This is a genomic window from Campylobacter sp. MIT 21-1684 (genome assembly GCF_026241315.1).
In the GTDB taxonomy this organism is placed as follows: Bacteria; Campylobacterota; Campylobacteria; order Campylobacterales; family Campylobacteraceae; genus Campylobacter_D.
Genome location: NZ_JAPHNA010000004.1, coordinates 1 through 56,256, shown reverse-complemented (window position 1 = coordinate 56,256; position 56,256 = coordinate 1). Strand labels below are relative to the sequence as shown.

Here is a 56,256-nt window from a genome sequence, read left to right as displayed (position 1 = left end):
TCGAATTTGGAAAATGTTTTACGTATCAAAGGTTCAAATCAAGGTTTTGTCTTTGCCCAAAAACCTCCTACTGTGGTGTTAATGACGGGTTTGCAAGGTGGAGGTAAGACAACAAGTACTGTAAAACTTGCAAATTATTTAAAACTTCGAGGTAAAAGAGTACTGATAGCTGCTTGCGATTTACAACGTTTAGCTGCTGTTGAACAGTTGAAACAGCTTTGTGAGCTTAATGAATTAGAGCTGTTTTGGCTTGAAAGTGAAAAAAAGCCCCTAAAAGTAGCACAAGCAGCTTTGCAAAAAGCCAAAAGTTCTTTATTTGATGTTTTGCTTGTTGATACTGCCGGTCGTTTAGCTATAGATGCAATGTTAATGGATGAACTCAAGGACTTAAAAGATTCTCTGCAACCAGATGAAATTTTCTATATTGCTGACGCAATGAGTGGGCAAGATGGTGTAAAAACTGCAGGGAGTTTTAATGAAGCCTTAGGTATTAGCGGGGTGATTTTATCTAAATTTGATGCTGATACTAAAGGTGGCATAGCTCTTAGCATAGCAAGACAACTTGGCATTCCTTTACGTTTTATAGGTGTTGGTGAAAAGATTGCTGATTTAGAAGCTTTTCTTCCAGAAAGAATAGTAAGCAGGATTATGGGGGAAGGCGATTTGGCTACTTTAGCTGAAAAAACAGCTACAATTATTGATGAAAAAGAAGCTAAGAAACTTAGTCAGAAGATTAAGAAAGGTGAATTTAATTTTAATGATTTTCTTGTTCAAATGGAAAGTGTAAAAAAGCTTGGCAGTATGAAATCTTTATTGACTATGATACCCGGGCTTTCTAATGTAGCTTCGCAAGTTAAAGACTTAGATCTTGATAATTCTAAAGAAATAGTACGTATCAAAGCGATGATATCATCAATGACTCCAAAAGAAAGAGAGATGCCAAGTTTGCTTAATAATGCTAGAAAACGTCGTATAGCACAAGGTGCAGGGCTTTCTCAAGTAGAAGTCAATCGTTTTTTAAAACAGTTTGGTAGTGCTGCTAAACTTGCGAGAAAATTTTCAGGACAAAAAGGAATGGAGAGTTTAATGCAAATGATGAATCAAGCTCGCAAGCAGTTTTAAATTTTATTTATGGATATTATGTATTTAGAGATAAAATTTAAAACTTTAAGGAGTAAAAATGACAGTAATTAGACTTACAAGAATGGGAAGAACTAAAAGACCGTTTTATCGTATCGTAGTAACTGATAGCAGAAAACGTCGCGATGGAGGTTGGATAGAAAGCATAGGGTATTATAATCCTATGGTTGAACCCGAAGTTATTCGTTTTGATTCTAAACGTTTAGAATATTGGAAGAGCGTAGGTGCAAAACTTAGCGATAAAGTTTCCTCTCTTACTAGTAAATAAATTATGGTAGAAAATTTTTTAAAAGAATATGCTAAGCTTATCGCAGATTATCCTGAGAAGATTCAAGTAGAAAAAGTTTGTTTAGATGAGAATTTTGCAGAACTTATCATTTATGCAGATAAGGTTGACACAGGAAAATTTATAGGAAAAAATGGTAAGATGATACAAGCTATTAAGAGTGTTCTTTCTGCCTATAAAAATAAAGATACAATGAATTATCGTATTACGGTTAAAATATTTGAGTGAAGAGCAATTTGTTTGTGTTGCAAAACTTGGCAAAAGTATCGGTTTAAAAGGTTATATACGACTTCATAATCTTAGCGACTTTCCTTCGCAATTTAAGAAAGATGCTGTTTTTTTTACGAGTTTTCATTCTGTTTGCGACATTGATTTTTCCAAAAAGCTTACTATCAAACATTATAATAGTTTCAATAAAATAGTTTTATTTGAAAATTATAATAGTAGAGAAAAAGTAAAAGAATTAACTAATATTTACCTCTATCAAAGCATAGAATATACTCGCAATACTTGCATACTTAAAAAAGATGAGTATTTCTATTTTGATATTTTAGGTTGTGAGCTTTGGGTTTTTATGTCTGATTTGAAGTTGCAAAAAATAGGCAAAGTAAAAGATATTATAGAAAATACCATGGGCTATCTTTTTGAAATTCAAACCGATGAAAATATGATAAAAAAAGGATTTGCAAAAATTTTTTATGTACCATATCTTGATAAATTTGTTAAGAAAATAGAGATAGAAAAATCTAGGATTTTTTGTACTATCGATGTTTTTTTTATTTTGGAAAATTCATGAAATTCAGTTTTGTCTCTTTGTTTCCGAACCTACTTCGTTTCTATTTTGAAGATTCAATACTTGCTAAGGCTTTAAAAAAAAATCTTTTTGAGCTTGAATTTTATAATCCTAGAACATTCTCGCAACAAAATTGTCAAAAAGTTGATAACTATAAAATAGGTGGCGGAGCCGGGCTTGTACTTCAAACACAACCTTTATTTGATGCTTTAGAATACATTCAACAACAAGATGAAAATTCTCATTTTATTTTTTTGAATCCAAGTGCAAAGAGTTTTAAGCAGCAAGATGCAAAACGTTTAAGTCGCAAGAAGCATATTGTTTTTGTATGCGGGAGATATGAGGGTATTGATGAGAGAGTGTTAGAGTATTTTGCTAATGAAATTTTTAGTATAGGTGATTTTATTGTAACAGGAGGAGAACTCCCAGCTCTTGTGCTTTGTGATGCGATTGTACGTAATCTTGATGGGGTGTTGGGCAATAGTGCAAGTCTTATAGAAGAAAGTTTTGAGTGCGATCTTCTTGAAGCTCCTTCTTTTACAAAACCCTTTCTTTATGAAAGAAATTCGCAACAGTTTAGCACACCTTCAGTCTTTTTAAAGGGTAATCACGCTAAAATTTCAGCTTTAAAAACTATTTTAGCGTCGTATAAAACACAATTTTTTAGACCAGATTTGTTTTTAAAATACAGACGTAGAAAATAAGGATGAAGCAATGAAAAATAAATATATAGAACAGTTTGAAGCAAAACAAATAAAAGAAAAAAATATTCCGCATTTTAGAGCAGGAGATATTTTAAAACTTGCTATTCGTATTCAAGAAGGTGATAAAACGCGTATTCAGCATTTTGAAGGCGTTTGTATTATAAGACGTGGTAATGGAGTAAGTGCCACATTTACTGTACGAAAAATAGGTGCAAATAATATCGGGGTTGAAAGAATTTTTCCTCTTTATAGTGAAAGTTTGGAAAATATTAGTGTTTTACGAAGAGGTCGCGTACGTCGTGCAAGACTCTTTTATCTTAGAGAAAGACGAGGTAAGGCTGCACGTATTAAGGAACTTAAAAAATAATCTTTATTTGAATTCATAAAGTAATGGACATATGATGAATTGGACGAAGGATTCTTGGAAAAAATTTCCCATTAGACAGCAACCGACTTACCCAAATTCACAAGAACTCGAAAAAGTTTTACACAGACTCAATAAGCTTCCTCCTTTAGTTTTTGCCGGTGAAGTGAGAAATTTGAAAAAGGCACTTGCAAGAGTTTCCCAAAAAGATGCTTTTGTTTTGCAAGGTGGAGATTGTGCTGAAAGTTTTGAGAATTTTGGCGCAGTGAATATACGAGATATGTTTAAAATTCTTCTTCAAATGGCAATAGTTTTAACTTTTGCAGGTGGCTGTCCTGTTGTTAAAATTGGACGTATAGCAGGACAGTTTGCTAAACCTCGAAGCAGCGATTTTGAAGAACTTGATGGAAAAAAACTTCCAAGTTATCGTGGTGATATTATCAATGGTTTTAAATTTGATGAACAAGCACGTATTCCAGATCCTCAAAGAATGTTAGAAGCGTATTATCAAAGTGCAACAACCTTAAATTTACTGCGTGGTTTTGCTCGTGGTGGTTTGGCTGATTTACACGAGGTACATCGTTGGAATTTGGGTTTTCTTACGAAGAGCGAATTTCACAGGCAGTATAGTGATCTTAGTGAAAAAATTTCTCAAGCTCTTGCTTTTATGGAAGCTTGTGGTATAAATACGAACAATACTCCTAGTTTAAGAGAGGTTACGGTTTATACTTCACACGAAGCTTTATTGCTGCCTTATGAGCAAACTTTAACACGTGAGGATAGTTTAAGTGGAGAAGTTTATGACTGTTCGGCTCATATGTTATGGATAGGAGAGAGGACTCGTAATATTGATGAGGCTCACGTGCATTTTTTAAGCGGAGTTAAAAATCCTTTAGGTGTAAAGATAGGACCTAATGCAAGTGCTGATGAAATCATAGCTTTAGCAAATGCTTTAAATCCAAATAATGAAGAAGGTAGGCTCACTTTTATTATACGTATGGGAGTTGAATTGATTGCTTCAAATTTACCCAAAATTTTTTCTCGTTTGAAAAGCGAAGGATTGAATTTGATATATAGCATAGATCCTATGCACGGCAATACAACAAAAATGGGGAATTTTAAAACAAGAGAATTTAATAAAATTATGCAAGAAGTGCAAACTTTTTTTGAAGTTGCAATGAGTGAAGGGGTATATCCCGGTGGAGTACATCTAGAAATGACAGGACAGGATGTAACAGAATGTACAGGCGGGGCAAGTAATATTACTGCACAGAGTCTTGAAAAAAGATATGAAACGCAGTGTGATCCAAGATTAAACGCAGATCAAGCTTTAGAGCTTGCTTTTTTAATTGCTGATTTAGTTAAAAGAGCAAGAAAATGAAAATGTATGGAATAAAAAATTGCAATAGTGTGCAAAAAGCTATACAGGCTTTAAACAACAAGGGTTTTGTCTTTGATTTTCTTGATATTAAAAAACTTGATGAAGATACTTTGAATTCGTGGCTTGAAAAAAGAAAAGTACAAGACTTTATTAATAGTGGAGGAATGACAGCTAGGAAACTTGGTTTAAATAAAAAAAAGATTGAAGGTTTGGATGAAAATGAACTAAAAAATCTTGTTTTGAATAATCCAAGTCTCATTAAAAGACCTGTTATATTTTTTGAAGACGTAATTTTTATTTCTAAAGAGTATGAGAATTTTTTGTACAATTAATCCAAATTGTTGCTAGCAGATATAAAATTTTAATTTTGCAAATTCAAAATTAAGTGTTTTTATTTTTTAAAAACAATGCTAATAGATTTGTTACACTGAAAAATATAAGTGAAATTGTTATAAGAGTAAAAGATTGTAATATAAAAATTGAATTTTTATTCAAAAATTCTAATCATTTCAAATCAATCATTTGAGTTATCTGCAAAAATTGACTTAAAGTATAGAATTTCGCAGTTTTAAATAAGATCTTCTTCGTTCTTAATTTTCATACTGCAGGTAATTAAAGAGCTAAAATATTGAATGTATAAGTTGCACTAAAAAGAGAAAAGTCAAGAAATTTTCAAATTTCTGTAAGCAGATTAAGGCTAGTGTGTCATAATTTTAAAAGTACTCAATGAATTTGAAATTGAAGGAATGCTATGAAAATTTTTTTTTCTTTTTTTCTGTTTTCAGCATTATTTGTTTCTTGTAGTAGTACTTCATTGATACAACATCAAGATATACGTTTTCCTAAGAATCAACTTTTAAAAATTGAAAAGATTATTATAAATGCTACAACTTATCACGTACAAAATATGCAGGAAACACCTTATATAAGTTTTGAAGATGAAAAATTTTATGGTTTTGGCGGTTGTAATCGTTTCTTTGGATTTTATAAATTTGATGGAGAAATTTTAGAAATAGACAACGAAACTCTTGGTTCTACGAAAATGTTATGTAAAGATTCAATGGAATTTGAAGATATGTTTTTGACTCATTTTAAAGGAAAATTTCGACTTTCAGAACATCACGATTTCTTTTTGCTTGAAAACGACACGTTAAAAATATTTTTACAATAACTTTCTATTATTTTTCTTGACAAAATGATTAAAAATGTTACAATTAGATTTTATTATCAAAAAAGGTATGTAAATGATAAAATCTATTCCGGAGTGGAGAGAACAAGAATGTTTAATACTTTCTTTGCCTCATAAAAATACCGATTGGAAGCCATATTTAAAAGAAATTCTGCAAGCTTATGAGGAATTTATTGATGCTGTAAGTGTTTTTCAAAAAGTGCTGTTGATAGCACCGGATAAAAAAGATTTTAAACCTTTTTTACATTTTAGAAATGTGGAATTTTTCGAGTGTCCTACAAATGATACTTGGATACGTGATTTTGGTGCTATTGATGTTTTTGTAGATGATAAAATACAAGCGTTGGATTTTACTTTTAATGCTTGGGGAGATAAATTTCAGAGCACTTTAGATAATGCTGTTAATGCGCGCTTGTTTAAAGAGAAATTTAAAGAAAAATTGCAGACAGTCCATTTTGTTTTAGAAGGTGGAAGTGTTGATTTTAATGGCAATGGAGTAATGCTTAGTACTACACAATGCCTTTTAAATGCTAATCGTAACCCTTCTTTTAATAAAAAACAAATTGAAGAAAAATTGCAGCAGTTTTTTGGTTTAAAACATATCATTTGGCTTGAAAATGGTTTTATAAGAGGAGATGATACTGATTGCCATATCGATATTTTAGCAAGATTTATTAATGAAAAAACTATAGCTTTTTGTATTTGTGAAGATGAACAAGATGAGCATTTTAAGCCCTTGCAGGCGATGAAGCAAGAACTTTTGCAAACAGAATTTGAACTTGTTGAACTCCCTCTTCCTAAACCTTTATATTATAAAGAAAAGAGACTTGGTGCAAGTTATGCAAATTTTGTTTTTGTTAATAATGCTCTTATTGTACCATTTTATAAAGATGAAAATGATGAGAAAGTGCGTCAAAGACTGCAAAAAAAATTGCCTAATCATAAAGTTGTAGGTGTTGATGCGAGAGTGTTTTTAAGACAAAATGGCTCACTTCATTGCTCTTGTCAAAATCGTTTTAAAAGGTCCTAGTAATGAAATTAGAGAAAAAAGCGACAATTATAGCGAGTATATGTGCTTTGTTGTTAGCATTGGTAAAATTTTTTATAGGTTTGGCAAGTGGTTCAGTTGCAATACTTTCAAGTGCTTTAGATTCTATGATGGATCTTGTTATTTCTTTATTTAATTTTTTAGCTCTTAGAAAATCATCACAGAAACCCAATGCTTCTTATAATTTTGGTTTTAGCAAGATTGAAGCTTTAGTAGGATTGCTTGAAGGTTGTTTTATTGCGATAATTAGTATTTTTATTTTTTTTCAAAGCATTCAAAAGATGTATAAATATGAAGAAATTTCAGATATTAACTCTGGAATGTTTGTAATGTTTTTTTCCCTTGTTTGCACTTTGATTCTTGTCCTTTTCTTAACTTATGTAGCAAAAAAGACAAACAGTCTTATTGTTGAGAGCGATTGTTTGCATTATAAAACTGATCTTTTGACAAATTGTTGCACCCTTCTTGCTTTGATTGTTATTTATTTTACGCAGTGGCATTTTATTGATGCTATTTTTGGTATTGCTGCGAGTTTTTATATTGCTTTTAGTGCTTGTTCTATTGTAAAAAAATCCCTCCCTTTTCTTATGGATAAAGCACTTGAAAGCGAAAAGGTAAAACAAATTTATACTCTTATTAAAAATCATAAAGATGTTTTGTCCTTTCACGATTTAAAAACTCGTAAAACTCCAAATATCAACTACCTTAGTGTTCATTTGGTTTTTTGTCCTATAATATCTTTATTTCACGCACATAAAATTTCAGATGAGATAGAGCAAAATATAAGAGAGAAATTCTGTAATGAAAAATGGGAATTTCAGATACATTTAGATCCCTATGATGATCAAGAAGTGGAGAGAGAAAAACAATGAAAATCGCCCTTGTACAGCAAAAATATCTTGGAAGTAAAGAAAAGACTATTGTTCGAACTTGCCAATTCATTCAAAAAGCTGTCAAAGATGGCGCAGAACTTGTTTGCCTTGGGGAATTACATCAAAATGAGTATTTTTGTCAAAGTGAGAATACTGCTTTTTTTGACCTTGCAAACGAGTATGAAAAGGATGTGGAATTTTGGTCTAAGGTAGCAAAACAGCACCGTGTTATTTTGCTTGTTAGCTTGTTTGAAAAAAGAAGTGCAGGACTATATCATAATAGCGCTCTTGTTTTTGAAAAAGATGGGAGTATAGCCGGTAAATACCGTAAAATGCACATACCTGATGATCCTTGTTTTTATGAAAAATTTTATTTTACACCGGGAGATTTAGGTTTTGAACCCATAAATACAAGTCTTGGAAAACTCGGTGTACTTATTTGTTGGGATCAATGGTATCCAGAAGCAGCTCGACTTATGGCTTTAAAAGGAGCTCAAATTCTTATCTATCCTACAGCAATAGGTTGGTTTGATGAAGATGATTCTGAAGAAAAACAAAGACAGCTTGAAGCTTGGCTTAGTGTGCAAAAAGGACACGCTATAGCAAATGGTTTGTATGTAGTAGCAATTAATAGAATTGGTTTTGAGAAAGATTTAAGTGGTGTTGCTTGTGGAATAAGATTTTGGGGAAATTCCTTTGTTTTTGGACCACAAGGAGAGGAACTTTTTCGTGCGGGAAGTGAAAATGAACTTTGTGAAGTTGTAGAACTTGATTTAAAACGAATTGAAAAAGTGCGTCAGTGTTGGCCTTTTTTGCGTGATAGACGTATTGAATATTTTGATGAGCTTTCAAAAAGATTTATTGATTAGTGTGTTTTGATGATAACTTTCTTTTGTGCTATTTTTCAGCTTTCGTTTGAAGTGCTTTAGAATTTTGTACCCATTTTTTGGACTGTTTGAAAAGTGATTTGTGAGATAAAATAAAAAATCGAAACAACATACAAAATTCATCTTTATAAAAATGTTATTTTTGATACTTAGATGGGAATTGATAGAAAAGAAATAAATCGCAGGGTTATGTTTCTTATGGTATAGAATTTCATTTAGATTCTTCTTTGGTTAAAAAAGTTAGTGATTTGAGAGATGAACTTGATGAGTTTTTAAAATAAGATTTAAGCTTATATAGTTTAAAACTAAATATCTTTATTTCAAAAACACGATAAATTTGTTAAAGAATTTGAATGGCTATGGGCGATAATATCAAGTTAAACTTATTAATGAAAAAGATTTTCAACCTATACGAGGCGAAAGTCAAAATACACAAACTTATTAAGAGAAAGATATAAATGGATTTTTAAAGAAACTTTTGAAAAATGAATTGAAAAAATAATAGAGTTACAAATTCTTTTTTACATTAAAACAAATGATGATAATACCGATAAAGATGATTTTTAATAGCTAGTATTAAGCGTAAGAATACAGATGCTAAAACTTACAATATTGCAAAATATTTTGTTTTTGTATTCTATGTTTTAAAACGTTCATTTTTAGTATGAAACTGTTTTACTAATTTCTAACATAATCCTAGTGAAAACTAAAAAGTTTCATCTTGCATTGACACAAGTTCTTTAGACTAAGCTTGAATTATTCTTTGTTGTATTGTGATATAATAAAACAATTTATAAAAGGATAAAAAATAGATAAAATAGCTTTATTTAAAGTTTTAAAAGAGAAAAGAAATTGTAAAGAATCTCTATTGGAATTAGGATACAGTTGTATAGATAGACTTGATGAAATAGAATTTTTTGAATTATCCAGTCCTATTATTCTTTATACACAAAATGCTGAATTTTTTTATTTAGATTTTAAGAAAAAAGAGGATTTTAATAAAGATACAATTAAATTTGCTTTCAAAAAAGAACTTGTTATCATCAATACCCCATTCTGTTTTGTTGCAAAAAAAGATAAGAATTGCGATATACAAATATTTTATACAAAACAAATTTCTAAATTAAAACACATTTGTTCTATTGAAGATATTAAAGATTTCATCTTACATTCAAATGAGTATTATTTAGGATATGAAAAACGTTATAAAAAAATATATGAAAATGGAGTTAGTACTTGGGAGAGTAGGCTTGCTAATGAATCTTTAGTAGCAATTTATAAAAATTTTGAATCGTACTTTAAAAATAAAAAAGTTATTGATTTGGGTTGTGGAGAAGGAAGGGACAGTATATTTTTAAAGAAAAACGATGTAGATGTTACTAGTATTGATATATCCACTAGTGCTTTAGAAAAGGCAAGAAGTTTTGCAAAAGAACAAAATTTAGATATTGACTTTATAGAAAGCAATGTTCTTTTTTTGAATGCCTTTGAAAATGAAAGTTTTGACACGGCAATTAATATGGGTTGTTTGCATATGATAGTCAATGCAGAAGAAAGAAAACAACATATCAAAAATGTATATAGAATACTAAAACAAGGAGGAATATTTATAATTGATCATTGTCAAAGAAATTGGAGAAAAGGATTTTTTTCACTGCCACCGCATTTATATAACAAAGAGAAAATGATTGTTGGAAGTGAAATAAAACGTAGGGTAAGGACGAACACAGGAGAAAAGTTGATGAATTTAGAAGTTCTGCCTTATATGGAAAAAGAAAAGGAAAAACTTATAGAAGAATTTTCTTCTTTTGGTTTTAGCAAAATTTATACTTTAGATACCGAGACTCAGGCATTTGGGGATTCTGTACTTCTTGTTTTCAAAAAGGATTAAAAAAATGAAAAAATTTATACTTTTGCTTGGTGCAAATCAATACTTAAGAGAAAGAGCTTTGGCTGGAGCAAGAAAAGCCACAGATGCAGAAGTTTTTATTGCAGATAAACAAGGAATCTTTAATAAAAATAGATATTTTGATGGTTGTTTGTTATGTGATGCAAATGATACTTTAGCACTAATAAAAGCTGTAAAAGCTCAAATTCAAAAAGCTTATCAATTTTTAGGTGCCATTCCTTTAAATGATTGGACTTTAGAAAGTGCAAATGAGCTTAATGAATATTTTTCTTTGCCTTTTCTTTCTAAACAGGCAGTAGAGAATTCGCGAAATAAATATAAAATGAAATTACAATTTGAAAAATTTAAACTCCCTAGTGCTAGGTTTTTCTTACTTGAAGATGAAAAAGAACTTGATGAGGCCATAGCACATATAGGTTTTCCTTTGATCATTAAGCCTTATGATTTTGGAGGAAGTGGAGGTGTTAGTGTAGCTTATAATAAACAAGAAGCTCAAAATGCTTTAAAGCAAGCTAAGGAGCTTATTGCTACACATAAAGAAGGTTTCAAAATAAAGGGTGATAAATATTTAATTGAAGAATATATTAATTCTACTGAAGAAGTTTCAGTAGAAGTGCTTTGTTTGAAAAATTCCTACAAAAGCTTAAGTGTTACTGAAAAATACCTTTCAAATGAACCTTATTTTAGTGAAATGGCACATTTAATTCCAAGTCATAGAAATAATAATTCCCTTCTTAATGACTTAGCACATAAAGCTTGTAAAGCTTTAGGTATTGATAGAGGTCTTGCTCATATAGAAATTAAAATTAAAGATAATAAAATGTATCTCATAGAAGTTGGAGCAAGAACAGGAGGCGATGGCATAATGGATCAACTTGAAAATGCTTTTGAGTTTAATCCCTATTTTTTACATATCGCTTCTTACTTAGGCAAGGATTTGACAAATTTTGAAGTGCCAGAAGCAAAAAGAACTTCAAGTATTGCTTTTTTAAAAGCTAAAAAAGGCAGAATTAAAAAAATCAATGCTTTGGAAAAACTTTCTTTACCTAAAGAGCTTACAAGTATAAAAATAACCACAAATGTAGGAAATTTAAGCACTGATGCTAAGGATTGGAGTGCAAGGGAAGGAGTGGTGGAATTTGTTTGGGAAAATCATTTCTTTCAAGATAAAACAACTTTGCCTATTGATTTAGCAAATTTTTTAAGCGAACAAATTTTTGAGCTTGAGTGATGTATCTTTATGTATTCCTCTCTGCACTTTATCGTTTAAGTTGCGGAGCTTTAATTCTTGCTATTAATTGGCTAATGCTTGTAGAAAACAATACTCCTTTCTATCTTGCTGTTTTAGTTGCACTTACTTTTGTTCCGGCTATACTTGTACCTTTATTTTATAAAAATAAAAAGCAGTTAAGCGGATTAAAGCTTACAAGTTATGCTCTTTTAGCCTCTTTTTTTGTTTCTTTCTTGTTATTTTTTGCTCATAATCATATTGTAATTCTTTGTTTAAATACTACTCTTTGGTTCTTCTTTTTCATTATGGAATCGAGTTGGGAAATGTGGTTTGTAGCTTTGGCTAAAAAGTATTCCCAGCAGAAAATTCTTCAATTCAGTTCCTTTTCTATGAGTGTAAATCAAATAAGTTTAATGTTAGGACCTGTTGTAGCAGCTTTTATCTTTAAACATAATCCTAAAGAAGTTATTTTGATGAGTTCCTTGATTTTTTTATTTTTATTTTTTAGCACTTTCTTTTTATCTCATAAAGAAGAGATAGCAAATGAGGAATTAAAAGAAGAATTGAAAAGAGATACAAAAATACAATTAACAGGACTAGAGTGTGCTTTGATTTTTATATGGCCAACTTTGGCACTTTTCAATTTTATGCTTCCTGTGCAAGTTGCTTATCATAAAGGTGATATGATAGAAGTTGGAATTTTAGATGCTGCTATGGGATTAGGTATGATATTTTCTAGTATTTTGCTTGCTAAAAAAATGTTTTATCAGCTTTTTATTCAGTATAAAATGAGTGTAGTATTTCTTATAGTAGCTATTGTTTTTTGGAGCTTTTTAGAAAATTTTATTTTTAAAATAGTTTCTGTTTTTATATTGGGACTTTGTTTTAATATAAGTAGAATATTTATTAGAAGTGTTTTAGCACAAAAATATGAAGCTTATATTGTCGGAACTTTGGTTTCTAAGGCAAATTCATATTCTTTTTTTCTTATCGTTATCAGTCTTTTAATCTTTTATGACAAGGTAAGTATAAATTATATTATTCCTTTTGCTTTTGCAATTTTAATCTCTTTATTGCTTCCTCTTAAAACAAAAAATGGATAAAGACTTGTATTACTTTATGGAACAAAACTTTCAACTAGTCTTTGTACAAGCAAATTCCATCCATCAACGAGTACGAAAATGAGAAGTTTAAAAGGCAGAGAGATCATTACAGGCGGTAACATCATCATACCCATAGCCATTAATACAGAGCTTACAACCATATCAATGACTAAAAAAGGGAGATAAATCAGAAAACCTATTTCAAATGCAGTTTTAAATTCTGAAATCATAAAGGCTGGAACAAGTACACTAAGTGGAACATCATCGATAGTTTGAGGATTGGGCAAGTTGCGGATACGGTAAAAGAGTGCTAAATCTTTTTCTCTTGTATTTTTAAGCATAAAATCTTTAAACGGTTTTGCTGCTCGTATGAAAGCGTCCTCATATCCTATTTCTTCTGCTAAATAGGGCTTAATACCTTCATTATAAGATTTTGTTGCTACAGGCTCCATAATAAAAAAAGTTAAAATAAGTGCTAGACTTACTAAAATAGTATTTGGTGGCATACTTTGAGTCCCCATAGCTTGTCGTAAAAAAGAAAAAACTATGATAAGTCTTAAAAAAGAAGTCATTGCAAAAATAATACTTGGAGCAAGAGCAAGTATGGTTAATACTATTACAATATTAAGCGTTGTTACAAGTTGTGTAGGAGTGTTTGGGGCGCTAAGGCTTAAATTGACTGTTGGTATAGTTACTTCTGCTCCAAACATTAAACTAACATTTATTAAAATAAGAAAAAAAACTTTTTTCACAATAAAACCTTGTTGAAAATTACGAAGCTTATTGTATCTAAAAATGATTTTAGCTTTTCTTAGCTGTAAAAAATTAATATTAAAATGTTAAAATTATGAAAAATAAAATGGTTATAAGCAATGAAGACTTCTATTATTATCTTAGCAGCTGGTCTTGGCACAAGAATGAAATCTGAAAAGCCAAAAGTTTTGCAGGAGCTTTGTCAAAAGAGTATGATTTTACATATTTTGGAAAAAGCCTTTAGTTTGAGTAATGATGTTACTGTGGCAGTATCGCACCAAAAAGAAAAAATTAAAGAAGAAATTTGCAAATATTTTCCACAAACTCGATTTGTAGAACAGGATTTGATTCATTTCCCCGGTACCGCAGGTGCTTTAAGAAACTACCAGGCTCTTAATGAAAAAGTACTGATACTTTGTGGAGATATGCCTTTAGTTGAACTTTCAAGTCTTAAGAAGTTACTTACTAGTGATTCGCCTTTAAATGTGGCAGTTTTTCAAACAAATGAGCCAAAAAATTACGGCAGAGTGATACTTGAAGGTGAAAATGTTAAAAAAATAATCGAAGCGAAAGATGCGAATGCAATGCAAAAACAAATTACTCTATGTAATGCAGGTGTTTATGTTCTCACAAGGACAGTTTTGGCAGAAAATCTGCCATTAATCACACAAAACAATACAACATCAGAGTATTACCTCACTGATATAATAGAGCTTGTAGGTAAAAAAAGATTGAAAGTGAAAGCTGTCTTTGTTGATGAAAATGAATTTATGGGTATCAACGATAAATTTGAATTAAGCAAAGCTGAGAATTTTTTACAAGAAAAATTAAAAAAGTATTGGTCAGAACAAGGAGTTATTTTTCATCTGCCTCATACAAGTTTTATTTCTTGCGATGTAGAATTTATCGGCGAATGTGAGGTGTATGAAAATGTACGTATTGAAGGAAAAAGTACAATTATTAATTCAATCATTAAAAGTTCCAGTGTGATTGAGAATTCTTTTGTTGAAGATAGTGATATTGGTCCATTGGCACATTTAAGACCGGGATGTGAGCTTAGAAAGACACATATAGGAAATTTTGTTGAATGTAAAAAAGCCAAGCTTACAGGTGTTAAAGCCGGACATTTAAGTTATTTGGGTGATTGTGAGATAGGAGAGGGGACAAATATAGGTTGTGGGTGCATTACTTGTAATTATGATGGGATAAAAAAACACAAGACAGTTATAGGAAAAAATGTTTTTGTGGGTTCTGATGTACAATTTATAGCTCCTGTAAATATCGCTAATAGATGTGTTATAGCAGCTGGAAGTACTGTAACTTGCGATGTGGCAGAAGGATCGCTTTTTATTAATAGGGCTGAAAAAAAAATTATCTCTAATTATTTTGATAAGAAATTTAAAAAATGAAAACCATACTTATAGCTGTAAGTGGGAGTATAGCATTTTATAAAGCCTATGAACTTCTCTCCTTCTTTAAAAAAGAAAATTTTAGAGTAAAAGTATTGTTAAGCAATGGGGTTTTAAAATTTGCAAGCAAGATGAGTTTTGAAGCTTTGGCAGATGAAGTACTGTGCGAGGAAAATGAATCTTGGTTTAACACAAAGAATCACATAGCTTTTACAAAGGATGTTGATGTAGTACTTTTTGCCCCAGCAACTATAAATTCAATCAATAAACTCGCATTAGGCATAAGCGATACACTTTTCATACAAACACTTATTGCTTCAAAAGCCCCCCTTTTAGTAGCTCCAGCAGCAAATACGACAATGTTTTTTCATTTTAGCACTCAAAATTCTTTACATTTGCTTGAAAAAAATGGTGCTATTGTTATCCCTCCAATCTCTAAGATTCTTGCTTGTAAAGATGAAGGTGTAGGAGCTATGGCTGAAATTTCTAGCATTGTTTCTTTGGTTAAGAGAAAGCTTTTAAAAGAAGATTTTTGGTCGAATAAGACTATTGTTGTTACAGGCGGTCCAACGCGAGAAAAAATTGATGATGTTCGTTGTCTGACTAACTTTTCAAGCGGAAAGATGGCAAAAGCTATCGCTGATGCTTTTTATTATTTGGGTGCTAAAACTATATTTTTAAGCTCTGTCTTTTTTAACACGCCTTATGAGCTTTACTCTTTTCAAGATTCAAAAGAATTAAAAAGTCTTTTAAAGAAACATCTTAAAAAGGCTGATTTTTGGATAATGGCAGCTGCGGTAAGTGATTTTGTACCAGAGTATCAAGAAGGGAAAATTAAGAAGAATGCTTATAGCAATGGTTTGAATTTGTATTTACAACCTAATGAAGATTTATTAACTAAGATTCCTTTTAAAGGAAAAAAAATAGGTTTTAAAATGGAAGTTGAAAAAACCAATGCTTTACAAAATGCTAAAAATTCTCTTTCGCAAAAAAAACTTGATATGGTATGTTTAAATATTTTGGGTCAAAAAAATCATTTTGGAAGTGATGAAAATGAGCTTTACTGTATTACCCATACTAGCTCTCAAAAAACGGGTTTCAAAAGTAAAGAGAAACTTGGTTTTGAACTTGCAAAAATGTGTGAAAAATTATGATTAATGCAACTTTACCTCTACAAATGAAGGTTTTAGAAAAATCCTCTCTATGGCATTATACCTTGCAGTTAAATCATAAAAAAGTCCGTACAAAAAGTATGGTAGAGCTTGAAGTTGGTGCTCAATATCTGGCAGAATTATATACATATAAAGGTGGCGTAGTGCATTTCAAGCATCTTGTAAAATGCCCCAAATTACATTTTTTTGAAGAAGGTTTAGCTCTTATAGTTGGGATTTTAGAAGAGAATCTTGATTTTAAAAATACTATAATCAGCGAACTTATAAAATGTACAAATCAAGAAAAATATCAGATTTTTAAAGAAATGCTTTTTGCGAGTTTTGAAAATATTTATCATATACCTTTTGTCTTTGAAAACAAAGCTTGTGTTTTTCAAATGAAAAAAAATGAGCAAGTTTTAGAGCTTTATTTATACTTCAGTGTATTTGGAGCTTTGAAGATACTTTATGAAACAAATTCTGTGTCTGTTTTTTCTCCTTTTCCAAAAGTGTGCCATTTTTTAAGCAAACATTTACAATATAAGGTTTTGCAACAAGATAATATCAAACCTTTATTTGAATTTGGGGCTTTATTTGATTTTAAAGGTTGATGATGAATGAACTAAAACATCTCGCAGTCGTTATGGATGGGAATAGACGATGGGCGAAAGCTAAAGGCTTTTTAGCAAAATTTGGCTATTCTAAAGGGGTAAAGACTATGCAAAAACTTATCGAAGTTTGTATAGAAGAGGGCATTTTGCAATTAACGCTTTTTGCTTTTAGTACCGAAAATTGGAAAAGACCTAAAGAAGAAATAGCTTTTATTTTTGAACTTTTAGACCGTTGTTTAGACGAGGCATTGGAAGAATTTGAAAAAAATGGAGTACGTTTTTTGGCTATCGGGGATTTAACGAGACTTCAAAGTGCAATTTGTGAAAAAATTGCTTTTTTGGAAAAAAAGACTCAATACTGTTCTAAATTATGTGTGAATTTAGCCATTAGCTATGGATCAAGAGATGAAATAGTACGTTCTGTCAAACAGGTAATAGAAAAGGGTTTGCCAATCAACGAAAATACTATTACTGAAAATTTGGATCTGCCTTTAGATGTGGATTTGATGCTTCGAGTTGGAGCTGCTAAACGTCTTTCAAATTTTTTGCTTTGGCAAAGCTCCTATGCTGAAATTTGCTTTAGTGAAACTCTCTTTCCCGGACTTACTAAAAGAGAATTTAAGAAAATTATACGAGAATTCAGATTAAGAGAGAGAAATTTTGGCAAGTGAGTTTTTAAAAGAAAATTTTTTCATTTTTTCCATACTTTTAACTGTCTTTGGTTTGTGTTTGGGATCATTTTGTGTTAGTTTTGCAAGCAGAATTTGTAATAATAAGGCACTTTTTTCCCAACGTTCTTTTTGTTTTGTATGTGGAAAGACTTTACAGATTTATGAACTCATTCCTTTTTTTTCTTATCTTTTTTTAAAGGCAAAATGCAGACATTGTGGCAGTACAATTCCTTTTTTCAATTTTTTAGGAGAGGTTTTTGGTGGAGTTTTGGTTTGGTTTGCTTTTTTAGCTTTTTGGCTTGACTGCATAGAATTTAGCATTTGGAATTTTATTTTTTTTCTTTTCTTTCTTTTTGCTCTTTTTTTACTTTCTCTTATTGATTGGCAACTTAAGGCTGTGCCACAATTTTTACTTTGGACTGTATTTTTTTTCGCCTTGTGTTTAGCGTTTGATACGGACGAATTTGCTTATTTTTTTCTTTTTGAAAATTGTAATGGAGGTTTTTTCTCAAATGCTTTTTTTTTCGCAGGTTTTGTGTTTTTACTAAAAAATAGTGTAGCTTTTGTAAAAAATATCAATACAAAACACATCCAAGAAAATTTAGGCGATGCTGATATTATTGTTTTAGCTTCTTTTGCAGGACTTTTGGGTATAAAATCTGCCTTTGTTATTTTTGTTCTTGCAGGAATTTTTTCCCTTCCTTTTTTTCTTTGGAAAAATGAAAAGGAACTCGCTTTTTTACCTTTTCTTTCTTTTGCATTTTTAGTATATTTGTTTTTTCCCTATAAGGATATATTGTGAAACTTATTTTCAGATATATTTTAAATCATTTTCTAAGCACCTATATTTCTCTCTTTCTTGTTCTTTTCGGTATAGTTTCTATGGTGTTTTTTATTCAGCTTGCCCGATTAACCTCTAGTATAGAAATCAGTTTTTTAGACTTGTTAAAATTGTACGGGTTTATGCTTCCTCGAATTCTCATTTTTACTTTACCTATTAGTTTTTTTATTGCTCTTGCTTTAACTTTGTTTCGTCTTTCTAAGGAAAATGAAAGCATAGTACTTTTTACACTTGGTTTTTCACCTAAAATTTTAGCGCGTTTCTTTTTACAAATCGCAGGTTTTGTAAGTGCTTTAATGCTTTTTATAGCTCTTGTTATGGTGCCTATAGTATTTGAACTTCAGGATAATTTCATCACTTTTAAAAAAACGCAAGTGCAATTCAACTATAAAACAGGGGAATTTGGTCAAAAATTTCTCAATTGGATTGTTTTTATAGAAAAACAAGAAAATAATACTTATCAAAATATTATTATGTATCATCCAAAAAGCCAAGAAGGTGATAAAGAACAACTTATTATAGCAAAACAGGCTTTGGCACAAAGGAATGAACACGGTTTTGCCTTTAAGCTTTTGGAAGGAAAAATGTATAATTTTGAAAATGATGGAAATGTTTTTATGGGAGAATTTGACACTTTCATTGTTAATACACAGATTAACGATGGTGATTTAACTATTAAAAAATTTTATGAATACTGGAATGATATTCATACAAATAAAAAAAGAGCACAAGAATTTGTTATTTATGTTACTATTGCGCTCTTTCCACTTGCAAGCGCACTTTTTGCCCTTTCTTTTGGTATAGTAACATACCGTTATGAAAAAGGTTTTATTTATTTTGGAATGTTTGGCGTTGTGTCTGTATATTTTGGACTTTTAAGTGTCTTTTATACCCCTCCTTTTCTTGCTTGCACGGTTATTTTCTTTTGTACTTTTATAGCTTCTGTGTTGTGTTTTAAGAAAATGATTTTAAGTCGCTACTAATGAAGATTAAGCTTACTTTTGCTTATAATGGTTCTGTTTTTATGGGTTCTGCTACTCAACCACACAAACAAAGTGTGCAAGATGTCTTACAAAATGCTTTGGCGCACTTAGGAATTACTTCGCCATTATTGTTTGCTTCGCGTACAGATAAGGGTGTTCACGCAAGTGGAGCTGTTGCAAGTGTAGAATGTAAAGAGCATTTTAATGACTTTCTTATCCTTAAAAAACAAATCAATAAATTTGCCCATCCTTATATTCATATAAAAAATATTGAACGTGTAAGCGATAATTTTGAAGTACGTTTTTGTGCCAAAGCCAGAGAGTACCGTTATATTTTTTGCCATCAAACTTTTAATCCATTTTTAGCTCCTTTTGTTTTTTTCTATCCTGCTTTTGATACAGACAAAGCGAACAAGCTGTTGCAATATTTTGTTGGCGAACACGATTTTAAGTATTTTTCCAAAACAAAAAGCAATGCAAAAACAAGCAAAAGGCATATTTTTTTTGCTCAAGCTTATAGTAAAAACGGATTTAGTGTTTTTAGATTGAGAGCTAATGGTTTTTTAAGGGCTCAAGTTAGACTTACTGTATCAAGCATTTTAGCAGTGTTAGAATCAAGATTACATCAAGAGCAGCTTTTAGAGCAAATTTTGGCACAAAAGTGTTATTTCCGTACTTTAGCTCCGCCAAATGGTTTGTATTTAACAAGAATAATTTATTAAAGTTCATAAAAATTATACCCGTGTTTTGTAAGTAAGGCTCGTACTTTATTTTGATGTTCTTGCCCTTTTGTTTCAAGTACAATGGAAATCATAGCATCGCCATAATCAAGTTTAGTAGAAAATCTATCGTAGTCAATTTTCACTATATTGACATTTGCAGCTTTTAAACTATCAGTCAATTGAAGCAAAGCCCCGGGTTTATCAACAAGAGTAACATTAATTTGCATCTTACGATGAGCTTTGAAAAGCCCTTTTTCTATAATGATATTAAGCATTTGCACATCAATATTCCCACCGCTAAGTACCAAAGCAACTTTTTTACTTTTATGAGTTGCAATTTTTTTATGAATGAGAGCTGCCACACCTACAGCCCCTGCACCTTCTACAATAATCTTATGTTTTTCAAGCAAGAAAAGTACAGCATTAGCTATCTCTTCATCATCAACTTGTACAAATTCATCAACACATTTAAGTATAATGTCAAGATTTTTTGGATTTGTATCTCTTACAGCTATACCATCGGCTATAGTTCTAACATTCTGTGAATTTTTTACTTTTTTTGCTTTAAAACTTTCAAACATCGCTGGTGCACCCAGAGCACTTACACCTATTATTTTTATATTAGGATTAATCTGTTTTGCTGCACTTGCTATGCCACAAATGAGACCTCCGCCCCCAACAGGAACAATGACAGTATCTAAATCGCTTACGCATTCAAGCATTTCAAGCATTAAAGTACCTTGTCCAGCCATTACAAATTCATCTTCAAAAGGGTGAATGAAAACAAGATTTTCCTCCTTAGCACAGGCAATTGCAAAGGCATAGGCTTCATCGAAATTATCACCTTTGAGTATCACTTTGGCACCTAAATTTTTTGTAGATAAAACTTTAAGCAAAGGAGTTGATTCAGGCATTACAATAACAGCTTTTATTCCAAAACTTTTCGCGCTAATTGCTACTCCCTGTGCGTGATTTCCAGCACTTGCAGCAATGACTCCGTTGTGCTTTTCTGTTTTGTTTAAATTGGCAATTTTGTTATAAGCACCACGTATTTTGTATGCACCAGTAATTTGTAAATTTTCACTTTTAAGATAAATCTCACTTTTGCAAAAATCACTTAGAATTTGTGAATAGGTAAAAGGCGTTTTATTGATAAAATTTGCTATTGTTTGTTTTGCTTGGTAGATTTTGTTGAGTTCTAGCATAATTTTTTCCTTTGTTTGTAAAGAGGTAATTCTCTTTGCATACATTTATCTTGTACAAAATTAATTCCAAGAAATTCACATTCTTTTGCGACTTCATCGTTAGAAATTCCAAGCTGAAGCCAGAAATTTTTAATTTTTTTTCTCTTAATTTGCTCTAAAGCTTCTTTTGCAAATTCGCTTTTGCGAAAAAGTACCACAGTATCAACTTGTTCTGAAATTTCATCAAGATTCCTATATACTTTTTCGCCTAAAATTTCTTCACATTTTGGATAAACGGGAAAAATTTGGAATCCATTTTCTTGTAAAAACTGTGCTACAAGAAAAGAAGCCTTATGTTCGTCAGGACTAAGTCCTATTACGGCTATCTTTGTAGTGGTTTCAAAAATTCTGTCTATAATATCCATCTTTTTCCTTTCTATATTTTTTAAATCATAGCTTTGTTTTGCTTAATATTGAGTTTTTTAAAGATTAATATTTTTTAAGTACAACCGCGCATTCTAAATGAGTAGTATTGTGAAATTGGTCAAAAAAAGCTATATTAACAACAGTGTGTGTTTTCTTTAGAATTTCTAAGTCTTTTTTGAGACTTAAAGGATTACAAGAAAGGTAAAGAATATTTTTATAATCTTGTACAAGAGTTTTCACGCTTTCACTAAGACCACATCTTGGAGGATCTATAAGAATATGGGTGAAATTAAATTCATCTAAATGTATCTCTTTGAGACGAAAAAACTTTCTTTCTTTATAAAAAGCTTTTTTCAAATCTTCGCTTGAAAGTCTTGCAAAAGTAATATTTGAAATAGTATTTAAATTGCAATTTTCAATAGCAAAAGAAATGTTTATTTTTGAAAGTTCGCTTGCTAAAATCTTTCGAAAAAATGGAGCTAAAGCAAGGGTAAAATTTCCATAACCACAATAAAGCTCAAGCATATCGCATTTTTCTTCATTTTGTACTTGTTTTATCATCCATTCTATCATTGTTTGATTCATAGAAGTGTTTGGTTGTATGAAACAGTCATTATTAAAAACATAAAAAAATTTTTTTCCAAAAATTTCAAGACATTGTTTGAGTATTTCTTTGCCAAAAACCAACTTCTTTCCTTTGCTTCTTGCGATTATATTAATTTTTAAGTCATCGTTAAGATTTTTTAATTCTTGCGATATAAGGTCGATGTTTTTGTGATATAGTAGAGTAACGCTGCATTCTGTATTTGTTGTTAGAAATTCGATACCAAAAAGCTTTTGTCGAAGTTTTTCATTTGAATTGAAAACACCTAAAAGCAGAGGCATTAGTGCGGAAATTTTTTTATCAACAAAATCCAAAGTATCAATTATGATTTTCTTTTTATTATGAAACATAGCATATGCTAGAGCTTGATCAGAATGATAAAAACTAAGTTCAGCTCTTGTTCGGTAATGTTTGTTTTTACAAGGATATAACTCATAAACACCTGTGTAAAATTCTTTAAAAAGGTCTTTAGCAAAGGAGACTTTTTTTTTAAAATCAGTAAAAGGACATAATTTTGAAAAATCCAAGTTTTCACTCACATTTTTTTCCTATTATGCGAAGCAAAAAGACAATAAAAAGACAATTGAGTGGTAAAACAATCCAAACGCTTAACCCTAGAGATACAGGAATATACCCACTAAAAAGTGAAAGAATGCAGATGAAAAGAGCGTAAGGAATTTGAGTACGTACGTGTTCCATATGATCGCATTTGCCGCTCATAGAAGAAAGGATAACATTATCAGCAATAGGAGAGCAGTGGTTGCCAAAAATTGCCCCTGTTAAAACGCAACTTATATTTACTACCATATAATGATGTAAAGTATTTGAATCCATACCACTATCCTTACCAATGGTATGTGCTAAAGGCACAACTAAGGGCATTAAAATACCCATAGTTCCATAACTTGTGCCTATAGCAAAAGAGATTACAGATGCTAAGGCAAAAATCAGAGCAGGAAGAATAAATTCTTGGATTTTATCAGCCAAAAGTCCTGTGATAAATAAAGAAGTTCCTAAATCCTTTACTACGCTTGAAAGCGACCAAGCAAATAAAAGCAAAACTATGGTTAAAATCATTGTTTTCCAGCCATAAATCCAAGTTTCAATAGCTTCTTTTATTGTGAAAATTTTCCGTTTAACTCCTAAAAAAATAGCTACAATAGCAGCAAATAAAGCTGCTTGAAAAAGTACCACAGAAGAGTCAGTTTTGCCGAAAGTTAAACGTAATGTTTCAAAAGAAAAAGGGTTGTTTTTTGCGAATTCAAGCTCTTTATCTTTTAAACTCTCTAAACCATTTAAATAAAAACCTATAATAGAAAGAAAGATAAGTGTTAAAATAGGTACTATGGCATCAAAAGAATGTATTTTTATGTTTTCTTTTGGGGCTAAAAATTGATCTTCAATTTCTGTAGTGTCGATTTTGCCAGATTTTTGCAATGGCGCAACTTGCCCTGTACTCCTTGCTCTCAATTCCGCTTTATACATAGGTCCAAATTCTCTCCTCATAACAGCAGTCATTAGAACAAAAAAGAGCATAAAGATATTATAAAAACGATAAGGTATGGTTTGTAGAAAAATCCCAAAAGCACTTATATCGCTTATCCCTATATTTTCATATGCTGTTTTGATTAAGGAAACCTCAAACCCAATCCAAGTTGAAATAACAGCGATTCCAGCAACCGGTGCAGCTGTAGAATCTATAATGAAAGCAAATTTTTCGCGAGAAATTTTAAATTTATCTGCCAATGGTCTCATAATAGGACCTACTATCAATAAATTTGCATAATCGTCAAAAAAAATTAAGAGCCCTAAAAACCAAGTATTAATTTGAACACTAAGGGCTGATTTTGCTTTTTTTGCAAAATTTAATGCTAGAGCTTTTGCACCGCCCATCTTTGTAACAAGCGCAACAAGCCCACCTATGCAAAGAATTTGTAAAATGATACCTGCATTAACAGAATCAGAAGCTGAAACTAAAATATAAGAGACAATTTTAGAAAAAGATTCAACTGCTGTATTGTAAATATTAATAAGAGTTATTTGGGTAGAGTGAAAGATGTTTGAAGCAAGGCTGAGAAGAAAAGTTCCACTTAGAACACCCATAAAAAGCGATAGGATAACATCTTTTGTAATAAAAGCTAGGAGAATGGCAATACAAGGCGGAATCAAAGTGTAAAAACCAAATAATTGAGCATTTTCTTGTGGGTTAGCAAAGCTAAAGAGAGGTAAAAAACAGAGAAAGATATATTTCATTGATTTTTCTCTATGTGAAAACCATTCCAAGTTTGGGTAATTGGCATAAGTTCTATTTCATTAACATTGATATGTTCTGGCAATTGGATAAGAGACAATACCACTTGAGCGATGTCTTGCGCACTGATAAATTGTGTATTTTCATATAAAGAATCAGCCTTCTTACTATCACCTTTAAACCGTACTTGAGAAAATTCCGTCTTGCAAAGACCAGGTGCTAGAGTAGTAACTTTAATGTTAGTCCCTCTTAAATCATTTCTCAAGGCTCGAGAAAATTGTCCGACAAAAGCTTTTGTTCCACAATATACATTACCGCCAAAATAAGGATTTCTTGCAGCAACTGAACCGAGATTAAAAATAAAAGCATTTTTTTGCAAACGCAACAAAGGAATAACAGCTCTTGCAATATACAAAAATCCCTTAATATTTGTATCAACCATAGTATTAATATCTTCAAGACTTAATTTATCAAATTCATCAACGCCTAAAGCCAAACCAGCATTATTGAAAAGTATATGAATATCTTTAAATTCATTAGGTAGTGTTTCTATTGCTTGAAAAACTTCTTTTTGTTTTCTTATATCTAAACAAATTGGAAAAATTTTTTCTTTATAATTTTTGACAAGCTCATCTAATCTTTCCTTGCGTCTTGCTATGGCAATTACTTGGTAGCCCGCTTGAATAAAAGCTTCTGCACAAGCCTTTCCAAAGCCAGAGCTTGCACCAGTTACTAGTGCTGTTTTCATTCTAAATTTCCTTTATAGTATAAGTGTTCATTTGCTTTTAACCCTAAACTTCGCAAATAGTTTGCATTTTCTTTTTGTCCTGCTGCAAGAGCAAAATCAAGTGCATTAAAACCAAGATCATCAACTTCAAACAATTTAGCCCCTTGAAAAATAAGCATTTGTAAAATTTCCACATCTCCATAGGCTGCAGCGTGCATTAAAATATTTTTTGAGGTGTGCTCTAATGCACAAAATGTTATAAAATAAGGAGTATCAGCACCTATATTTGCACTCAAAGCTAATTTTTCATTGTTATTGATATATTTTTGATTTACATTTACTCCTCTTTCTAAGATCAAAGCAATAATGTCTTTACGTTGCAATTCTATGGCATAAAATAATGGAGTTTTCCCAAAAGCATTCGTGCTATTTACATTTGCTCCTTTTTCAAGTAAAAATTTTGTGTTTTCATAGTTTTCAAGTCCATAAAAAATAGCATTTTCATACCCTTCATTTATTTTTGCTCCAAAATTCACAAGAAGCTCTATAATTTCTTTTTTTCTTTGATTTAAAAGAGCTGCTTGTAAGGCTAGTGTAAGTTCATCTCTATTTGGATTATTTGCATAGATAAAATCTTGTACGCGTGCAAGATCATAGTTTTTATTGGCTATAAATTTTGAAAAAGCACTAATATCTTTTTTAATTCTTGTATCTCCAACAGCCCAATTAAGAAATTCGTTTAAAGTGTTAGTTGTATAATAAATATTAGTTGCTTGATCAAAGTTAAAATGAGTTTGAAAATACTGCTCTAAAGGCTCTAGGGCTTTATTATATTCACTCCAAAATTCTTGATAAAGTTTGAAATTTCCTATACTTTGGTATGCCCAATATCTAAAATAAGACCTTAAAATATCATATTTTTTTTCTTGCGCTTTAGAATCTTCAAGTTTTTTATAAGAACTTGGATTAATAGCAATTTGCAAAAGCAAAGCATTAAATTCAGCAAGTTTAGGAATATAAGAAATGCCTCCGCAAGAACTATTGCCACCGTGAATTTTGTTTGCTAATTTATAGAGTTTTCGTGTTATATCTTGATTCTTTAAAGAATTTTTGCAATCTGATATAATATGAAATAAATTTATATCGTGGGAATCAAGTTTTTTTTCGAAAAAATTTTCCTTGTGAGTCTCAATAAACTCACAAGTTACAGTTTCTTGCCCTGCAAGCCAAAGAGCAAAGAAAGAAAGAAAAAACAGAATTTTCATTCGCACCTTTTGTTATAAGTTAATTTTCAAGCTTAAAATTCTCTATTTCGTTAAAATTTAAATATTTATAAATATTTGCTTTGTGTGAATCATTAAGTTTATCGCTTACTATTTGTAAATACTCTTCTTTATTAGGAATTTTGCCTAAAATTGCACTTACAGCAGCAAGTTCTGCACTGCCTAGATATACTTTTGCACCCATACCCATTCTATTATCAAAATTTCTTGTTGAAGTTGAAAAAACTACAGCATTATCATCAACTCGAGCTTGATTTCCCATACACAAAGAACAGCCCGGAACTTCTATTCTTGCTCCAGCAGAACCAAAGATATTATAGTACCCTTCTTTTGTCAGTTGCGCTTTATCCATTTTTGTAGGCGGAACAACCCAAAGTCTTGTTTTAAGCATACCCTTATCTTTTAAAATTTCTCCCAAAGCTCTATAATGTCCTATATTTGTCATACAAGAACCTACGAAAACTTCGTCAATATTTTTTGGACGTTTTTCGTCTTGCAAAATTTCGCTTAAAGTTGCTACATCATCAGGGTCATTTGGACAAGCTAAAATAGGTTCTTTGATATCATTTAAGTTAATTTCAATTATATAAGAATATTTCGCATCTTTATCAGCTCTTAAAAGAGTAGGATTTTTAAGCCATTCCTCCATTTTTTTAGCTCTACGCGCAAGAGTAGCTTTATCTTCATAACCTGATTCTATCATTGCATTTATAAGACTTATGTTTGATTTGATGTATTCACTTACACTTTCTATGCTTAAATCAACGCTACAAGCTGCAGCACTTCTTTCAGCACTTGCATCACTAAGTTCAAAAGCTTGTTCAACTTTTAAATTTGGCAAACCTTCGATTTCTAAGATTTTACCAGCAAAAATATTTTTTTTATTTTTCTTCTCTACTGTAAGCTGCCCTTGTTTGATAGCATAATAAGGGATAGCATTTACCAAATCCCTCAAAGTAATACCTGCTTGAAGCTCCCCGCTAAATCTTACTAAAACGCTTTCAGGAACATTTAAAGGCATAGAACCTGTTACAGCAGCAAAAGCAACAAGTCCACTTCCTGCTGGAAAAGAGATACCTATTGGAAATCTCGTGTGAGAATCTCCGCCTGTACCGACAGTATCAGGCAAAACAAAACGATTAAGCCAAGAGTGAATAACTCCATCGCCTGGTTTTAAACTTACCCCACCGCGACTTGTCATAAAACCGGGTAAGCTTTTATGTAAGTTTGAATCGCTAACTTTAGGATAGGCAGCAGTGTGACAAAAGCTTTGCATTACAAAATCAGCATTAAATCCAAGACTTGCTAGTTCTTTAATTTCATCACGTGTCATAGGTCCTGTGGTATCTTGTGAGCCAACAGTAAGCGTTATAGGCTCTATATACATACCCGGACGCACGCCTTCAATTCCACAGGCACGTCCAAGCATTTTTTGTGCAAGTGTATAACCACCTTTATCTTCTTTTGGTTGTTCGGGTTTAACAAAGATTTTTTCAGGTTCGAGTCCTAGAAATTCTCTTGCTTTTGCACAAAGCCCTCTGCCTATTATAAGAGGTATTCTTCCTCCGGCTCTTACTTCATCTAAAAGAGTGTTTGGAGTAAGTGTAAATTCAGCTATAACTGAACCATTTTTAACAATTTTTCCAGAATAAGGATGTATTTCAAATTCATCTCCCATTTCAAGTTTTGTTACATCGCAAATAATTGGCAAAGCTCCACTATCTTGAGCTGTGTTAAAGAAAATAGGAGCTATTGTAGATCCTAATATTATACCTCCACTATGTTTGTTTGGCACACCTTCGATTTCTTTTCCTAAATGCCATTGTATAGAATTGATCGCTGATTTTCTACTTGAACCTGTACCTACAACATCACCCACATATACAACTTCTTTTCCACTTTGTTTTAATTTTTTAATCATATCAAGCGAACCCGCTTGTCTCACTTTCAGCATAGCATTAGCGTGTAAAGGAATATCACTCCTTGTGAAAGCATCTCCTGCCGGACTTAAATCATCAGTGTTTGTTTCTCCTGCGACTTTGAAAACAACACATTGTATTCGTTCTGGCAGCTTTTCTCTTTTAACAAACCATTCCGCATTTGCCCAACTTTGGAGTACTTCTTTTGCATATTTATTATTTTTACTTAATTCTGCAATGGTATGAAAATTATCGTGTACGAAAATAATATTTTTCAGTACATTGGCAGCATCTTGTGCTGTATCTTCTTGTTTTAAAGCATCAATTAAAACTTTAACATTATAACCACCTAACATTGTTTCAAGCATTTTTAAAGCTCGTTTTTTATCGATATTTGGGGCTTGAAATGCACCCTTTAAAATACCATCTAAAAACTCACATTTTACTAAAGCAGCATCATCAACTCCGGGATTAACACGATTTTGTAAAAGATTTGCCAACTCTTCATCATCGTTTATTTGTAAGAGATTGCAAAGCTCTTTTGTTTGTTCAGCATTCAAAGCTAAAGCTGGAATACTTAACGCCGCTCTTTCTTGAACTAGTTTAGCGTATTCTTCTTTAAAGGACATTTTCTCTCCTTGTGTATAATTTTTTCAATTATAGCCTTTTAAAGGATAAAAAATGTTTAAAATTTATTATAAATCTCCAATTTGTTACTTATCTTTACATAGCAATGGAAATTCCCTTACTGAACTTTCTTTTTGTCAAAAAACAGGAGAAGTAAAGAGTTGTGAAGTATTAGAGCAAGCTAAAGCTGAGCTTGAGCTTTATTTTTCAGGAAGATTGCAAGAATTTAAAACACCTCTTTTGTTACAAGGAACTGTATTTGAGAGAAAAGTGTATAAAGCTTTACAAGAAATTCCCTATGGTCAAACAGCAACATATAAAGAAATAGCTGAAAAAATAGGATATAAGAATGCTTATCGTGCTGTTGGGAATGCAAATTCAAAAAACAAACTTCCTCTTTTTATACCTTGTCATAGAATCGTTGCAAGTAATGGCATAGGCGGGTATAGTGGAGGTTTAAATTATAAAACTTTTTTATTAAAGCTTGAAAAGTATTGCTGTCAATTCAAATCAGACTTGAGCTAAGAGCAATACTTTGTTCTTTAAAAGAATTTTCTTTATTTAAATAAAGAAAATTCTTTTTGTTGCGCAGAGAATTCATTGAAAAATTCCTCTCTGTTTTCAAGCAGAATAAGAAGATAACGAAAGTCTTTTAATTTTCTTAAATCGTTCAAAGTTTGATAAGAAAAATCACACGATAAAGAATTTTTTTTTGCACTTTTAAAACCTTTTATATCGTGACAAGCTTTTTGCCAGTAGAGGAAATCATTTTCTTTAAAAACTATGATAAAAGCCCTAGAGCTTTTTCCAAATTCTGTTAATTCCATTTTTCCATTAATAAAACAAACATTAAAAAAATCAAGTTTATTAGAGTCAAAATGTAAAGGCATTTTTTTTTGCTCAAAAAAAGCAACAAAATGAGCAAAAATTTCAGCGTATATAAAAGGAAGATGCAAATTTTTAAAATAAGAATTTTCGCAAAGTAGATTTGTAAAGAAAAGGCTTGAATGATTTAAAATTTCGAAGCAAGATGAAGGAAGTCTTTCATAGTATGCTCCTAATTGTAAAAGATAACTTTCTTCATCATAACAAAAGATTGCTTTTTGTTTTGCTTTAAGTAAAAGATTAAAATCTAAACAGACATCACCTTGTAATTTTTGTAAAGAAAAAGCTTTTGAAAAATTAAGACTTTCTGTATCAAGTTTTAAAAAACACAGTTCTTTTTCTTCGGATATAAAACGCAAGAGTCTTGTAAGAGAATTTTTTAAATTCTTGCTTTTTAGATAAAACACTTCTTTATCTTTGACAGCGAGTTCTTTTTCAGAAATTATTGCAAAAGCACCTTGTTGCAAAGCTTTATCAAGATCTTCTTCATTTTGGCAAAAAAATGCATAGCCGTGTTTTAATTCTTTTAATTCAAGTGCAAATCCTCCAACACTTGAAACAGAACCTTTATTTGTGATTTGCGTATTTAAAAGTTCATTAAGATTGCTAATGTTCATCATTAGCTTATAAGAGAGCCATTCTCAACAAGTTGTTCTGGAGTGATTAAAACAAGTTTTTTGCCATTTTGTACCGAAAGTATCATTCCATCACTTTCATATCCGAAAATTTTTGCTTTTTTAAGATTGCTAAGCACACATACTTGTTTTCCAATAAGTTCGTGCGGTTTGTAAAATTTTCCTATACCTGAAATCACTTGTCGCAATTCATTTTGATCAAGTTGAAGTTCAAATTTTAAAAGCTTTTCGCTTCCTTCTATTTTTTGGCAGTCTTTGACTAAAGCGACTTTAATTTGAAGTTTCGTAAAATCGTCAAGGGAAACCTTTGTTTCTTGCTTTTCTTTTTGTTTGTTTTCTTCTAAAAGAGCTTTTTCTATCTTTGCAAATAAGCATTCACAAGTACTTGTTTGAAAATTATACAATCCTTTTTTCAATAAGAGTTCTTCATAGCTTTTATTTGAAATTGTAAAATTTAATGCTTTTGCTATTTTTTCACAGCTTTTTGGCAAAACAGGACTCAATAAAATGCTTGTTTTTGCTAAAATATTCGCACATAAGGCAATCAAAGCATTTGCTTTTTCATATTCTTTATTGTTTATTAAATTCCAAGGCTCATATTTGCTAATACTTAAATTTGCTATGCTTAAAGCCTTGAAGAGTTCTTCTAAATAACGATTTGGTTGGATATTCTCCAAGAATTCCTCTGCTAAGTGTAAATGCTGGTGTGTATCATTAAGTTCATTTTGAAAAAATAATTCAACTTGTTCACTTGTAATAGATGTTTTGTTATATTTTTGACTCATACCTATAATACGATTTAATAAATTTCCAAATTCATTACTCAATTCAGCATTAATCCGACCAATAAGCATCTTTTCGCTAAAATCTCCATCATTTCCAAAAGGCACTTCTCTAAGCAAAAAATATCGAAAACTCTCTAAACCATACGCATTGGCAATTTCTTTAGGCTTTATAACATTGCCTTTTGATTTACTCATTTTTTCTCCATCTTTCGTCCACCATCCGTGTGCAGCGATATATTTTGGAAGAGGCAAGTTAGCACTCATTAAAAAAGCTGGCCAATAAATAGCGTGAAAACGCAAGATGTCTTTTCCAACAAAATGAATATGAGCTGGCCAAAATTGAGCATTGTATCCATTAGTACCATAATCAAGTGAGCTAATATAAATAAAAAGTGCATCAAGCCATACATAAATAATATGTTTATCATCTTTGATTTCTTTTGGAAGTTCAATTCCCCAATCAAAACTTGTACGTGTTATAGACAAATCTTTAAGTCCGCTTTGAACAAAATTAATTAATTCATTTTTTTTATTTTTTGGTAGGATAGGATCTTTCTCTTCATACCATTGAAGAATTTTTTTTTCGTATTTTGAGAGTTTAAAAAAATAACTTTCTTCTTTTAAAAGTGTAGTCTGTTTTCCGCAGTCAGGGCAGGTATTATCTTTAAGCTGAGTTGTTGTAAAAAAGCTTTCACAAGAAATACAATAAAATCCTTCATATTCATCTTTATAAATATCACCTTTTTGCCACATTGTTAAAAACATAGTTTTTACAAAATCAATATGTCTTAAATCTGTTGTTCTTGCGTAAATATCATAGCTTATTTCAAATTCATCCCATAGTTTCTTAAAATCATTACTTATTTTATCAGCGTATTCTTTAGGAGTATAGTTCTTTGCTTTAGCGGCTTGTTCTATTTTTTGTCCGTGTTCATCTGTACCTGTTAGCAGTATTGTTTTATGCCCTTGAAGGCGGTAAAACCGTGCTAAAGTGTCAGCTATAATAGTCGTATAAGCGTGTCCTAAGTGTGGAACATCATTAACATAATAAATTGGAGTAGTGATATAACGCATAATTTTCCTTTAAAAATCAAATCCGCCCTCAGTTTTGCCTTTAGACATACTATTATAAACAGCATCAACATAATTTTTACGTGTTTGGCAGTCAAAAATTTCATCGCAATTATAGCAAGTTTTATGTTTTAAATTTTGACATTCAAGTAAGAATTCTTTTCTCTTATCCAATTCTTGTTCAAATTCATCTCTTTGTTGTTTTATTTCAGTCATTTATAAGCCTTTAAAAGTTGTGCAATTTCTTTTTTTGAACCAAAGAAGCAAGGGGTAGTAGCGTGAATTTGTTCAAATTCGAGTTCAAGCAAAGAGCTGTTATAGCCATTAGTGCTTTTTCCACCAGCTTTTTCTATAATATAAGCTAAAGGAAAAACTTCAAAAAAAGCCCTTAACTTACCATTCGGTGCATCTTGTGTTGCAGGATAGCTAAAGATCCCTCCTCCTTTGAGTAAGATTTGATGTGTATCACTTACCATTGCTCCAGAATAACGAAGTCTATATTCTTCAGCAAAAAGAGTTTTTATAAAATTAGAGTGTTTGTTATCCCAAAATTTTTGTGTACCGCCAGTAGCATTAATTCTGCCTTGTTCTTGCATTCGAAGTTCTTTAATGAAAACAAAATTTTTTGTATTGTTTAAACGATAAAGTTTTGGGTTTTCTTCACAAATGACAAGCTCAAGTCTTGGACCATAGATGCTATATAAGGCAAGTTTGAGATTTTTTGCACTCATTGTTTCTTCATAAATGGCAAAAATTGATCCTATTGCAAAATTCACTTCCATTAAACTTGAACCATCAAGAGGATCATAGGCTACGATAAATTTTGCTTTAGGATTTAATTCCAAACTTTCAGTTTTTTCTTCACTTACAAGAGCTTTAATGCTTTGACATTGACTTAATGTTTGGGTAATAATTCCATCACTTAAAACATCAAATTTGAGTTGGGTATCGCCTGTGGCATTTATATTTTTGCTATAACTTGTATCTGGAAATTGAAGTTCTTTAGATATTTGCAGTATAGCTTTTTTTATATGAGTAAGTATATTGTGCATTTAAATTTCTCCTTGTATATTTTTTGCATTTTGAAGTACATACTCGCATAAATTGTGTATGTCGTTTAAATCAAGCCAAGTAAGATTCTTATCAACAATTTTTTTATGGCTTGCTACAGCTTGAGAGAAAGCAAAATAACTCTTATCTATTTCGTTATAAAAAACGCAGATACGAGGGAGTTTGAGTTCTTTTAATCCTTCTACTAAGCATATATCAAAATCACCAGCAAGTTTTAGTGCTTTTAACACATCTCTTTCTTTATGTGAAAAAAAAGTTGTACGTGTCGGACTAAGTACTATTGTTTCTGCTCCTGTTTCAAAGAAAAGAAAGCTATCTTTGCCCTTATGATCAAATTGAGCTTTATCAGATGGGTCGTGTTTAATAAGAACTACTTTAAGTTTCTTTTTTATCAATTCATTGGCTATTGCAGTGATTAAGGTAGTTTTTCCGGAATTTGAAGGTCCGCTAAAAGCCATAATCAGTTTTTTCATACTATTATTCCTTAACATTATAGAAAGAAAATTATAATATCTTAAAGCAAAAATAGAGTTAAAGAGTTGCAATATTTAAAATGGGGATTAATATATGAGAATGTTTCTTTTGTTAGCGGGTTTCTTTCTTTTTAATGCGTGTTCTTTAAAACAAGATCAATTGATTGAAACTGATTTACAGGCGCAAACTTTAATGTTTTCGCAAAAATATAAAATTTCCGCAAAAGATTTGAATGCTGTTGTAACTTTAAGCTATCTTAATCCTGTTTTAGAAAAACAAAATTCAAATGATGTTTTGGTTCTTGTCCTTACTCCAAAATCTTTTATGATACAGCATTTAGAGGTTTTTATCAATCAAAGACAAGCGCAGATAGAAGGATTGAAAGAAAATAATATGCTTTTGCAGTATCTTTTTAAGAATAAATTTTCACAATATTTTAAAATTACAAGTCCAACGAAACAAAATGAAACAGAAATAAAAGCTCAAATTTGCCTTAATTTTTTACCTTGTTTTGAATTGCACTTTCAAAAATATCCGAAATCTTTATACTATCGTTCAGTAGATGTCGATACACAATATAATTAGCTAAAACTTTTTTTCCATAAATTCTAGTTTCTCGATAAGGCACAAGTTCCATTGATAAAAAGGGTTCAAATTTCCCTTCTTTAAACATATCCTTACGTGCCAACATTCTGTTCGTAAAGCCTATACCTCCATTGTAGGCATAAGCGATAAAGAGAGGAGATTTTAAACGACTTTCAAGATAATCTAAATGATGGTTGGCAAAAAAATAAGCAATATTAGGTTGAAACATAAAATCTTGGTCAAACTGAGCAATTTTAAGTTCATTTTTTCCTATATGATTAGCTAAAAAAGGCATAAATTGCATCATTCCGAGCGCATAAGAAGTCGAAATAGCTGTTGGAATAAAACGGCTTTCTTGTCTTGCTATAGCCAAAATAAGTGCTTGACGTGCGCTATCATAATTTTTAATGTGTTCGAAATAAGGCATTATAAAATAATGTTTTTTAAATTTCGAGAGTCTTTCCAAAATATATGTATAGATTGGCAAGGTCTCTTGCGTGTTAAATTCATTCGCAAGTTTTTGAAGTTTTGTTTCATCGGCATTTTGTATATCTTTAGCAAGTTTTTGCCACGCAAAAGGGTCTTGCATATTAAAAGTACTTTTTTCTTTGCTTGGTTTAACATTGATTGTTTGAGGAAAATCCGCATTTGTTAATTCTCTAGCGTAAAGAGTGTAGATGTTTATTGAAGGACTTTTTGTCAAACTTTGTAAGTCTTTTGGGTCTTTTTTAAGAAACCACTGCCAAAACAAAGCATTGTCTTTATCATTTTGATTTTGCAAACTGTGTGCAGCTCTTTTGAAGAAATGGTATGCTAAATCTTCTCTATCATAAACAAGAGCATTTACTCCTAAGTAAAAAGCAGTTTCTTCTTTTGTAGAATTTGAATCTATTTGCAAAAAAGAAGTTCGCAATTTAGGACTTTCTTGTTTAAGAATTATATTTTGCGCAAATTCTTTAAAAGCTGTACTCTTTGAGAGTTTGTTAATAAATTGTGCATCGAGTTCGAAATCTTTTAATTGGAAATACTTATAGAGTTTTAAAAAACCAGCTATATCTTCTTTTTCAACTATGAAAGCCATAGGATTTGTTGTATTAAAGGCGAGTAATAAATTGCTCAAATCAGTTCTTTTTGATTCAAATTTCTTCACAAGTTTGTTTCTAGTTTGTGTGTTAAGACTTGAGATGAAAGCGATAGAATTGAGTCTTATAGCTTGACAAGTGGTGTTTGCATCTAAAATATTTTCTTTTGTGTAGAGATAACACGGAGCAAATTCTGGATTTATATAAGCTTTGGGTTTGACAATCTTTTCAACCTCTGTCTTAATTTTTCCAACATAACGAAAAATATGTGAATGAAGACTTTGAATTTCTTGTTTGCTTAGATTGTTTTCTTCTAGCAACCTGTAGATATAATAATCTTTTGCCAAAGAATTATCTTGTTTTTTGAGTTTTTCTATATCGTAAGATTGGGCTTTTAAACAGCCAAATAGCAAAAGAAAGCTTAATAGGAAAAAAAAATTCATAGTACCATTCCTACAAAATTCCCAAGCAAAATGCTACAAAATTGTAAAATTAAAACAATAATTAAAGGCGCAAGATCTATGTTGCCTATGCGAGTCGGAATTTTATGTATTAAGGCATATGCAGGAGCACTTAGTTTATAAAGAATTTGTACGATAGGGTTATAAGGATCAGGATTGACCCAGCTCAAAAGAGCACTAATAATAATAATCCAAGTATAAATACTAATGAGTATTTGTAAGATTTGTACTAGAGACAGAATAAGAGAATCAAATAGTAGCATTGTTACATCCTTGCAAGTTCTTTGATAAATTTTTTAATGTAAGGATACAGCTCACTCACATCAGGTCCATTTGTTGAACCTGTAAGTATAATTCGCAAAGGCATAAAAAATTTTTTTCCTTTAAGTCCTGATTCTTGCATAAGAGTATTTTTAAAATTGTCATATTTTTCATCCAGATCCATATCACTTAAAATTTTTTTTAAGAGTTGGCATTCTTGTTTCAATTCTTTGAAGTCTTTTTCTGAAAATATTGTCTGTAATTTTTCTTTTAGTTCTACTATGGTGCTTGCTTCTTGGATATAAAATTTCGCTAAATCTGCAACATCTTTTTTATAGCCAAGTAAAGCATTGAGTTTTTCATTGTCAAGCATTTTGATATGTTCTCTATTGATTTGTAAGAGTTTTTTTAGATTAAAACGAGCTGGGGATTTAGAGATATTTGAAATTTCAAACCAAGTTAAAGCTTCATTAAGTGTAAAAATTTCACAAGGTGTTTTATTGCCCAAGAGGAGTAAATAATTTGTAATAGCACTTGGCAAGATTCCATTTTCTAAGAGCCATCTGACACTAGAATGGGTTTCTCTTTTGCTCATTTTTACTCCTTGTTCATTTAAAATGATGGGTAAATGTGCATATTTAATCGTTTTTTCATAATTTAAACTGCTGCGAATGTGCTCTTGTTTTGGAGTATTGGAAACGTGGTCTTCACCACGTATAATGCAAGTAATATTTTCTAGCATATCATCAACAGCACAAGCAAAATTGTAAGTAGGTGTTTTATCTTCTCTCATAATAACAAAAGAATCGATATTTTCAGGTTCAAAATGAAGTTCGCCTTTGATATAATCTTGAAATTTTATAGCAGTTTCAGGTTTTTTAATGCGAATGCTAAACGCTTTTTCGTTCATTACAATTTCATTAGCATCTAAATTTTCGCACGTCCCGTCGTAACGATAAGCTTTGTTATGTTTTTTTGCAAATTCTTTTTTCGCTTTAAGTTCATCTTGGGTGCAAAAACAAGCAAAGGCTTTTTTTTCACTTACAAGTTGTAAAGCCATTTGTCTGTGAAATTTGAGATTATCACTTTGTATGTATAAATATTGCCAAGAAAGTCCAAAAAGCTGCAAAAGATCTTGAATCTCTTTCTCTTTGCCTTCTATATTTCTTGCTTTATCTGTATCTTCAATACGTAAAATAAAATTTGTATTTTCTTTTTTAGCACAAAGATAATTAATGAGAGCTGTTCGTAAATTTCCTATATGCATATCCCCTGTGGGAGATGGAGCAAAACGATACATTATTAACCTTAACAATGAATTTTTATTGCATTATAGCAAAGAAATTTTAGATAGAATATTTATTTTTTTTTGCTATAATGGTTTTATGATATTTTTATTTTTTTCTCTAGTTGTATTATTGATTTTTGCTTTGGCAAACGTTTATATCTATAAAAGATTAGTACGAAAATTTATACTTTTTAGATATATCAATACGCTTTTTGCTCTCGTTTTAACTTTGCTTTTTTTTGCTCAAGCGCTGTTTTTGCTTTTGCGCAGAGATGAGTATTTAAGTGATGAAATTTATAGTATATTAGCTTTATTATATGCACCGACTTATTGTTTCTTTTTTCTTGTTGTTATGCTTGATACCGCAAGATTGATACGATTTTTATTTTACAAAACATCTTTGCAAATCCATATGGCTTTGCGTGTGTTTTTTGAAGTTGCCATTCTTCTATGTGGAATTTTCTTAACTTATGCAAGCATTCATAATGCCTTGAGGATACCAGAAGTAAAAAATGTAGAACTCTCTCTTGATAACTTAGACAGAACTTTAAAAATTGCATTGCTAAGTGATATTCATTTAGGTAAAAATTTGCACGAAGATTTTTTAAATGGACTTATTGCAAAAGTTAATGAACAAAATGTTGATATGGTATTAATACCGGGCGATTTAATAGATACAAATCCTAAGAATCTAGAAGGTTATATCTCAAAACTTGATGATTTTCATTCTACTTATGGTACTTTTTATGCTGTTGGGAATCACGAATACTATCAAGGTATTAATGAAGTTTTAAACTTGCTAAGAACACGTACTAATATCAATATTTTACTTAATGAAACCAAAGATTTAGGTTTTATGAATATAGCTGGATTAGGTGATTTGGAAGGTTTAAGGAAAGGGCTTTTTGCCCCAGATGTAGCAAGAATCAAAGCAGGAATTGATTTTTCAAAGCCAAGTATAGTATTAGCTCATCAACCAAAAACTGCTTTATTATATGATTTAAGCGATTTTGATTTGATTGTCAGCGGACATACACACGGCGGACAAATTTTCCCTTTTATGTTTCTTGTAAAGCTTAATCAAGGTTTTTTACACGGGCTTTATAAACTTGGTGAATATACGCAACTTTATGTAACAAGTGGAGCTGGGTTTTGGGGACCTAGTATACGTAGCTTTGCTGATAATGAAATCGTAATTTTAAATGTAAAAAGTAAAAAATGAATTTTATTAAAATAAGTTCGAATCTTTTTGGATTACTATCATCTATTAAGTTTCCAAAATTGATTCAAAATTTCTTGAATAAGAGCTATATTAAATTCTTCCATATCGATATGAGTGAATTTAAAGATCCAAGCGAATATGAAAGTTTAAATGCCTTGTTTGCAAGGGCTTTACAAGAAGAACGTGTTTTAGAAGAAGGGATTATCAGTCCTTGTGATGGAAAAGTCTTGCAATCTGGGAGTGCTTTTATGGCTGATAATGAATTGTTCGCTTTTGCTATTAAAGGACATACTTATAGCTTAGAAACACTCTTAAAAGGGAGTTTTGAAAGTCAAGAGCTTCAAAATGGACTTGATTATCTTAATATTTACCTTGCTCCTAAAGATTATCATCGTTATCATGCACCTTGTGATTTAGAGATACTGAGTGCAACCTATACAGATGGTGCTTTGTATAGTGTCAATGAAAAATATATCTGTACCATTAGCAATTTATATGCAAAAAATGAGAGAGTGAGTTTAAAATGTAGAAGTATAAAAGGTTTGTTTTGGCTTGTTTTTATTGGGGCAAGAAATGTAGGCAAAATGCGTTTTCATTTTGATACAAGCATACAAACTAATGCAAAAAAAAATCATAATTTTACAACAAAGTACGACAATTTACTTTTTCAAAAAGGACAAGAACTTGGGTATTTTGAACTTGGTTCTACTGTGGTATTTATTGCTCAAAAAGGACAGATGCTTTTTAAAGAGTTTGCAAATAACGAGTTGAAATTTGGTGCAAAAATTGCAGAATTTATAGAGATACATTAAGAAAATATTTCACATTTAATTCACATAAACAACATATACTTCCTTATCATTTTTTAAGGAGTTTTTATGAAATTAGTTTTTTTAATTTTTGCATTGAGTTTGCTTGCCTTTGCTAATCCTCTTTTAAATACTCAAAATGCTACTAGCAATGCAACTACCCAACAAAATCCTCCAGTAACTTCATATCAGCAAGTTCCTGCTTATCCGCAAAATTATGCTTTGCCACCAAAAATTATGCAACAGATAAATTCAATGTATCCGGGTGTTTTTATAAAAGATATTGATTGGAAAGCTTATGGTTATGAAGTTGAACTCAGTAATTATATGGAGTTATTTTTTGACAGACAAGGGAATTTACTTGGTCAAAAATTTGATGATTAATATAATTTAATTTCTTATTTGGCTGTTTTATTTGCCATTTGATAAATAAAAGCAAAGATTTCAGCCACTGCTTTATACATATTTGGCGGAATTTCATCTCCAAGATCAAGCTTGCTAAGTATTTCTATTAAATCTTCATCTTCTTTAATCGGTACTCCGTGTTCTTTAGCCAAAGAAATAATCTTAGCAGCATTTTCTCCTTTAGCATTTGCCAAAACTTTGGGAGCTGAATTCTTTTCTTTTTGATAGCCTAAAGCAACTGCCTTTTTAATTGATTTTTTGAGTTTTTTCATACCTTTTTATCCATTCCCATTTCAAGATCGTAGTTCCTTAAATTTCTTTTCTCAAATTTATTTCGTATAATATCTCCAACAAAAAAATTGCTGCTCAATAAACCAACTTTATTCATAGCTCTTTTAAGTTTATGGGCATTTTCATAAATATTCTTTCTAAAATCTTTATTTTCAGCCATTATGTTTATATCGATGTATTTTTCATTGTTAAGAGAAAGGAGGATTTCAAGCTCTCCAAGTTTTGCAAATTGAAGCTTGATTTGAGTAAAAAATTTATCTTTTTTCCCTCGTTTAAAAATTATTTTTGAATCATTTAAATCATCCCAAAAAAATGGCAGATAGGTATTTACTGAATCATTAGCAAGTGAAAGAAGTTGATTGAGTTCAATTTGTGCAAGAAGTCTGTTGGCTTGATTATATACAGCTTCATTACCTTCATTTTTTGCGATATTTGAAATTTGTAAAAGAGTAGATTTAATATCATTTTGAAGTTCCGCGTGGATGTCATTTTCAGTTTTTAGTTTGATTTGATTAATGTCTTTAAACGAGAGTTCAAGTTTACGGTTAAGGTGTTTTAATTCTTCAAGATTGAGTTTTGCATTTTGTGTTTCTGGTTCGAGTTCTTTGAGGCTTTGATTGAGTTTTTTAGCAAGTGTGCTTAAATCTTTGCTTAAAATTTGTGCTTCGTTAAAATCTAAATCCCCATCGCTAAAAGCAAAATTTTTTGGAATATTTTCTTTTGGAATTTCTTGTTCTTTTTGGGTAAATTGATTTGCAGTAGGATTTGAAACTGCGGAATTTTTGGCAGTTTGAGTATGTGTTTTTTCTATTGTGTGTTCATTTTTGCTTTCATTTATTTTGTTGTTCACTTCTTTAGGAGAATCTTTTTTGTTTTCTTTTATTTGTTCTTTTGTGTTTGTACTATCTTTTTGCATTTCTTGGAGAGATTTTTTTTGCTGTTTATCATCTTCTTGATGTATTTCATTTTTATAAGTTTGAGTATCTGTATCAGATATTTTTTCATTAGTATGAGTTTTTTCTGTTGATGCTTGAGTTGCAATGTGTTTTTGTGGTTTTTCTTCAGATTTCATAGTGGGAGGTTTTTGAAAAGAAGGTTGTTTTTGTAAGATGTTTTTTATAGTATTTTCAAGTTTTTCTAAAGCATTTATGCTTTGATTGAGAATCTTTGTATTTTCGATGATTAGATTTTGCGGTCTATTAAGTGTTTTTAAGACTTCATTTTTTAAAGCGTTTATTTCTTTTGAAATTGTGTTTGCAATAGTTGCAATCTTTTCTTGGGCTTGACTTGGATTTTTATGAATGTAGTTTTTAAAATTCTCTATTTTTGAAGCAAATTTTAAGAGGCTTTTCAAAGAACTTTGATCAAGAATGTGTTTGTTTTCATTTTTATTGTTTTTAACAATATCATTAAGCTTATTAAGACTTTCTTTAGGACTTAAATTTGCAAAAGCGAGTTGGGAAATTTCATTTGATATTTTTTCATTGCTTAAAGATTTGATTGTGCTTATGAGTGAATAAAAACTTTTTGGAAGTATTTCTTGATTAAGAGCCTCTTTAAGTTTTGTTTCAAAAAACATACCTGAATTTTTTAATAAAGGGGCAAATCTTTCAGTTTGCATTTGGCTTACAGGTTTTATGATTTGATTTAGCCGTTCTAAAATTTGACTAAAAATATCATTTTTTGCAAGCTCTGTGCTAAGAATTTTCAGTTCATTTGTAAAATTTGGAGCAAAATTAACATCTTTGCCTTGTTGAAGTACGGGTGAATTGAAATTTTTTCCAGAATGTATCTGCTCAAGTAGTTTGCTTACAAGTTCTTTCAATTTTTCTTCTGATTTGTTTTGAGTGAAATTTTCTACAATATCTTTTGCTAAGTTTTCTTTTGCAAGTCCTAAATTTTGTTTTAAAGCTGTGGCAAGCGTTTCCTTTGAGGTGGGCTTATTTTTATCTTTTGAAGTATTGACTTCATTTTGAATTTCTTTTCGTGTGGAGGCAATTTGACTTGTAAGTTGAGTATTAATCATCTAGCATTACCATAGCTCTTTTTTTAAACTTTTTGTTTAAAATATTTGGTTTGTTAAGAGCAAAAAGGATTAAAAATCCTAAAGTCAAAAGATAAAACCAGGTAAAACCTTTTGCTCCAAAATAATGCATTAAAACAGCCAAAATTAAAGGTGCAATAAAGGAACCCAAAGAATAACAAAAAAGTATGCCGCGACCAACTTCTACAGCTTCATTTTTCTCTTCTAGCATATCATTAGCCCGTGCTAATGCTAAAGCATATAAACATAAAATTCCAATTCCAAGAAAAAAAGCCAATATATATTGAAAATAGAGACTTGGATTTAAAAAGATAAAACAAAGCATTGTGATAAATCCTATAATACAACAACAAATAATAGCAAATTTGCGACCTAATGTATCAGAAACTATACCTATGATCGTTTGAGCTAAAAAGCCCCCAACCATAGTACAAAACATAAAATATGACACTTCTTTTGAGTTAAAATCCTGCAATAGTATAAATAAAGAAGCCATAGAAAAGAAACCATTCATCAGCATTCCTGCTACAAAACTTGTAATTATAGCTAAAGGCGCAAGATTAAAGACTTTAGGAATAGAAATAGTACTTAGGCTTGGAAGTTTTGGTTCTTTGATTTTAATGAGATTTAAAGGCAAAGAAGAAAGTAAAATTAAACTTGCGCTGAGTATAAAGAGGTTTTGCTTATTTAAATCAAGTGCTATAATGAGTAATCCTACTCCAAAAGAAAGGTAAAAAACTATCTCATAAAAACTTAGAACTCTTGAACGTACAGCATTTTTTGCCTTATCATTAAGCCACGATTCTATAATCATTAAAAGTCCATAATAACAAATACCTATAAAAAATCTTAACAAAGCCCAAAAAAGAAGATTTTCATTTAAAATATGAAGCATAGTTGAAATTCCAAACACTGCCCCAAAAAGTCCAAAAGAACGTATGTGTCCTATGCGAGAGATTATCCTATGTGCGCTTATGGTACCAACAAGTGCTCCTATAAAAAAGCACGAGCTTACTATACCTACATCTAAGGAACTCTGTGTATTTTCTTTGAGTATCACACCGGTAGAACTTACTATAAGAGCATTTCCTATGAACAAAAAAGACATACTAAGAAATAAAGAGGTCATCGACCTAATGATTCTTCTTGGACTCATATTTCACATATAATAGAAAAATAAAAATACAAACAAGCAGACTCGAAATTCCGCACAAATATCCAAAAACATTTAACAAACCCCTGTGTTGCAAAAATAAAAAAGAAACAGCTAAAAGTCCGTAAGCACACAATTTAAAAAAAGCAAAAAAGAAAGAAAAATGACGCCATTTTTCACTTAAACTTAGAGTTAAATCGTCATTTATTTTTCGGAAATAAACAATTTTTGGAAAAAATTGATATTTTTTTACAAAAATCATTAGAGGTGCTTGCGTTATATTATACCGTTTTGCTTGAAGAAGCACATTTTTTTTATAATGCAAATATGAACAAAATACTATAAGCAATACATTGAAAAAAGCTGTTTCATAGCTTAAAAAAACAGCTAAAGTTAAGTCGGTGAAAAACCATAAAAGGGTAAAAAATATTTGTATGCAACAAAGAATAATAAAAAAACAGCTTTTATGTTCCATTGTTTTTCTTATCATCTTCATACTGGTTATACTGCTCATAGCTTTTTACTTGTGCTTTATAGGCTTTGTAAATATTAAGTATAGCCCCAGCCACTCCCCAAAATACTCCAAGCCAAAAAAGACTAGGGTAGGGAGTAAATTTTTTTAATAAAAGTCCAATTCCTATCCCAAGAAGAACAGCTACAACGATTGAAATACCTAGACTTAGGCTTTCAGCAGCTTCAAGGCTTTTACGGATGAAATTGTGTTTCTTGCTTGAGGGTGCATTGTTTTTATCCACTTTTATTCCTTATAATTGTTTGAAGCTTTCGTATGCTGCTTGGAGAGTTTTGTCTATTATTTTTTCATTCATTGTAGCACAGATAAAGCCTGTTTCAAATTGAGAAGGTGCAAGATAGATTCCATTTTGCAACATATTTTGATGAAAACAAGAAAAAAGTTTAAGATCTGATTTGAGAGCATCTTGATAATTGCATACTGGTTTTTCTGTGAAAAAATATCCAAACATAGAACCAACAAAACAACTTTGAAAAGGGATACCTTTTTCAAAAGCTAAAGTGTAGAGTTCTTGAGTAAGTTTTTTTGCAAGTTCTGCAAGTTTTTTATATAAATTTTTTGTTTTTTTTGCCTTGCTAATGCTTACAATTCCAGCTGCCATAGCAAGAGGATTGCCACTAAGAGTTCCAGCCTGATACACTTCGCCTAAAGGACTTAACATATCCATAATTTTAGCTTTTGCTGCAAAGGCTGCAGCGGGCAATCCTCCCCCTATAACTTTACCAAAAGTAACTATATCAGCTTTTATATGATTTATCCCAAAAGATCCTAAGTACGAAGCTCGAAATCCACTCATTACTTCATCAAATATTAAAAGAGTACCGTGTTTTTTGCAGAGTTTTGCAAGTTTTGTTAAAAAATCCTGTTTTGCAGGTATAAGCCCCATATTTCCAGCAATAGGTTCGATAATAACGCAAGCTATTTCTTCCTTGTATTTTTGAAATAAGTTTTCAACGCTTTCAAAATCATTATATGTTGCAATGAGAGTTTGTTTTGCTGTCTCTTGTAAGACTCCTAATGAGCTTGGGGTATTAAAAGTCGTAGCCCCACTCCCAGCACTTACAAGTAAAGAATCAGAGTGTCCATGATAACATCCTTCAAATTTTACAATTTTTTCTCTTCTAGTAAATCCTCTGGCTAAGCGAATAGCACTCATAGTTGCTTCTGTGCCACTACTTACAAAACGAATTTTGTCAAGATGCGGAAAATCTTTTAAAATAAGTTCTGCAAGTTTTGTTTCAAGTAGAGTTGGTGCTCCAAAGCTTGCTCCTTTTTTTAAAGCATTATAGCAAGCTTTTTGTATATCTTTATCGCAGTGTCCAAAAAGCAAAGGTCCCCAGCTTTGCACATAATCTATATACTTTTTTCCTTCTATATCCACAAGGAAGGAACCTTTGCCATAATCCATAAATTTTGGTTTTCCTGAAACATTTGCAAAAGCTCTTACTGGAGAATTTACACCTCCTGCTATGAAGTTAATGGCTTGTTTAAAAGCTTTTTCATTGGTCATTTTTTCCCCTTATTAAATTGTTGAATATAATTATATAAAGCTAAAATCTCATTGTCTGTTAATGAGTAATTAGGCATAATAGTTTTAGAATCCTTATATTGAAGTAAAGAATTTTTAAATCTTTCAAAACCTACATTTTGTATGCTTGGAATAATATAAGGCGTTTTAACTCCTTGTTTTGTATAATATCCTAAGATTTGTTCACCACCGTCATTTCCGTGGCATTTTTTGCAACTAATACCTCTTGGATTTTCATAAAGCATTTTAGAATATTCTTTAAAGGTGATAAAATCAGCTCCAAAAAGTTGAATAAAAAAGAACAGCATAAGGAAGCTCAATTTCATTTTTTGCCTTGTTAATAAAGTTTCATTATCATACACTTTTTACTTTAAAAAAGCGATAAATTCTTATAAGGAAACGAATGACCTTACTTGATGGCAAAAATCTTAGTGCAAAAATAAAAAATACAATAAAAGAAAAAAATAAGCAATTAAAAACACAAGGCATTCAAACCTGCCTCGCAGTCATTTTGGTGGGTAATGATAGTGCGAGCAATTTTTATGTTAATGCAAAAGCAAAAGCCTGTGAAGAGTGTAATATAAAGTCTTTAGTATATAAACTTGATGAAAACACAACGCAAAAAGAACTCTTAGCTCTTATTAATACTTTAAACTACGATGATACAGTTCAAGGGATTTTAGTGCAACTCCCTTTACCGGCACACATTAATAAAAATCTCATACTTGAAAGTATCAACAGCTCTAAAGATGTTGATGGTTTTCATCCTATTAATGTAGGATATTTAAATTTAGGACTTGAAAGCGGTTTTTTGCCTTGTACCCCACTAGGAGTAATGAAACTTTTAAAAGCTTATAATATCCATTTAGAAGGTTTAAATGCTGTTGTTATAGGTGCTTCAAACATAGTAGGTCGTCCTATGGCAACTTTGCTTTTAAATGCTGGTGCAAGTGTGAGTGTGTGCCATAACAGAACAAAAGATTTACAACTCTATACTCAAAAAGCTGATATTATTATCGTTGCGACTGGTTGTGCAAAATTGCTCAAAGCTGATATGGTGAAAGAAGGTGTAATTGTTGTAGATGTTGGTATTAATAGGATTGATGATAAAATTGTTGGAGATGTAGATTTTGAAGAAGTCTCAAAAAAAGCAAGTTTCATTACTCCTGTTCCCGGTGGTGTAGGTCCTATGACTATTGCAGTGCTTTTAGAAAATACTCTAAAATCAGCCAAAAATAGAGTTTTATCTTTTTAGAGAGTGAAGTAGTATGAGTTTTCTTAAAAGAATATATCGTTTTTCTCAGTCTTGGACAGGTTCTCTTCTTTTCGTTTTTTTAATCATCTTCTTTTTTATGCAAGCTTTTACTATCCCTACAGGTTCTATGAAAAACACTTTACTTGTTGGTGATTTTTTGTTTGTAAAGAAATTTAGTTATGGTATTCCTATACCACATATTCCTATCGTTGAATTGCCTGTTTTGCCGGATTTTAATAACAATGGACACCTTATAAAGGCACAAGGTCCTCAAAGAGGAGATATAGTTGTTTTTAGAAATCCGCTTAATACAAAAGAACATTATGTTAAACGTTGCGTTGCTGTTGGAAATGATAAGGTAGTTTATGCAAATAAAACTTTATATGTAAGAATGAATGAAGGCGATGATTTTATGCAAGAGCATTATAAAAATGACTTGGTGCAACTTGGAGGTGAGCTCTATGTAAGGGAACCTTTTAAGCAAAAAGGTATTCATTATGATGAAAAACGAGATATAGAAAGCAATATTCTATTTTATTTAAGCAAAAATGACTTTGCTATGTCACCTATTTTTTTTAAAGAACTTGGTAATATAGGATTTAGCGGTGGCAATGCTTATATTTTTGAAGTTCCAGAAGATGAATATTTTATGGTTGGAGATAATCGGGATTATTCTTATGATAGCCGTTTTTGGGGCTCTGTACCTTATAGTTTAATTGTAGGTTCGCCTTGGTTTGTTTATTTTTCTGTAGATTCAAATATAAATGTCCGTTGGGAAAGAATAGGACGTTTTGTGGATACTTTAGAAAGTGATGAAAGATATATACACGAATACAGTGATGAGGATACATTAAGCTGATTTTTTGTTTGAAAAGGTTGATGAAAACCTTTTCAAGTTCAAATCAAAAATGGGGGGGGGTATTAAACTTTGGCAAATAAGGGTATTCTTTTGTGATCTTTGCAATAAAAATATCAATTTTAAAATGAATATCTTGTTCTTTGAGTTTTGCCATAAGTTTTATACTTTCATCTACATCTGTTTCATTAACTTTGTTATGCGGAGTAAATATTTTTTCTATAAAATGAAACATATAAGCATTTTTTTTCATATCTTGAGGAGCAAGATGTGGAGTTTTTAGATAATGAACACTTTGTATAATTACAGGTTGAGAATGCCAATATTTGAGTAGAAATTCTAAAAATTCAATATGATCTATGTCCAAAAATTTCTTTTCCACTTCTAATATATCTGAAAAATTTCTCTTTATTAATTCTTCATAAAATTCTTTATGTAAATTATTAAAAATAAGAATTTGAGAGAACATTATCAACCCTAATCTAAGCAACATTAGACAGGGTAAAAAAATATGATTTCTTTTATCTTCTTCAAGCAACCAAGACGAAAGAAAATGCAATTCTTTTGAACATTCTTGTAAAAAACTTTCTCCATCTAAACCATAAGGTGATAAATCACAAATACATTTAAAAGAACTTTGGCTTTTATTTCCTTTGCTATCACGAGGAAAAATATCAAATTTAAAATTATTGCTAATAAAATCTGCAACTAGAATATTTTTCACACTAATTGATCCTAAAAGAGAAAAAATTCTATCTAAATCAATATTATCTTGAAAATTATATAAAGAAGAATTAGCCATTTCAAGGACAATTTTCTTATCGTGTTCATTTTCTTGAACAATTTTTTTCATTGTATTGCTCGGCATATAGGTACCGTGCATTTCAAAATACCTATTAAATTCAACCACACTTTTTGGTAGCGGCGGAAGAGTTTTAATAGCTTCTAACACAAAATCTTTCATTACAAAGATACCTTTCTTAGAAATTTATCTTAAATTTTTAATTTGTTTAAAAAATGTAGAGGATTTTAATGAAAAGTTGAAAAATTTTCACTTAAAATTATTTTATAAAAGATTATAATTTCAATTTGATGTATAAAAATATTAAGTTTTTAAATATATTTAGAGTAAATATTTATTAATTAATAAATATTTTTAATTTTTTATTTAAGAACACGACTTTAGTGTTATTTGTTGAATGTAACTCAACTATAATATACGAAAATTATGCCAAAAAACACTACAAATATTTTTTCAAAATTATATTTAAAGAAACTTGATATAATCGATATTGTATCATTAGTCAAAATTTTAGGAAAATGAATGAAAAATACGGTTACAGAAGCATTTATTTATGAAAGTCAAGGACTAAAAAATGAGGCTTTGGAAATTTATAAAAGCATTTTAAAAGAGGATCCAAGCAATCAAAATGCCATTGATGCAGTGCGTCGTCTTAGCGGACTTCGGTCTAAACATAAAGATTTAAACATTCAAATGCTTGATTTTTTCATTACTATGAAAAATGAAGAAGAAATTAATGAATTTAAAAGGTGGTTGATAAAAATATGAATTTAGAAGATTTAGCAAAAAAAACTATTAGTGAAATCAATAACGAAATAGAGCAAAAGCAAGAGTTTCCTTTTGAAAAGCAAAAAGAACAGGACGATACAGAAGCAAATGATGGGGATTTAAACGAACAACAAATGATTAACAAACAAACAAACGAAGAAATTCAAAATCATATAGAAAGCAATAAGCTTGAGCAAAAAATCTATGAATTTCACATTGAAGGAAAAGAATCTCTCCAAAATGGCTGCAATCTTCTAGATATTCAAGATAATAAAAATGTTACTCTTAATGAAGATATTTTTTTAAAAAATCTTAGAGAGCGTATTTTAGTACTTTTTGAAGGTTTAAATACAATTAAAAAAGATGAACTCGAAACAAAACTTGAGATCACAATTAATTTTTTAGAGTTTCTTCTTGCTAATATCGAAGATAGACTTAAAAAATAATCCAAAAATTGTTTTTATAGCTAATTTATTAAAGCCTTATACTCAAAGAGCTTATTTAGTTGGTGGTAGTGTAAGGGATATTTTACTAGGTTTGAACATTTGTGATTATGATATAGAAATTTATGATATAGATCCTGATACTTTTAACCAGCTTATGAATAAAATTGGAGCCACAGGTGTTGGAAAAAGTTTTTTTGTATACAGATTGAAAGAATTTGATCTTGCCCTTGCAAGAAGTGAAAATAAAATAGGATATGGACATAAAGGTTTTGAGGTGCAAATTTGCACAGAAGAAAAAAGAGCTGCAAAAAGACGTGATTTTACAATCAATGCTCTAATGATCAATATCTTTACAAACGAATTTTTAGACTTTTATGGAGGGGTAAGAGATTTAGAAAGCAGAATTTTAAGACATATAGATAGTGAAAGTTTTCAACAGGATAGTCTTAGGGTTTTAAGAGCACTTAGTTTTGTTGCTCGTTTTAATCTTCATATAGATCCAAAGAGTTTGCAATTAATGAAAAGTATGGATATAAGCGATTTAAGCAAAGAAAGAATTAATTCAGAGCTCTATAAATTCTTTCAAGCCCAGTATCTGTCTTTAGGTTTTTTTTATTTGCAAAAATTGAATTTAGAAAAGCAAATTTTTTATTATGAAAATTCTCAAGTCAATGAGGAGTTTTATATTTTGCTTGAAAATGCTAGACAATTTATTAAAGACGAAGGATTGTTTTTATATCTTTATTTGAATTATTTTCATTTAGACAAAAAACTTTTTTTTGCAAATACAAGATTAAAAAAAGAATTGTTAAAAAAAACGCAACAGCCGTATTTTAAAGATTTTATCAGTGATGATGAACTAGCTTTTATAGCTCTTCATATGCCTTTAAAAAAATGGCTTGGCTTGTGGAATGCAGAACGAGTAGAAAAAGCTAAAAAAATAGGACTTTTTGAATGTAAATTTGAAAGTAAAATTACAGGAGAGCATATAAAAAAACAAGGTTTTTCTAGTAAGATGATAGGTTTAGAACTTGAAAATGCAAGAAAAAATGAACTCAAAGAATATCTAAAAAAGGTGAAAAATGATACTTAAAATTCATACTAAAGATGAAAAAGGTTTAATTTATAAAATTTCTGATGTGATTTTTCAATACCATATTAATATCCTTAAAAATGATGAATTTGTTGGCGAGGATTTTTTTTTCTTTCGAGCAATTTTAGATGGACAATTTGATAAAAACGCTTTCTTAAAGACTCTTAAAGAAAGATTAGGAAATGAAGCTTTTATAGAATTACACGAAAAGAGAAAAAAAGATATTGTTGTTTTTGCAACAAAAGAAAGTCATTGTTTAGGAGATTTGCTTATAAGACATTATAATGATGAACTTGGAGCTACTATTAAAGCAGTTATTTCAAATTATGATACCTTAAGGGCTTTAGTAGAAAAATTCGATATAGCTTACCATTGTATTCATACAGAAAACAGAATGAAAGAAGAGCAAGAAAGAGCCGTTTTAAAATGCCTTTCAAATTATAATTTTGATTATTTAGTTTTAGCAAAATATATGAGAATTTTATCACCTGATTTTGTACAACGTTTTGAAAATAAGATTATTAACATTCATCACTCTTTTCTTCCTGCATTTATAGGAGCTAACCCATATAAACAAGCTTTTGAAAGGGGAGTGAAAATCATAGGAGCAACAGCACATTTTGTTAATAATGAGCTTGATGAAGGACCTATTATTACACAAGCAGTTTTACCAGTAAGCCACGAAGATAGTTGGCAGGAAATGCAACAAGCCGGAAGAAGTATAGAAAGAAATGTATTGTCAAAAGCACTTGATTTAGTTTTTGAAGAGAAAATCTTTATTTATAAAAATAAAACTATAGTGTTTTGAAGTTTACAATTTATTAGCTTTGATAAGTCGGCTTAAATGTTGAGCGATTAGAGTTGCTTGTTCTTGATTAGAGCTTAGTTTTTGCATTTTTTTAGCAAATTCTTGTAATCTTGGATCCTTAAGTGTTTTCTGACTCAAATCGAAAGTTTTTATTTGTTGTTCTTTTTTTGGCTTTTTTTTCTTAAAAAACATTTTTCATCCTTAAAAAAATATCTGTTAAAAGATTAGCAAATTTAAAATTATTTTTACCCGAATAAAACACAAAATTTAGTTAAGTTTCATTTCATTACTATTAGGTTAAAATCGCAAAAACTTTGTAAAAGGAAAAGAATGGTTTTAATTGGAATTTTATGCCTTTATAGCGTGCTTTGTGCTTACATTTCTTTAAAGCAAATTTCTTTTTTGCAGAATGAAAAAGAAAAACAGGCTGAAATTTTACAAGAACAAGAATACAAGAAAGCCGCTGACATTGCCATAGAAAATGAAAAATTTAAACTTTTTTCAAATTTTTACACCCTTTGTATTAATATAGCTTGGATAAGTTTTGGTTTTGTCTTTTTAAAAGAAATATTTATCGATGAAAATTCTCGTTTTGAAAATACCTTATTCTTGCTCGCATTTGTGCTTATAGGAGCTGTTTTAAATGTACCATTAAGTTTTTATCAAACATTGATAAAAGACAAAGTTCAAGGATTTTCAAATACAAGTTTGACTCTTTTTCTAAAAGATATGTTAAAAACTCTAGCTTTAACCGTAATTTTTGGTTTTTGTATTATCTATGTTTTACTTCTTTGCTATGATTTTTCTGGTTCTTTTTGGTGGATAGTGGCTTCTGTCTTTGCTTTTTGTGTTATTTTGATTGCAAACCTTATTTACCCGACACTTATAGCCCCGCTTTTTAATAAAATGCAAAAACTTGATGATGAAAATTTGCTTGAAAAAATAAGCAACTTAATGCAACAATGCGGTTTTAATACAAATGGAGTTTATGTCATTGATGCCAGCAAGAGAGATAAACGTTTAAATGCTTATTTTGGAGGACTTTTTAAAAATAAAAGAGTGGTGCTTTTTGATACGCTTATCAAGGCTTTGAATGAGAAAGAATTGCTTGCTGTTTTAGGACACGAGCTTGGACATTTTGTGCATAAAGATATTATAAAAGCTTTATTTAATGGAGCGTTGATGGTTTTTCTTTTATTTTTTATTTTTGCTTTTTTGCCAGATTTTATTTATCAAGAAAGTTCTTTAGAGGATGTAAAAGCGGGAGTCTTTGCACTTTTACTTCTTTTTGGAAATATTTTTACTTTTTGTTTCTCTCCTTTTCTTAATGCTTTAAGCCGAAAAAATGAATTCAATGCTGACCAACATGGTGCAAAGGTTACAAGTAAAGAAGATATGAAAAATGCCCTCATCGCTCTTGCTAGAGAAAATAAAGCTTTTATAAAAACAAGTAAAATATATACTTTCTTTTATCTTTCACATCCAAGTATTTATGAAAGACTGAAAGCTTTAACTTGACTATTAAACAGGTTGTAAAATCGGCTCAACAAAGATTAAAAGGCTATGAAAATGAAGCTATTTTTTTGCTTTGTGAATACTTGCAAAAAAATAGAACCTGGCTTTTTCTTAATGAAGATTTAGACATTGATGAAAAACCTTATTTTCAACTTGTAAATCGTTTTAAAAACGGTGAACCATTTGAATATATTTTTGAAAAAGCCACTTTTTGGGGTTTAGAATTTTTTATAAAAAAAAGGGTTTTAATTCCTCGTTATGATAGTGAAATCCTACTCTCCAAAATAATAAAACTTTATGAAAAATATCCTTGTAAAAAGATTTTGGAGATAGGCTTTGGAAGTGGGATTTTAAGTATTATTTTTGCTAAAATTTTTAATTGCAAGATTACAGCGTGTGATATTAATCCTACTGCTTTAGAGGTTGCGAAAATGAATGCAAAATTGCATAAAGTAGAACATTTGATAGAGTTTAAGCTGTGTAATTTTGAACTTATACAGGAAGACTTTGAACTCATTTTTTCCAATCCGCCTTATATAAAAAATGACTATAAACTTGATATTTGGGTGCAAAATGAACCACAAGATTCTCTTTTTGGAGGCGAACTTGGGTATGAAATTTTAGAAAAAATCATACTTTTTGCTAGAAATAAAAATGTTAGATTTCTAGCTTGCGAATTTGGTTATGATCAAAAAGAAATTGTACATAAAATTTTATGTACAAATAATTTTAAATCTCATTTTTTTAAAGATGAAAGGAATTTTGATAGAGTTTTTGTGGCAATCGCAAAGAATGAAATTTTTAATGAAAAAATTTTTTAAGGAGAAAAAACAATGAAAGCTATTAATTTATTTTTACTTGCTGCTATGATAGGTGTGGAGCTTATCTTAGGGATTGTTGTTGCACCTGTTATTTTTTATCCACAAGATCTAATCGGTGAGGGTGTTTTAAGTCGTTTTCAAAGTGGTTTGATGATGAGTAAAATATTTACTCAAATGAGTTTTGTTCTTGTGGTTGTGTCGGTATTACATTTTCTTTTTGAATTGTATTCATTTTTTAAAAATACTCACAAATTTCAACTTCGATTTTCGACTTTAATGCTTTCAATTCTTATTTTGCTCTTAAGCTTGGTTTTTACTTTTTATTTTATTCCAACTATACTTTCTTTACAAAGCTTAGGCGAAAATATGGTTGCAAGCAGTGAATTTCAATCTATTCATTCGGCAAGTGAAGTGGTAATAAAAATACTCGCTATGCTTCAGGTGTTTTTGTATTTTTTAAGCTTTAAATACTATAATAATTCAAAATAATATTAAGCAAGGATTAGTGATGAAGATTAATGAAGCAAATATGATGCAGCAAAATTATTATCTTAACAATGCTCAAAAGGCAAGTGATAAAGCTTTAGGAAATATCGCAGCGACAAGAGCTATTAGCGGTATTGATAGTGCCGATTTAGGAATTGCAGATTCTTTGAGAATGCAGTCAAGCACAATAGATCAAGGAATAGCTAATGCCTATGATGCAATCGGTGTTTTACAGATAGCAGACTCTGCTTTAGCGGGTATTTCTGAAAGTGCTGATAAATTGAATCAACTTTCTGTAAAATTAAACAATGCTGCTTTAAGTGATGCTCAAAAAGATATGCTAAGAACTGAAGCTGAACGACTTCAAACATCTATTGAAGATTCTTTTAATAATACAAATTACAATGGTAAAAATGTATTTCAAACTATGGATTTTGTTGTAGGTAGTGGAATGGAGACTTCAAATTTAAACGCTCTTTCTGCAAACAGCTTAAGTATTGACAATCAAGATAGCATTACAAGTTTTATGGATCAGCTTTCTTCTCTTAGATCTGAAATAGGCTCTGGCATAAATGCTATTACTTCAAATATTAACGCTAGTGTACAAAATAGTATTAACACAAAAGCTGCTGAGAATAATTTACTTAATAATGATATTGCTCAAAATATTAATGATTTTAATGCGAATTATCTCAAACAAAATGCTAATGCTTTTATTGCAGCGCAGTCCAATATGGCTTTGCAAAATAACATAGCAGCTTTACTTCAATAAAATATCTAAAAAACCTAAATTTTTTAAAAGGTTTTTTAATTTTTATAACTTTTTAATAAAATACTTCCTAAACGTACCATATTTGAACCGCATTTTATAGCTAATTCGAAATCATTACTCATACCCATAGAGCAAATTCTTGCTCCATATTTTTGAAACTTTTGAAAGAATAAAAAGGTTGTTTCAAAACTTTTTGCAATTTCACTTTCTTTATCACTATGAGAGCCTATGCTCATTACTCCGCAAAGATTGAGTTTGGGGCATTCTTCTTTAATTTGTAAGTATTCATCTTCTGCACGAGAACTTTCAATACCACTTTTTGTTTTTTCATTCGCTGTATTGATTTCAAGAAGGGTATCAAGGGTGTAATTGAGTCTCTCATTGACTGCTTTAGCTATTTTTAAACTATTACAAGAATGCCATAAAACGGGTTTTTGTTTAAGTAAAAGATTAATTTTATTTCTTTGTAAAGTACCTATAAAATGCCATTGTATTTTTTCATTTTGTATCATTTCTTTTTTATTGGCTAAAGCCTGAACTTGATTTTCTCCAAAATCTGTAATGCCTTGGAGGTACAATTCTTTTATAATATCTAAATCAATGTGCTTGCTTGCAGCAACTAAACGAACATTTTTTGTTTTATCCAGAATTTGTTCTAATGTCATTTTTACTTCCTGTTACTCATTTTGATAAAGATCTTACTATTGATGATTGTAATGTAACTATCCCATCCTCATACCTGAATTTTAGAATTTTTACTTGAAAATGAAATTAAAAATAGTCAAGATTTTTCTAAAAAATCGAAGTGATACTTTTGATGAAGATGAACATTGTAATTTTCCAAGAATTCTTTACCTTAAATTATGATTTAAGCTTTAAAATTATGTTAAAATCGCCTATTCTTAAAAAATAAGGAAAAAATATATTGAAAAGTTACTTAGTATTGTAATTTAGAGTGTTCTAAATTGAGAGATTCTAAAGCA

At 30.5% G+C, this 56,256-nt stretch carries 63 protein-coding genes (1 of these 63 only partly in view); 37 read left to right on the top strand and 26 right to left on the bottom strand.

The genetic code is table 11. The annotated features are described in order from the left end of the window. From ffh to OQH62_RS02715, 15 genes are all read left to right on the top strand, one after another. On the top strand, positions 1-1,122 hold the 3' portion of the coding sequence (gene ffh, locus OQH62_RS02785) for a signal recognition particle protein (protein ID WP_266013483.1). Its footprint begins 216 nt before the window's first position; only the last 1,122 of its 1,338 coding nucleotides appear in the window; its start codon lies beyond the left edge, outside the window; it ends in the stop codon at positions 1,120-1,122. 58 nt (positions 1,123-1,180) lie between these two features. Next, positions 1,181-1,408, top strand: coding sequence for a 30S ribosomal protein S16 (gene rpsP / locus OQH62_RS02780; protein WP_266013482.1), 228 nt, complete (start codon positions 1,181-1,183; stop codon positions 1,406-1,408). A gap of 3 nt (positions 1,409-1,411) precedes the next feature. Further along, a complete protein-coding gene (locus OQH62_RS02775; protein ID WP_266013481.1) occupies positions 1,412-1,654 on the top strand; it encodes a KH domain-containing protein in 243 nt (80 codons plus the stop codon). Then, positions 1,647-2,222: a ribosome maturation factor RimM gene (gene rimM / locus OQH62_RS02770; protein ID WP_266013480.1), complete on the top strand. Its 576-nt coding sequence runs from the start codon at positions 1,647-1,649 to the stop codon at positions 2,220-2,222. The genes OQH62_RS02775 and rimM overlap by 8 nt, the downstream gene beginning before the upstream one ends. After that, entirely contained in the window at positions 2,219-2,923 is a 705-nt protein-coding gene (trmD, locus tag OQH62_RS02765) for a tRNA (guanosine(37)-N1)-methyltransferase TrmD (protein WP_266013479.1), read from the top strand. Before rimM ends, trmD begins: the two co-directional genes overlap by 4 nt. Before the next feature lie 10 nt (positions 2,924-2,933). Next, the gene (rplS, locus tag OQH62_RS02760; RefSeq protein WP_266013478.1) at positions 2,934-3,290 is read left to right on the top strand and encodes a 50S ribosomal protein L19; all 357 of its coding nucleotides are present in this window, start codon (positions 2,934-2,936) and stop codon (positions 3,288-3,290) included. 34 nt (positions 3,291-3,324) lie between these two features. Further along, positions 3,325-4,668 carry a class II 3-deoxy-7-phosphoheptulonate synthase gene (locus tag OQH62_RS02755; protein ID WP_266013477.1) on the top strand — a complete coding sequence of 448 codons (1,344 nt, stop codon included), beginning with the start codon at positions 3,325-3,327 and terminating at the stop codon, positions 4,666-4,668. Further along, entirely contained in the window at positions 4,665-5,000 is a 336-nt protein-coding gene (locus OQH62_RS02750; protein ID WP_266013476.1) for an arsenate reductase family protein, read from the top strand. The genes OQH62_RS02755 and OQH62_RS02750 overlap by 4 nt, the downstream gene beginning before the upstream one ends. A 419-nt stretch (positions 5,001-5,419) precedes the next feature. Next, entirely contained in the window at positions 5,420-5,839 is a 420-nt protein-coding gene (locus OQH62_RS02745; protein WP_266013475.1) for an META domain-containing protein, read from the top strand. A 73-nt stretch (positions 5,840-5,912) separates the two neighbouring features. Next, entirely contained in the window at positions 5,913-6,887 is a 975-nt protein-coding gene (locus OQH62_RS02740; RefSeq protein ID WP_266013474.1) for an agmatine deiminase family protein, read from the top strand. A gap of 2 nt (positions 6,888-6,889) precedes the next feature. Further along, complete coding sequence (locus tag OQH62_RS02735) at positions 6,890-7,777, top strand: cation diffusion facilitator family transporter (protein ID WP_266013473.1); 888 nt, start codon at positions 6,890-6,892, stop codon at positions 7,775-7,777. Beyond that, positions 7,774-8,646, top strand: a complete 873-nt coding sequence (locus tag OQH62_RS02730) for a carbon-nitrogen hydrolase (protein ID WP_266013472.1) — start codon at positions 7,774-7,776, stop codon at positions 8,644-8,646. The genes OQH62_RS02735 and OQH62_RS02730 overlap by 4 nt, the downstream gene beginning before the upstream one ends. An 886-nt stretch (positions 8,647-9,532) precedes the next feature. After that, entirely contained in the window at positions 9,533-10,555 is a 1,023-nt protein-coding gene (locus OQH62_RS02725) for a class I SAM-dependent methyltransferase (protein WP_266013471.1), read from the top strand. Positions 10,556-10,559: 4 nt separating this feature from the next. Beyond that, on the top strand, positions 10,560-11,804 hold the full coding sequence (locus tag OQH62_RS02720) for an ATP-grasp domain-containing protein (RefSeq protein WP_266013470.1): 1,245 nt from the start codon (positions 10,560-10,562) through the stop codon (positions 11,802-11,804). Next, positions 11,804-12,907, top strand: coding sequence for a hypothetical protein (locus OQH62_RS02715; RefSeq protein ID WP_266013469.1), 1,104 nt, complete (start codon positions 11,804-11,806; stop codon positions 12,905-12,907). The genes OQH62_RS02720 and OQH62_RS02715 overlap by 1 nt, the downstream gene beginning before the upstream one ends. 14 nt (positions 12,908-12,921) lie before the next feature. On the opposite strand, the gene fliP is transcribed toward OQH62_RS02715, so the two are convergent. Beyond that, positions 12,922-13,617, bottom strand: a complete 696-nt coding sequence (gene fliP, locus OQH62_RS02710) for a flagellar type III secretion system pore protein FliP (RefSeq protein WP_416333342.1) — start codon at positions 13,615-13,617, stop codon at positions 12,922-12,924. Positions 13,618-13,779: 162 nt separating this feature from the next. Between fliP and glmU the strand changes: the two genes are divergently transcribed. Genes glmU through truA form a run of 7 tightly spaced genes read left to right on the top strand, consistent with a single transcriptional unit; the run spans position 13,780 to position 20,048 of the window. Then, complete coding sequence (gene glmU, locus OQH62_RS02705) at positions 13,780-15,069, top strand: bifunctional UDP-N-acetylglucosamine diphosphorylase/glucosamine-1-phosphate N-acetyltransferase GlmU (protein ID WP_266013466.1); 1,290 nt, start codon at positions 13,780-13,782, stop codon at positions 15,067-15,069. Beyond that, complete coding sequence (coaBC, locus tag OQH62_RS02700) at positions 15,066-16,223, top strand: bifunctional phosphopantothenoylcysteine decarboxylase/phosphopantothenate--cysteine ligase CoaBC (protein ID WP_266013464.1); 1,158 nt, start codon at positions 15,066-15,068, stop codon at positions 16,221-16,223. Before glmU ends, coaBC begins: the two co-directional genes overlap by 4 nt. After that, the gene (locus tag OQH62_RS02695) at positions 16,220-16,831 is read left to right on the top strand and encodes a hypothetical protein (protein ID WP_266013462.1); all 612 of its coding nucleotides are present in this window, start codon (positions 16,220-16,222) and stop codon (positions 16,829-16,831) included. Before coaBC ends, OQH62_RS02695 begins: the two co-directional genes overlap by 4 nt. 2 nt (positions 16,832-16,833) lie before the next feature. Next, positions 16,834-17,502 (top strand): polyprenyl diphosphate synthase, encoded by a 669-nt coding sequence (gene uppS / locus OQH62_RS02690; protein ID WP_266013460.1) that lies wholly within the window; start codon positions 16,834-16,836, stop codon positions 17,500-17,502. Further along, positions 17,492-18,304 carry a prepilin peptidase gene (locus OQH62_RS02685; RefSeq protein WP_266013457.1) on the top strand — a complete coding sequence of 271 codons (813 nt, stop codon included), beginning with the start codon at positions 17,492-17,494 and terminating at the stop codon, positions 18,302-18,304. The genes uppS and OQH62_RS02685 overlap by 11 nt, the downstream gene beginning before the upstream one ends. Then, positions 18,301-19,326, top strand: a complete 1,026-nt coding sequence (locus tag OQH62_RS02680) for an LptF/LptG family permease (protein WP_266013454.1) — start codon at positions 18,301-18,303, stop codon at positions 19,324-19,326. The genes OQH62_RS02685 and OQH62_RS02680 overlap by 4 nt, the downstream gene beginning before the upstream one ends. Beyond that, on the top strand, positions 19,326-20,048 hold the full coding sequence (gene truA, locus OQH62_RS02675; protein ID WP_266013451.1) for a tRNA pseudouridine(38-40) synthase TruA: 723 nt from the start codon (positions 19,326-19,328) through the stop codon (positions 20,046-20,048). Before OQH62_RS02680 ends, truA begins: the two co-directional genes overlap by 1 nt. On the opposite strand, the gene ilvA is transcribed toward truA, so the two are convergent. The 7 genes from ilvA to OQH62_RS02640 form a co-directional block, all read right to left on the bottom strand. Beyond that, positions 20,045-21,253, bottom strand: a complete 1,209-nt coding sequence (gene ilvA, locus OQH62_RS02670) for a threonine ammonia-lyase (protein WP_266013448.1) — start codon at positions 21,251-21,253, stop codon at positions 20,045-20,047. The genes truA and ilvA overlap by 4 nt on opposite strands. Then, positions 21,247-21,657 carry a CoA-binding protein gene (locus tag OQH62_RS02665; protein ID WP_266013447.1) on the bottom strand — a complete coding sequence of 137 codons (411 nt, stop codon included), beginning with the start codon at positions 21,655-21,657 and terminating at the stop codon, positions 21,247-21,249. The genes ilvA and OQH62_RS02665 overlap by 7 nt, the downstream gene beginning before the upstream one ends. A 64-nt stretch (positions 21,658-21,721) precedes the next feature. Further along, the gene (trmA, locus tag OQH62_RS02660) at positions 21,722-22,789 is read right to left on the bottom strand and encodes a tRNA (uridine(54)-C5)-methyltransferase TrmA (protein WP_266013629.1); all 1,068 of its coding nucleotides are present in this window, start codon (positions 22,787-22,789) and stop codon (positions 21,722-21,724) included. Between the two features lie 4 nt (positions 22,790-22,793). Next, the gene (locus OQH62_RS02655; protein ID WP_266013445.1) at positions 22,794-24,515 is read right to left on the bottom strand and encodes a Na+/H+ antiporter NhaC family protein; all 1,722 of its coding nucleotides are present in this window, start codon (positions 24,513-24,515) and stop codon (positions 22,794-22,796) included. Next, positions 24,512-25,261 carry an SDR family NAD(P)-dependent oxidoreductase gene (locus OQH62_RS02650; protein WP_266013442.1) on the bottom strand — a complete coding sequence of 250 codons (750 nt, stop codon included), beginning with the start codon at positions 25,259-25,261 and terminating at the stop codon, positions 24,512-24,514. The genes OQH62_RS02655 and OQH62_RS02650 overlap by 4 nt, the downstream gene beginning before the upstream one ends. Next, entirely contained in the window at positions 25,258-26,505 is a 1,248-nt protein-coding gene (locus tag OQH62_RS02645; RefSeq protein ID WP_266013440.1) for an ankyrin repeat domain-containing protein, read from the bottom strand. Before OQH62_RS02645 ends, OQH62_RS02650 begins: the two co-directional genes overlap by 4 nt. A 19-nt stretch (positions 26,506-26,524) precedes the next feature. Beyond that, the gene (locus tag OQH62_RS02640) at positions 26,525-29,071 is read right to left on the bottom strand and encodes a bifunctional aconitate hydratase 2/2-methylisocitrate dehydratase (protein WP_266013438.1); all 2,547 of its coding nucleotides are present in this window, start codon (positions 29,069-29,071) and stop codon (positions 26,525-26,527) included. A gap of 52 nt (positions 29,072-29,123) precedes the next feature. On the opposite strand from OQH62_RS02640, the gene OQH62_RS02635 reads away from it, so the two are divergent. Continuing rightward, a complete protein-coding gene (locus OQH62_RS02635; RefSeq protein WP_266013436.1) occupies positions 29,124-29,594 on the top strand; it encodes a methylated-DNA--[protein]-cysteine S-methyltransferase in 471 nt (156 codons plus the stop codon). A 32-nt stretch (positions 29,595-29,626) separates the two neighbouring features. Here the strand turns inward: OQH62_RS02635 and OQH62_RS02630 are convergent, their stop codons facing one another. The 5 genes from OQH62_RS02630 to mobB are packed head-to-tail and all read right to left on the bottom strand — an operon-like array spanning position 29,627 to position 33,989. Further along, positions 29,627-30,574: a hypothetical protein gene (locus OQH62_RS02630; RefSeq protein WP_266013434.1), complete on the bottom strand. Its 948-nt coding sequence runs from the start codon at positions 30,572-30,574 to the stop codon at positions 29,627-29,629. Then, entirely contained in the window at positions 30,574-32,448 is a 1,875-nt protein-coding gene (gene metG, locus OQH62_RS02625) for a methionine--tRNA ligase (protein ID WP_266013431.1), read from the bottom strand. The genes OQH62_RS02630 and metG overlap by 1 nt, the downstream gene beginning before the upstream one ends. 9 nt (positions 32,449-32,457) lie before the next feature. Continuing rightward, a complete protein-coding gene (locus OQH62_RS02620; RefSeq protein WP_266013626.1) occupies positions 32,458-32,652 on the bottom strand; it encodes a hypothetical protein in 195 nt (64 codons plus the stop codon). A gap of 5 nt (positions 32,653-32,657) precedes the next feature. Next, positions 32,658-33,497, bottom strand: coding sequence for a class 1 fructose-bisphosphatase (locus OQH62_RS02615; RefSeq protein ID WP_266013428.1), 840 nt, complete (start codon positions 33,495-33,497; stop codon positions 32,658-32,660). Then, positions 33,498-33,989 (bottom strand): molybdopterin-guanine dinucleotide biosynthesis protein B, encoded by a 492-nt coding sequence (gene mobB / locus OQH62_RS02610; RefSeq protein WP_266013423.1) that lies wholly within the window; start codon positions 33,987-33,989, stop codon positions 33,498-33,500. 94 nt (positions 33,990-34,083) lie between these two features. Here mobB and OQH62_RS02605 point away from each other — a divergent pair, with 94 nt between their 5' ends. Next, positions 34,084-34,575, top strand: a complete 492-nt coding sequence (locus OQH62_RS02605; protein WP_266013419.1) for a hypothetical protein — start codon at positions 34,084-34,086, stop codon at positions 34,573-34,575. Here OQH62_RS02605 and OQH62_RS02600 read toward each other — a convergent pair. Genes OQH62_RS02600 through gltX form a run of 3 tightly spaced genes read right to left on the bottom strand, consistent with a single transcriptional unit; the run spans position 34,484 to position 37,679 of the window. Next, positions 34,484-36,100, bottom strand: coding sequence for a lytic transglycosylase domain-containing protein (locus OQH62_RS02600; RefSeq protein WP_266013416.1), 1,617 nt, complete (start codon positions 36,098-36,100; stop codon positions 34,484-34,486). The two genes, OQH62_RS02605 and OQH62_RS02600, sit on opposite strands and share 92 nt — an antisense overlap. Continuing rightward, positions 36,097-36,381 (bottom strand): YggT family protein, encoded by a 285-nt coding sequence (locus OQH62_RS02595; protein ID WP_266013413.1) that lies wholly within the window; start codon positions 36,379-36,381, stop codon positions 36,097-36,099. Before OQH62_RS02595 ends, OQH62_RS02600 begins: the two co-directional genes overlap by 4 nt. A 2-nt stretch (positions 36,382-36,383) precedes the next feature. Beyond that, positions 36,384-37,679, bottom strand: coding sequence for a glutamate--tRNA ligase (gltX, locus tag OQH62_RS02590; RefSeq protein WP_266013410.1), 1,296 nt, complete (start codon positions 37,677-37,679; stop codon positions 36,384-36,386). A gap of 85 nt (positions 37,680-37,764) precedes the next feature. Here gltX and OQH62_RS02585 point away from each other — a divergent pair, with 85 nt between their 5' ends. The 3 genes from OQH62_RS02585 to OQH62_RS02575 all read left to right on the top strand — a co-directional run bounded on the left by OQH62_RS02585 (position 37,765) and on the right by OQH62_RS02575 (position 40,082). Next, positions 37,765-38,889, top strand: coding sequence for a metallophosphoesterase (locus OQH62_RS02585; protein ID WP_266013623.1), 1,125 nt, complete (start codon positions 37,765-37,767; stop codon positions 38,887-38,889). Beyond that, the gene (locus OQH62_RS02580; RefSeq protein ID WP_266013407.1) at positions 38,886-39,701 is read left to right on the top strand and encodes a phosphatidylserine decarboxylase; all 816 of its coding nucleotides are present in this window, start codon (positions 38,886-38,888) and stop codon (positions 39,699-39,701) included. Before OQH62_RS02585 ends, OQH62_RS02580 begins: the two co-directional genes overlap by 4 nt. Positions 39,702-39,767: 66 nt before the next feature. Beyond that, positions 39,768-40,082 carry a PepSY-like domain-containing protein gene (locus OQH62_RS02575; RefSeq protein ID WP_266013403.1) on the top strand — a complete coding sequence of 105 codons (315 nt, stop codon included), beginning with the start codon at positions 39,768-39,770 and terminating at the stop codon, positions 40,080-40,082. A gap of 14 nt (positions 40,083-40,096) precedes the next feature. Here the strand turns inward: OQH62_RS02575 and OQH62_RS02570 are convergent, their stop codons facing one another. The 7 genes from OQH62_RS02570 to OQH62_RS02540 are packed head-to-tail and all read right to left on the bottom strand — an operon-like array spanning position 40,097 to position 45,977. Next, positions 40,097-40,375, bottom strand: coding sequence for a FlhB-like flagellar biosynthesis protein (locus OQH62_RS02570; protein WP_266013400.1), 279 nt, complete (start codon positions 40,373-40,375; stop codon positions 40,097-40,099). Beyond that, complete coding sequence (locus OQH62_RS02565) at positions 40,372-42,420, bottom strand: flagellar hook-length control protein FliK (RefSeq protein WP_266013397.1); 2,049 nt, start codon at positions 42,418-42,420, stop codon at positions 40,372-40,374. Before OQH62_RS02565 ends, OQH62_RS02570 begins: the two co-directional genes overlap by 4 nt. Then, a complete protein-coding gene (locus OQH62_RS02560) occupies positions 42,413-43,594 on the bottom strand; it encodes an MFS transporter (protein WP_266013394.1) in 1,182 nt (393 codons plus the stop codon). The genes OQH62_RS02565 and OQH62_RS02560 overlap by 8 nt, the downstream gene beginning before the upstream one ends. Beyond that, on the bottom strand, positions 43,572-44,066 hold the full coding sequence (locus OQH62_RS02555) for a hypothetical protein (RefSeq protein WP_266013391.1): 495 nt from the start codon (positions 44,064-44,066) through the stop codon (positions 43,572-43,574). The genes OQH62_RS02560 and OQH62_RS02555 overlap by 23 nt, the downstream gene beginning before the upstream one ends. Further along, complete coding sequence (locus OQH62_RS02550) at positions 44,056-44,352, bottom strand: AtpZ/AtpI family protein (RefSeq protein ID WP_266013619.1); 297 nt, start codon at positions 44,350-44,352, stop codon at positions 44,056-44,058. Before OQH62_RS02550 ends, OQH62_RS02555 begins: the two co-directional genes overlap by 11 nt. A 3-nt stretch (positions 44,353-44,355) precedes the next feature. After that, positions 44,356-45,633, bottom strand: a complete 1,278-nt coding sequence (gene hemL / locus OQH62_RS02545) for a glutamate-1-semialdehyde 2,1-aminomutase (RefSeq protein WP_266013388.1) — start codon at positions 45,631-45,633, stop codon at positions 44,356-44,358. Beyond that, positions 45,630-45,977, bottom strand: a complete 348-nt coding sequence (locus tag OQH62_RS02540; protein WP_266013384.1) for a c-type cytochrome — start codon at positions 45,975-45,977, stop codon at positions 45,630-45,632. Before OQH62_RS02540 ends, hemL begins: the two co-directional genes overlap by 4 nt. 77 nt (positions 45,978-46,054) lie before the next feature. On the opposite strand from OQH62_RS02540, the gene folD reads away from it, so the two are divergent. Together folD and lepB are read left to right on the top strand one after the other, a co-directional pair. After that, positions 46,055-46,906: a bifunctional methylenetetrahydrofolate dehydrogenase/methenyltetrahydrofolate cyclohydrolase FolD gene (gene folD / locus OQH62_RS02535; protein ID WP_266013381.1), complete on the top strand. Its 852-nt coding sequence runs from the start codon at positions 46,055-46,057 to the stop codon at positions 46,904-46,906. A gap of 13 nt (positions 46,907-46,919) precedes the next feature. Continuing rightward, the gene (gene lepB / locus OQH62_RS02530) at positions 46,920-47,765 is read left to right on the top strand and encodes a signal peptidase I (protein ID WP_266013378.1); all 846 of its coding nucleotides are present in this window, start codon (positions 46,920-46,922) and stop codon (positions 47,763-47,765) included. Positions 47,766-47,808: 43 nt separating this feature from the next. Here the strand turns inward: lepB and OQH62_RS02525 are convergent, their stop codons facing one another. Beyond that, complete coding sequence (locus OQH62_RS02525; RefSeq protein ID WP_266013375.1) at positions 47,809-48,726, bottom strand: HDOD domain-containing protein; 918 nt, start codon at positions 48,724-48,726, stop codon at positions 47,809-47,811. A 360-nt stretch (positions 48,727-49,086) separates the two neighbouring features. Here OQH62_RS02525 and OQH62_RS02520 point away from each other — a divergent pair, with 360 nt between their 5' ends. Genes OQH62_RS02520 through purU form a run of 4 tightly spaced genes read left to right on the top strand, consistent with a single transcriptional unit; the run spans position 49,087 to position 51,679 of the window. Continuing rightward, on the top strand, positions 49,087-49,332 hold the full coding sequence (locus OQH62_RS02520) for a tetratricopeptide repeat protein (RefSeq protein ID WP_266013372.1): 246 nt from the start codon (positions 49,087-49,089) through the stop codon (positions 49,330-49,332). Continuing rightward, positions 49,329-49,778: a CiaD-like domain-containing protein gene (locus OQH62_RS02515; protein WP_266013369.1), complete on the top strand. Its 450-nt coding sequence runs from the start codon at positions 49,329-49,331 to the stop codon at positions 49,776-49,778. Before OQH62_RS02520 ends, OQH62_RS02515 begins: the two co-directional genes overlap by 4 nt. Further along, positions 49,747-50,871, top strand: coding sequence for a CCA tRNA nucleotidyltransferase (locus tag OQH62_RS02510; RefSeq protein WP_266013366.1), 1,125 nt, complete (start codon positions 49,747-49,749; stop codon positions 50,869-50,871). The genes OQH62_RS02515 and OQH62_RS02510 overlap by 32 nt, the downstream gene beginning before the upstream one ends. Next, on the top strand, positions 50,861-51,679 hold the full coding sequence (gene purU / locus OQH62_RS02505; protein WP_266013363.1) for a formyltetrahydrofolate deformylase: 819 nt from the start codon (positions 50,861-50,863) through the stop codon (positions 51,677-51,679). The genes OQH62_RS02510 and purU overlap by 11 nt, the downstream gene beginning before the upstream one ends. A 3-nt stretch (positions 51,680-51,682) precedes the next feature. Here the strand turns inward: purU and OQH62_RS02500 are convergent, their stop codons facing one another. Further along, complete coding sequence (locus OQH62_RS02500; RefSeq protein ID WP_266013360.1) at positions 51,683-51,871, bottom strand: hypothetical protein; 189 nt, start codon at positions 51,869-51,871, stop codon at positions 51,683-51,685. Positions 51,872-52,009: 138 nt separating this feature from the next. On the opposite strand from OQH62_RS02500, the gene OQH62_RS02495 reads away from it, so the two are divergent. The 4 genes from OQH62_RS02495 to OQH62_RS02480 are packed head-to-tail and all read left to right on the top strand — an operon-like array spanning position 52,010 to position 55,273. After that, a complete protein-coding gene (locus tag OQH62_RS02495) occupies positions 52,010-53,197 on the top strand; it encodes a M48 family metallopeptidase (protein WP_266013357.1) in 1,188 nt (395 codons plus the stop codon). Beyond that, positions 53,194-54,015: a HemK/PrmC family methyltransferase gene (locus tag OQH62_RS02490; RefSeq protein WP_266013355.1), complete on the top strand. Its 822-nt coding sequence runs from the start codon at positions 53,194-53,196 to the stop codon at positions 54,013-54,015. Before OQH62_RS02495 ends, OQH62_RS02490 begins: the two co-directional genes overlap by 4 nt. A 12-nt stretch (positions 54,016-54,027) precedes the next feature. After that, entirely contained in the window at positions 54,028-54,504 is a 477-nt protein-coding gene (locus tag OQH62_RS02485; protein ID WP_266013352.1) for a DUF4149 domain-containing protein, read from the top strand. Positions 54,505-54,523: 19 nt separating this feature from the next. Then, positions 54,524-55,273, top strand: coding sequence for a flagellin (locus OQH62_RS02480; protein WP_266013349.1), 750 nt, complete (start codon positions 54,524-54,526; stop codon positions 55,271-55,273). Between the two features lie 35 nt (positions 55,274-55,308). Here OQH62_RS02480 and OQH62_RS02475 read toward each other — a convergent pair whose 3' ends face one another. Next, complete coding sequence (locus OQH62_RS02475) at positions 55,309-55,938, bottom strand: YggS family pyridoxal phosphate-dependent enzyme (protein ID WP_266013346.1); 630 nt, start codon at positions 55,936-55,938, stop codon at positions 55,309-55,311. Between the last annotated feature and the right edge of the window lie 318 nt (positions 55,939-56,256).

What these genes read in the sequence shown, in the direction of transcription:
- OQH62_RS02520 (WP_266013372.1), top strand. Translation starts at nt 49,087, where the DNA reads ATGAAAAATACGGTTACAGAAGCATTTATTTATGAAAGTCAAGGACTA.
- OQH62_RS02580 (WP_266013407.1), top strand. Translation starts at nt 38,886, where the DNA reads ATGAATTTTATTAAAATAAGTTCGAATCTTTTTGGATTACTATCATCT.
- gltX (WP_266013410.1), bottom strand. Translation starts at nt 37,679, where the DNA reads ATGTATCGTTTTGCTCCATCTCCCACAGGGGATATGCATATAGGAAAT.
- truA (WP_266013451.1), top strand. Translation starts at nt 19,326, where the DNA reads ATGAAGATTAAGCTTACTTTTGCTTATAATGGTTCTGTTTTTATGGGT.
- OQH62_RS02555 (WP_266013391.1), bottom strand. Translation starts at nt 44,066, where the DNA reads ATGGAACATAAAAGCTGTTTTTTTATTATTCTTTGTTGCATACAAATA.
- OQH62_RS02745 (WP_266013475.1), top strand. Translation starts at nt 5,420, where the DNA reads ATGAAAATTTTTTTTTCTTTTTTTCTGTTTTCAGCATTATTTGTTTCT.
- rplS (WP_266013478.1), top strand. Translation starts at nt 2,934, where the DNA reads ATGAAAAATAAATATATAGAACAGTTTGAAGCAAAACAAATAAAAGAA.
- OQH62_RS02485 (WP_266013352.1), top strand. Translation starts at nt 54,028, where the DNA reads ATGAAAGCTATTAATTTATTTTTACTTGCTGCTATGATAGGTGTGGAG.
- coaBC (WP_266013464.1), top strand. Translation starts at nt 15,066, where the DNA reads ATGAAAACCATACTTATAGCTGTAAGTGGGAGTATAGCATTTTATAAA.
- uppS (WP_266013460.1), top strand. Translation starts at nt 16,834, where the DNA reads ATGAATGAACTAAAACATCTCGCAGTCGTTATGGATGGGAATAGACGA.
- lepB (WP_266013378.1), top strand. Translation starts at nt 46,920, where the DNA reads ATGAGTTTTCTTAAAAGAATATATCGTTTTTCTCAGTCTTGGACAGGT.
- OQH62_RS02640 (WP_266013438.1), bottom strand. Translation starts at nt 29,071, where the DNA reads ATGTCCTTTAAAGAAGAATACGCTAAACTAGTTCAAGAAAGAGCGGCG.
- OQH62_RS02720 (WP_266013470.1), top strand. Translation starts at nt 10,560, where the DNA reads ATGAAAAAATTTATACTTTTGCTTGGTGCAAATCAATACTTAAGAGAA.
- OQH62_RS02565 (WP_266013397.1), bottom strand. Translation starts at nt 42,420, where the DNA reads ATGATTAATACTCAACTTACAAGTCAAATTGCCTCCACACGAAAAGAA.
- OQH62_RS02645 (WP_266013440.1), bottom strand. Translation starts at nt 26,505, where the DNA reads ATGAAAATTCTGTTTTTTCTTTCTTTCTTTGCTCTTTGGCTTGCAGGG.
- OQH62_RS02595 (WP_266013413.1), bottom strand. Translation starts at nt 36,381, where the DNA reads ATGCTACTATTTGATTCTCTTATTCTGTCTCTAGTACAAATCTTACAA.
- OQH62_RS02665 (WP_266013447.1), bottom strand. Translation starts at nt 21,657, where the DNA reads ATGGATATTATAGACAGAATTTTTGAAACCACTACAAAGATAGCCGTA.
- OQH62_RS02480 (WP_266013349.1), top strand. Translation starts at nt 54,524, where the DNA reads ATGAAGATTAATGAAGCAAATATGATGCAGCAAAATTATTATCTTAAC.
- OQH62_RS02575 (WP_266013403.1), top strand. Translation starts at nt 39,768, where the DNA reads ATGAAATTAGTTTTTTTAATTTTTGCATTGAGTTTGCTTGCCTTTGCT.
- OQH62_RS02650 (WP_266013442.1), bottom strand. Translation starts at nt 25,261, where the DNA reads ATGAAAACAGCACTAGTAACTGGTGCAAGCTCTGGCTTTGGAAAGGCT.
- glmU (WP_266013466.1), top strand. Translation starts at nt 13,780, where the DNA reads ATGAAGACTTCTATTATTATCTTAGCAGCTGGTCTTGGCACAAGAATG.
- OQH62_RS02775 (WP_266013481.1), top strand. Translation starts at nt 1,412, where the DNA reads ATGGTAGAAAATTTTTTAAAAGAATATGCTAAGCTTATCGCAGATTAT.
- ilvA (WP_266013448.1), bottom strand. Translation starts at nt 21,253, where the DNA reads ATGCTAGAACTCAACAAAATCTACCAAGCAAAACAAACAATAGCAAAT.
- OQH62_RS02605 (WP_266013419.1), top strand. Translation starts at nt 34,084, where the DNA reads ATGAGAATGTTTCTTTTGTTAGCGGGTTTCTTTCTTTTTAATGCGTGT.
- OQH62_RS02600 (WP_266013416.1), bottom strand. Translation starts at nt 36,100, where the DNA reads ATGAATTTTTTTTTCCTATTAAGCTTTCTTTTGCTATTTGGCTGTTTA.
- trmD (WP_266013479.1), top strand. Translation starts at nt 2,219, where the DNA reads ATGAAATTCAGTTTTGTCTCTTTGTTTCCGAACCTACTTCGTTTCTAT.
- folD (WP_266013381.1), top strand. Translation starts at nt 46,055, where the DNA reads ATGACCTTACTTGATGGCAAAAATCTTAGTGCAAAAATAAAAAATACA.
- OQH62_RS02495 (WP_266013357.1), top strand. Translation starts at nt 52,010, where the DNA reads ATGGTTTTAATTGGAATTTTATGCCTTTATAGCGTGCTTTGTGCTTAC.
- OQH62_RS02515 (WP_266013369.1), top strand. Translation starts at nt 49,329, where the DNA reads ATGAATTTAGAAGATTTAGCAAAAAAAACTATTAGTGAAATCAATAAC.
- OQH62_RS02630 (WP_266013434.1), bottom strand. Translation starts at nt 30,574, where the DNA reads ATGATGAACATTAGCAATCTTAATGAACTTTTAAATACGCAAATCACA.
- OQH62_RS02715 (WP_266013469.1), top strand. Translation starts at nt 11,804, where the DNA reads ATGTATCTTTATGTATTCCTCTCTGCACTTTATCGTTTAAGTTGCGGA.
- OQH62_RS02475 (WP_266013346.1), bottom strand. Translation starts at nt 55,938, where the DNA reads ATGACATTAGAACAAATTCTGGATAAAACAAAAAATGTTCGTTTAGTT.
- OQH62_RS02735 (WP_266013473.1), top strand. Translation starts at nt 6,890, where the DNA reads ATGAAATTAGAGAAAAAAGCGACAATTATAGCGAGTATATGTGCTTTG.
- OQH62_RS02570 (WP_266013400.1), bottom strand. Translation starts at nt 40,375, where the DNA reads ATGAAAAAACTCAAAAAATCAATTAAAAAGGCAGTTGCTTTAGGCTAT.
- metG (WP_266013431.1), bottom strand. Translation starts at nt 32,448, where the DNA reads ATGCGTTATATCACTACTCCAATTTATTATGTTAATGATGTTCCACAC.
- OQH62_RS02655 (WP_266013445.1), bottom strand. Translation starts at nt 24,515, where the DNA reads ATGAAATATATCTTTCTCTGTTTTTTACCTCTCTTTAGCTTTGCTAAC.
- hemL (WP_266013388.1), bottom strand. Translation starts at nt 45,633, where the DNA reads ATGACCAATGAAAAAGCTTTTAAACAAGCCATTAACTTCATAGCAGGA.
- fliP (WP_416333342.1), bottom strand. Translation starts at nt 13,617, where the DNA reads ATGTTTGGAGCAGAAGTAACTATACCAACAGTCAATTTAAGCCTTAGC.
- OQH62_RS02695 (WP_266013462.1), top strand. Translation starts at nt 16,220, where the DNA reads ATGATTAATGCAACTTTACCTCTACAAATGAAGGTTTTAGAAAAATCC.
- OQH62_RS02560 (WP_266013394.1), bottom strand. Translation starts at nt 43,594, where the DNA reads ATGAGTCCAAGAAGAATCATTAGGTCGATGACCTCTTTATTTCTTAGT.
- mobB (WP_266013423.1), bottom strand. Translation starts at nt 33,989, where the DNA reads ATGAAAAAACTGATTATGGCTTTTAGCGGACCTTCAAATTCCGGAAAA.
- OQH62_RS02500 (WP_266013360.1), bottom strand. Translation starts at nt 51,871, where the DNA reads ATGTTTTTTAAGAAAAAAAAGCCAAAAAAAGAACAACAAATAAAAACT.
- OQH62_RS02635 (WP_266013436.1), top strand. Translation starts at nt 29,124, where the DNA reads ATGTTTAAAATTTATTATAAATCTCCAATTTGTTACTTATCTTTACAT.
- OQH62_RS02750 (WP_266013476.1), top strand. Translation starts at nt 4,665, where the DNA reads ATGAAAATGTATGGAATAAAAAATTGCAATAGTGTGCAAAAAGCTATA.
- purU (WP_266013363.1), top strand. Translation starts at nt 50,861, where the DNA reads ATGATACTTAAAATTCATACTAAAGATGAAAAAGGTTTAATTTATAAA.
- rpsP (WP_266013482.1), top strand. Translation starts at nt 1,181, where the DNA reads ATGACAGTAATTAGACTTACAAGAATGGGAAGAACTAAAAGACCGTTT.
- OQH62_RS02585 (WP_266013623.1), top strand. Translation starts at nt 37,765, where the DNA reads ATGATATTTTTATTTTTTTCTCTAGTTGTATTATTGATTTTTGCTTTG.
- OQH62_RS02740 (WP_266013474.1), top strand. Translation starts at nt 5,913, where the DNA reads ATGATAAAATCTATTCCGGAGTGGAGAGAACAAGAATGTTTAATACTT.
- OQH62_RS02730 (WP_266013472.1), top strand. Translation starts at nt 7,774, where the DNA reads ATGAAAATCGCCCTTGTACAGCAAAAATATCTTGGAAGTAAAGAAAAG.
- OQH62_RS02615 (WP_266013428.1), bottom strand. Translation starts at nt 33,497, where the DNA reads ATGCACAATATACTTACTCATATAAAAAAAGCTATACTGCAAATATCT.
- OQH62_RS02755 (WP_266013477.1), top strand. Translation starts at nt 3,325, where the DNA reads ATGAATTGGACGAAGGATTCTTGGAAAAAATTTCCCATTAGACAGCAA.
- OQH62_RS02540 (WP_266013384.1), bottom strand. Translation starts at nt 45,977, where the DNA reads ATGAAATTGAGCTTCCTTATGCTGTTCTTTTTTATTCAACTTTTTGGA.
- OQH62_RS02525 (WP_266013375.1), bottom strand. Translation starts at nt 48,726, where the DNA reads ATGAAAGATTTTGTGTTAGAAGCTATTAAAACTCTTCCGCCGCTACCA.